The following is a 57,501-nucleotide window of genomic DNA, read 5'->3' as shown; positions in this document are numbered from 1 at the left end:
CGTCGAGGTTTTTATCGATCAGGCCGTTAGGCGCAAATACCATCGGCGTATCGAAGGTATAAGGCTTCGCTTGCACTCCGGCATTATCGGTTTGCTGGATGCCCTTCAGATCGATCAAGATCACCGGATATTTGTCCGCGCTGGAACTGCCGGAGCTGGCGGTATTCGATTTCGTTGAGCTCGTCGAGCTCGAAGAGCCGGATGACGAGCTTCCGCTTCCGGACGAGGAGCTCGAGCTGCCGGAGCTATTCGAGTTCGAGCCGCTAGAGCTGTTCGAACTGCCGGAACTGCTGGAATTGTTCGAGCTGCTGGAGCTTGAGCCGGACGAAGAGCCGGTAGACGAACTGCTCGAAGTGCTCGAAGCCGCCTCCTTCAAGGCCAGCTTCACCGTATTCGGATCGATGCCGTCCGGCAGAACGACCGAATACTGATACGTGGCCGTCTGATCCGGAGTCAAGAAGCCGGTGCGGACGGAAACGTCCTGAACGGCGGCGTCCAGACTTTCCTTGCCCAGCTGATACGAAGCGGTCAGCGTCGGCAGGGTGACCGTGGCCGAGCCGGTGTTATGGATGCTCACCGTCGTTTGCAGCAGTACGCCTTCGGCTTGCTTGATGGCTACCGATTGCTCGGCTTTGATCTTAAGACCGTTGTCCGTGCCGTACAACGAGTAAGGCTGCTCTTGTCCGAGCGGCACCGCCGCCGTCGTGCCGGACAAAGGAACGCTGCCCAGGATAGTTTCGCCGGCCGTATCCGTATGCACGGCTTCAAGCACGAACGGATCGATATCGGCCGATTCCGGAACCGCCGTGCGCAGCCGAAGCTTCGTCAGCTTGTCGGGCAGCAGCGTTTCCTGCGATCCGCCGACAACGGAGGTGCCGTAAGTAAGCGAATCCGGGCCTTTCAGCCGGAACAGCAAGCCGGAAGGGAGCTGGAAGCTCGCCGAGCCGGCGTTGCGCACATACAAGTCCGTATACAAATACTGCGTGCCGTTCTCCGTCACCGGATAGCTTTGACCGAGGCGCATCGCTACAAGCGCATCCTGGGAATAATCCGCATCGACATCCTTCAGAGAGACGATCATCAGCTGGGCCGGGTTCAAGCCGCTCGCACTCGGCGTAGCGCTGGAGACAGGCAGGTCGCCGATGCTGCGCATAAACGAAGGGGAACCGGAATCCCAGGCGAACAGATGCACCTTCAGATCGTTGGCATCCGCGCCTTTGCCCATTTGCGACACGAAGCTGAACTGCTGGTCTTGGCCCGCGTTCACGCGCGCGCTTTGCTTGCTTGTCAGCTTGGCCGGGAAGCTGTTGCCTTGGCTGTCGACGATTTGCACGCCGTAGCCGTTGAAATCGATGGAGCTTCCGCTCCCGTTATGCATCTTCAAGGAAAATTGCAGAGCGGACGAATCCGCTCCCGCGGAGAACGAAGCGTTCTCTAGCGTAAAGTAAGTATCGTTTGCAATGAACACGCCCGGTTTGCCGGCGGAAGCCGTCGGCAGGCCGGCCACCAGCGTCGTGCAGACGGCAAGCGTGCAGAGCAGCGCGGTGCTCCGGGCCCGCAGCGATTGTTTGTTAGATTTGCGTTTCAACAGAAATCTCCTCCCATGTTTCGTTATCTCTAGCGTTAGTCAGTCAGTACGAAGAGCGTCGATCGGACGGAGCTTGGATGCCTTGTTGGCCGGATACAGACCGAAGATCATGCCGACACCGACCGAGAACAGGAAGGAATACAGACCGACCTGGAACGACAGCTGAGTCTCCTGTTGGGGATTGAAATAAGGCCAGGCGAGCGACAGTCCGCATCCGAGCAGCAGACCGACAATGCCGCCGAGTCCGCTGATGACCGTAGCTTCGATCAGAAATTGCATCAGAATATTGCGGCGCTTGGCTCCGATCGATTTGCGTATGCCGATCTCCCGGGTTCGTTCGCTGACGGTGACAAGCATGATGTTCATAATGCCGATGCCGCCGACGAGCAGCGAGATGCAGGCGACGCTGATCAATTGATTGTTCAGGGAGCTTGAAGCGGCGACCCGAGCCTTCATCAGTTCATCCTGGTTTTGTACCTGGAAGCCGGAATCGCTTTTAAATTTATACGTCAAGTACTGCGTAATAGTTGCTTGCGCTTGCGACAATTGTTCCTTGGTCGGCGCCTCCAGATAAGTGGTGCGGATGCTTCCGAGCTTGAAGGACCGCTGGGCGGTAATCAAAGGGACGAACACGGAATCGTCCAGAGACACGCCGCCGCTAATATTGGAGCCTTTCTCCTTAATTACTCCGGCGACGGTGAAGACGACGCCGTCGATGTTAATGTCTTCGCCGACCGGGTCCAGTCTGCCGAAATATTTTTCCGCGACCGTCGAGCCGAGCACCGCTATCTGATTGCGAAACTCGAGGTCCGCGGGAGAGATGAACCGCCCTGAGGCGATTTCCCCCTTCATCAGGCTTAAGTAGTTTTCGTTCGTGCCGACGACTGTATATTTCTCCTGGGTACGATCGTATTTGATATTGGAGCTTCCTTTTACAATCGTCGGAGCGATCGTCTCAATTTCCGGAAGCTGCTGCAGCTGCATCAAATCGTTATAGTCCAGCTGGGTTGCGCGTCCGACGCCCATGACGTTAACGACGATCAGGTTCGTGCCGAGCGCTTCGTATTGCTTTTCGATCGCCGCAGAAGTGCCTTGACCGATGGAAACGAGGGTCACGACCGAGCTGACGCCGATGATCACGCCCAGCATCGTAAGCAGCGTGCGCATCGGGTTGCCGACCACGGTGCGCATCGCCATATAAATAAGCTCAAACAATCTCATCTCATCACCTCTGCTGCGGGCCTCAGTTCAGGAGGCTGCGAGAGAAGGGGGCGAAGCCGTTCGTCTCTGACGATTTCCCCGTCGCGAATGGAGACGACGCGCCGTGCATTTTCCGCTATATGATTATCATGGGTGATGAGCACGATGGTATTGCCTTGATTGTTCAGGTTGATCATCAGCTCCAGCACTTCGTTGCCGGTCTTCGAATCCAAAGCTCCTGTCGGTTCATCCGCAAGAAGCAGCGAAGGCGAAATCGACAGCGCTCTGGCGATTGCAACGCGCTGCTGCTGGCCGCCGGACAGCTCGCTCGGCTTATGATGACCGCGAGTGCCCATACCGAGCAGTTCCAGCATTTCCTGCGCTTTTTCCCGCCGTATTTTTTTACTTATTCCGGCATAGATCATCGGCAGCTCTACGTTCTCGATCGCGTTCAATTTCGGAAGCAGGTTAAACTGCTGAAAAATAAATCCGATCTTTTTATTTCTGAACTCGGCTAACTGGTTGTCGCTCATCTTCTCCGTGGCTACGCCGTCCAGCTTGTAGGAGCCGGAGGAAGGAATGTCCAGCAGACCGATCGTATTCATCAGCGTCGATTTCCCCGATCCGCTGGGTCCGACGATGGCCACAAAATCGCCCGTTGTGACCGTCATTGATACACCTTTGAGGATTTGCAGCTTTTCCGCGCCTCGCTCGTATGACTTCGTGATGTCTTTCAATTCAATGAGAGCTTCCATAGGGGATCCTCCTTTCCATGCTGATGCTTAACGGTTGCCGCCGCCGCCGGTAGATCCGCTTCGCTGAAACTGAACTCCGCCTGCGCCTCCTGCACCGCCTGTGCCAGGGAAGCCGCCGCCTTGTTGGAATTGCTGGCGTATTTTATCGATATCCGCTTGCGAAGTCGTGGTCGATTTCTTCGTTACCGGAATCTCTACCTTGTCGCCTTCCTTCAGACCGTCGGTCACTTCGACGTACAATTTGTTGCGAATGCCGATCTTGATCTCATGCTTCTCTTCCTTCGTTCCGTCCGCGTTCACCAGCGTCACGTAACGTTTGCCCTGCTGCTGTTGAAGCGCCTCGAGCGGGAGAAGCAGGATGTCCTTTTTATCCTGGGTAATGATTTCGGCGGTCGCCGTCATGCCGTTGCGCAGCTGGTCGTCGTTTTTGACCGAGATGCCGACGTCGAAGAAGGTAACCCCGTTGGTGGTCGTACCGACCGTCGATACTTGGTTGACTTCGCCCTCGTATACTTTGTTTGAGATCGAATCGACCTTGACCGAAGCCTTCATGCCCACCTTGACGTTAGGCAAATCGAGCTCGTCGACCTGTACCGGAAGCTGCATGTAATCGAGATTCGCTACGGCCCCGAGCTGCGTGTTCGCTTCAATGGTCGAGCCGGCAGGGTAGCTGGCCAGCACATTCGATTTCTTGTTGGCAAAATCCGTAGAGAAGATGCCGTCGAACGGAGCGGTTACGGTCAATTGATCCAATTTATCCTGATAGTTGTTGATCGTAATTTTTTGTCTGTCGATGGAAGCCTGCTTGTTCAAAATATCGTTGTCGAGCGTATCGTTCGTAATCGAGGCGATCAGGTCGCCCTTGTTGACGTAGTTGCCCGTTTTGATATTGATATTGCTGATCATGCCGCTCGCGCCGGACAGGATGCTTTCTTCATTGTTAAATTCGAGCGTTCCTTTATCCGTCGATTGCGCTTTTCTGCCGCCCAGCGTGACGCTTCCTTTGACGTTCATGCCGGAGCCGAGCGTACCGTCGTTTTTCACCGTGATTTCCACATCGAGCAGCTTGTTGCCGCTGGCATCGCCTTTGGGCTGCTGTCCTACGGACTCGACAACGGCCGTCTTGGTCAGATTAAAGCCGTCAACGGTCAGATCGATCGCATCGCCTTTTTTCAGTTGAACGGCATCTTCAAGCAGGAACGGAAGCTTGGTTTTCAAGGTGGAATTATCGGCAATCGATCCGATACGGCCGTTCTTGTTTACGTTGGAGCCGGTATCCAGGTTGGATGTCAAGGTCAAGAGACCGCTGATCGGAGCGTAAATTTGCAGATTGTTTTTCTGTGCGTTCAAATCGGCCAAATCTTTTTCCTGCTGCTGCAGCGTGACCTGCGCCTCCTGAAGATTCGCCTCCAGACTAAGATCGGAGATGACGAACAGAACGTCCCCTTTTTTGACCTGCTGGTTCCGGGTTAAGTTCATCGTCTTGATCGTTCCGTCTACGGGGGCGATAATATTTTGGACATCCCGCGCTTCGAATTGGGAAGTTCCTGATACGGTGGAAGTAATGGCGCCCTTCTTGATCTCCACTGTTTTAGCCTCGGTGCTGGCAGCCGGTTTTTTGGTGTTTTTATGGTCCAAATAGTAATATGTACCGCCACCGCAAAGCGCTAGCCCGATGATAACGGCTATCCATTTTTTACTGCGCAGTAATCCCATTCTTGCTTCTCCTTTCCGACATTTCAGCTTTTCTGCCTTGCTGCTTACTAACTTTAGCAACGTTTTGTGAAAGAAGTGTGAAGCCAAGCTTAATGCAAGATTAAGATAGAAGGAAAATGTCGTCGAACCCGGCGGTAAAATGTGGGTGCGGACGACAAAAAGGGCCGGAATCCCCTATTTTGAAGGAATCCGGCCGTATTTCGCCATTGGATAAGCGGTGTCGACTAGCGGTTAACGCTGCTTAGTTAAAAAGCTTCTTCAGGTTTTCGGTATACGGCGCGCGAACGATGCCTTTCTCGGTGATGATGGCCGTCACGTATTCGTTCGGTGTGACGTCGAAAGCCGGGTTGTACACCTTGATGCCCTGCGGCGCGGTCCGTTTGCCGAAGCCTTGCGTAATCTCGTCTTCGTGCCGCTCCTCGATCGGAATGTCCGCGCCGGTCGGCGTGTTCATATCGATCGTGGAAGTCGGGCAGGCGACGTAGACGGGAATGCCGTGCGCTTTGGCGAGCACGGCGACGCTGTACGTGCCGATCTTGTTGGCGACGTCGCCGTTAGCCGCGACGCGGTCGGTGCCGACGATGACGGCCTGCACCCAGCCTTTGCTCATGACGGCGCCGGCCATATTGTCGCAGATCAGCGTCACGTCGACGCCGGCCTGCTGCAGCTCGAAGGCCGTCAGCCGCGCGCCCTGCAGCACCGGGCGCGTCTCGTCGGCATACACCTTCAGGCGTATGCCGCGCTCCTGCGCCAGGTACATCGGCGCAAGCGCCGTGCCGTAGCGGGCGGTGGCGAGGCCGCCCGCGTTGCAGTGCGTGAGGAGGCCCATGCCGTCCTCGAACAAGGACAGCGCGTGCTCGCCGATCAGGCGGCACGTCTCTTCGTCTTCGCTCTGGATGAGCTTCGCTTCATCCAGCAGCGCCTGCTTCAGCGCTTCCGGCTCCGTGCCGGCGGAAGCGAGCTCCCGGGCGCGCTGTTTCATGCGATCCAGCGCCCAGAACAGATTCACCGCCGTCGGGCGCGACGTGGCGAGATAATCGCATTGCTTGACCGCAGCGTCAAGCAGCTCGTCCCGGCCGCCGCTATGATCGCGGACGCCGAGATACACCCCGTAGGCCGCCGAGATGCCGATGGCCGGCGCCCCGCGTACCGCGAGCTGCTTGATCGCGTCCCAAACCTGCTCGGAGGTCGTCAGGGCAAGGTAGACGATTTCGTCGGGCAGAAGGCGCTGATCGAGCAGATCAAGGCGGTTCTCCGCGGAATTCCAGCGGACCGATTGCAGCCAATCCGCAGAAGCTGTATGTTCTGTTGTGCTCATGTTCTGTTATCTCCTTATAGAGGGGATTGGCGATGACCGCCGGCCGTTAGCCGGAGAGCCCCGCCGTCCTCGGATTGCGTATCGTAAACGAATGCAACGCTTTTTGCTTATTGGACGGCCTTCCAGGCGATATCGATTAATTCCTCGATCGACTGGGTCTTGCGGTGCTGCTTGATCAGCGTCGTACCGATGCGCAGCGCGATACGCTGGGCGCGCTCCTTGGCCGCCGCATCCTCCAGCTTGTTGATGTCGGCCACTTGAGCGAGGCCGTGCACGCGGCGAACGGTTTTGCTGCCGGTATAGCCGACGGCGTCCTGCAGCAGCTGGCTCATATACCAATCCTGATAGCCCGGCGTCTTGGACACGCGGTCGACCCCGTGCTCGTTCCACAGCGACCTGAATTCCTGCTCGAATACATTCCACGTATCGCGGATCGTATCCGTCAGATAGGTGCGGTAATCTTTGCGGGACGCCTCATCCTTGCTCCAGCCTTCCTGTGCGGCAAAATTAAGCAGCAGGTTGGCGAAGACGGCGCCGATATCGAAGCCCATCGGTCCGTAGTAAGCGAACTCGGGGTCGATCACCTTGGTCGAATCCGGCTTGATGAAGATGCTTCCCGTATGCAGATCGCCGTGCAGAAGCGCCTGCGCTTTGGTCAGGAAGCCGCTGCGCAATATCGCCACTTCCAGATGCAGCTCGCTGTCGTTCCAGATCGCTTCCACCGCGTCCTGGATCGCGGGAGGCACATCGTTCGTATCCGCGTTCCGGTACGGATCGTCGAAGATCAGATCCTCCGTTATTTTACACAAGTCGGGATTGATGAACCGCTTCACGCGCAGCTTTTTCTCCTGCTGGTTCATCCCGAGGTCCGAGGTGTAGAACAGCGTGTGCGCCAGGAAGCGGCCGATATGGCCCGCGAACAGCGGATAGCGGTTGCCTTCGATCAATCCTCTGCGCATAATGACATGATCGCTCAAGTCTTCCATGACCGTCAGCGCCAAATCTTTCTCATAGACGAACACATGAGGCACGAGATCGGGGCAGAGCGATTCCTGGATCATCAGCGCTTCGCTCTCGATGCGGGCGCGGTCGAGCGACAGCGGCCATGATTCGCCTACAACCTTGGCGTATGGAAGAGCCTGCTTGAGAATGATGCTTTTGCCGGTGGAAGGCTCGACGATGTGGAAAACCAGATTCAGGTTGCCGTCGCCGATTTCGCGGCTGGTCAATTCGCTGCCGGGAGTGAACAGATCGGGAAGGCTCCGGGCGAATTCTACGGCTTCGGCTTCAGTCAAAGCGTGATATGAAGACATAGGCAATAAATCCTCCTTAAATTTCGAATGGCGATCGGGCTCGGGATTCGCATGCCGAATAACCGCGCTGCAAACCGGGCAAGGCCATAGTCCGTAAAAAACGATCATCCCATAGTATAGCAAATTGTGCGCGCTGGGAATAGAGTGCGTCATGATAAATTTCGTAAAATAACATCGGAATAATTGGATATTACGACGCGCTTTTTAGCGCATTAGTTTCATACCAAACTTAACAAAAACTTCATGTCCGGTTAATACCGTCATGACACGCGATGTTTACATTGGATATAACGGGATTGGATCAAGCGGAATTTACGATTTCCGGAAGGGGTGTCCAATGAAGATCATTTCAAGAGCGCTGTATATCGCGATTGCGCTCGGCGTCGTGCTTGTCCTAAGCTCTTACGGCGGGGAAGGGAACGCGGGAGCCCCCGCCGCTTCGAATCCGATGAAGGCCAACCAGCAGCAGTTCGACAGAATGCACGATACTCAAGTCTCTTATGTTCATGGCGGCAGCCGTAAGTAGACAGCCAGGTTCTTACCATGACGCCCCGATTTGAGCTTTTTCTTCCAGCGTACCTTATGTAACATAAGACGCTTGCGAAGTAAGCCTAACCGGGGTGTTTTTTGCGTTTATGCACAGTCCAAAATATGGTAATATAAAATTTGGAAATTCGGCTAGGAAAAAGAAAAGGAGCTGGTGCAAGTTGGGAAAGCTTATCTTCAGCCTGCTGATGGGCTGCAGCCTGGCGTTTAGCTGTGTTTCGGCAGGGTATGCAGAAACGCTGAATTCGGGCATGAAGGTCCGCAATGAAGACTATATTAGAGCCAAATGGAAGCAGTATGCTCCTGATAATTTTAAAACGGCTCCATTCGAGAAAACGCCGCGATTGCAGGACGTATACGATCTCGGGAAGGCGAACGGGCAATATTTGGCGGGAGGGGTAGCCAGAGCGAATTTTTACCGTTTCATTGCCAGATTGCCGGATAATCTGGAACTGTCTCAGGAATTGTCACGCCAGTTGCAATACGCCGCTTCGGTGACGGCCGCCACTTACGGCGAGCTATCCGTCAAACCGGAGAAACCGGGCGACATGGATGATTTCTTTTACGAACAAGCCGTGGAGGGGCTGGGCAAGAGCAGCGCCTTTATTTTAAAAGAGCCATCGTCAAACAGACTCGCGGATACGGTTGATATGTACATGAACCCGGCGGGCAGCTCGTCGGATCAAAGAAATCAAGACGATTATTACCGGATTCTGGACCCGGGAATCCAACGAATCGGCTTCGGGCTCGCCCCCGATCCGAAGGATCAGTACCGCTACTATTCCGTTATGAACCTGGAGGGCGGGACCAGTTCGGAGCCTGCCGACGGCAATTATATCGCTTATCCTGCGGAAGGCAGCTTCCCGGCCGACGTATTCGATCCCCGCAACCGGTGGCTTATTTTATTCAACTCCTACAGTCTTCATTCGGCGTTCAGTTCCGCCGATTTCCGTCCTAAGGAAGGATATACCGTAGAGCTTACCCGCCATTCGGATCGGCATGTGTGGACCAACCGTGCGACCGGCGGCGCGGACGGCTACCTGGATACCGCAATCGATAAGGACGTAACTCGCCTGACGTTCCGCCCGATCGGGCTGGAGAGCATTGCGGACGGCGATGTATTCACCGTCAAAGTGAGCGGCTTGAATCCCGTAAACGGCAAAACATTGGAATTGCAATATGACGTCCGCTTCTTTTACATCAACAAGCCATCGCAGTCCTCTCAGAAAGAACCTTCCGCGCCTGAGCAGGAACTAATGTATCCGGATTCTAGGGAGACCGATTCATCCGGTTCTGCGGGACAATCCCCGGGCTCGCCCGGCGGTTCGGCGGATATCCGTTTTTCCGATACGAAAGGTCATTGGTCCGAACAAACCGTGCGGTGGGCTATAGGGAAGAAGATCGTGGATGGCTATCCGGACGGCCGGTTCGAGCCTGACAAGCGGGTGAGCGAGGAGGAATTTCTAAGCATGCTTTTGAAGGCTTACGGTCACAATCCGGCAGCGGAAGCAAGCGGCGGCTGGTCGGACGGGTTATACGAGTTTGCCCGGGAGCACAAGTATCCGGTCAAAGGAGCGGAGCAGACGGACATGCGCAGTCTGCCTGTAACGCGGGAGAAGGCTGCGGAGATCGTAGCTGCGGCCGACGGAGCCGACGTCATGAAGGAAGAAGCGATTCTTTATTTGTTAGACCGGGCGTACGCTTCGGGCAAAACGGATAACGGCATAGCCGGCTTCGCCGGGCAGGACGTCTTGACGAGAGCGGAAGCGCTGCAGTTGATTCGCAACCTGCAAGAAAAGGGGATGAACGAACTGAAGTAACGGCATGTTTTTATAGTGAACAACAAACCCAAAAAACCTAACGCAATTTCTGCATTAGGCTTTTTGGCGTTCCGCTCCGGTTTTGCAATACGCGGAACGGCTACTCCATTTTGCCGTTTCTGCGGTGCTCGACCAAATCGATCGCACCGAGCACGACATGTGCGAGGCCAAAGCCCGCGACCGCCGCGGCAGCCATCGGATATTTCCCCCGCAGCGCAACACCTGAAGCCGTAACGGCCGTACCCAAAACAGCAGGAATGAGTCCTTCTTTCATAAAGTCCATCCTCCTCGAGTGAGTTTGTGCGACGCATGTATATGATCGCGCTTTTGGGCTTGTTTTATGCCTGCCAACAGTTGCTTGAAGACGGCCGAAATCTTATAATATATGCTTTAAGGCTATTTGGAAAAAAAGAGATTAAACAAGACCATATAAGGAAAGGATGGAGTAATGGTGGAGACTGAGCCAGCAGCTTTAAAAGAATGGGCCGTAGCGGTAGAAGCGCTGAGAAGCGGCCGGCAAATTCTTATTATGCGTAAAGGCGGCATCCGCGAGGAAACGCGAGATTTTCAGGTAGAAAGCGAAAGCTTCTATTTATTCCCTACATACGAGCATCAGAAGAAGCAATGGATGAAGCCGGAGCATCAGGCGGATTTGGATAAAACGCTGGAAGGCTGGAGCCCTCAGGATACGGAGGTGACGATACGCTGCTATGCGGAGCTGTTCGAAGATATTTTGATCGCTGATCAGCAGCAACTGAACCAATTGTCGGAATATCATATATGGACCGATTCCTTTGCGGAAGAGAGATTGAAATGGAAGCGCGCGAAGCCGCTGCACGTGATGCTGCTCAGAATTTACGAGCTCTCCGAACCTGTCCGGATTCCCGTGGTCCCCGAATATAACGGATGCAAGTCGTGGATTCAGCTGAAGGACGCCGCCCTGAAGGAAGTCCGGCGCAAACCTGTGCTTAGCGACGCCGAATTTGAGGCGGCCGTTGCCCGAATCAAATCGTCTCTGGGTTAAGTGACCCTACTTACTAAACATGAAAGTTTAAAAATAAGCCAAATGGGTCTTTATTCATTTGCCTTGGTACGATATAATGTAGTAACATTGAGAATCATTGAGAATCAATTTAGAATGATTATTATGTAAGAATGAAACTATCTAACGATTTATTCAAATGGAGGCAGAATAACTATGGCAAATGCACCGGAATTTATTATAGACGGTTTGAAAGCGACTGTCGAAGGCAAAGAGATTTTGAAAGGCTTGAGCCTGAAAATTAAAGGCGGCGAAGTACATGCCGTCATGGGACCTAACGGTACCGGTAAAAGTACTTTGGCTTCCACGATCATGGGCCATCCTAAATATGAAGTGACAGAAGGTTCCGTATCGCTGAACGGCGAAGACGTGCTCGAAATGGCCGTCGACGAGAGAGCTAGAGCAGGCCTGTTCCTGGCTATGCAATATCCGAGCGAAATCGCCGGCGTAACGAACGCCGACTTCCTGCGCAGCGCCATCAACGCTCGCCGCGGCGAAGGCAACGAAATTTCTTTGATCAAATTCATCCGTCAGATGGAAGCGAAGATGAAAGAACTGGAAATGAATCCCGAGTTCATGCACCGTTATTTGAACGAAGGCTTCTCCGGCGGCGAGAAAAAACGCAACGAAATTTTGCAAATGCTGATGCTTGAGCCAAGCATCGTTATTTTGGACGAGATCGACTCCGGTCTTGACATCGACGCCCTGCGCATCGTAGCTACCGGCGTTAACGCTATGCGCACCGAAGACCGCGGCTTCCTGATCATCACTCACTACCAGCGCTTGCTGAACTACATCAAGCCTGATTTCGTTCACGTCATGATGCAAGGACGCATTGTAAAATCCGGCGGTCCTGAACTGGCTGAGCGTCTGGAGAACGAAGGCTACGACTGGATCAAGGAAGAGCTCGGAATCGTAGACGAGACGGTAGGACAGGAAGAAGAGGAATTCAAGGTTCCGATGAACACGACAGCTCCCAAATACTAATATTACGACGACGGAGGAATAAACCATGAGTACACAAACCATTCTTCCAATCGATCGGCAAACCATCGTGGAGCTGTCCCAATCGAGACAAGAGCCTGAATGGATGACGAGCCTGCGCGCCGAAGCGCTGGAATTGGCCGGATCGTTGGAATTACCGAAATTGGAAAAAACGAGAATCGACCGCTGGAATCTTCGTTCCTACGGCAATTATAAACCGGTGGCCGCTTTGACATCGCTGGAGCAGCTCCCGGAATCGGCTAAAGCGCTGCTGCAGGAAGAAAATGCCGAAAACCTGCTTGTGCAGAAAAACGCCGGCATCGTCTATCATAAAGTTTCCGAGGAGCTGGCGAAGCAAGGCGTCATTTTTACCAGCCTCGAAGAAGCGCTGAAGCAGCATTCCGATTTGGTGAAAGCCCATTTCGGAACGGTTGTCGCCAAGGACGAGAACCAACTGACCGCGCTGCATACCGCAATGTGGAGCGGCGGCGTATTCCTGTACGTTCCCAAGGACGTGCAGGTACAAGTGCCGGTTCAAGCGCTGTTCCTGACCGATGATGCGGATAGCAGCTTCTCGCCGCACGTATTGATCGTCGCCGAGCAGCACGCTTCGGTCACTTATGTGGATAACTTCGTTTCCGAAGGGAATTTGAACAGCCTAGTGCAAAACGGCGTCGTGGAAGTTGTCGTGAAGCCGGGCGCTACCGTCAACTTCGCTTCGGTGCACAACCTGAACGATTCGGTGACCGATCTGACGTACCGCCGCGCCGTAGTGGAAAATGATGCTATGATCAACTGGGTCATCGGCGAAATGAACTATGGCAATGCTATGTCCGATACGACTTCCGTTCTCAAAGGCAACGGATCGAACTCCGATGCCAAGATCATCTGCGTCGGGACAAACGATCAGAAGCTGAATGTGACGACGCGCGCGATTCACTTCGGCAAAAACTCCAATAGCGATATGATTACCCGCGCGGTTATGCGCGACGAATCGACGGCGATTATCAACGGCATCACGAAGATCGAGAAGGCCGCTACGGGCGCGAACGGCCAGCAAACCGAGAAGGTGCTGATGCTGAGTCCGAAGGCGCGCGGCGACGCGAACCCGATCCTTCTGATCGACGAGGATGACGTTAAGGCAGGCCACGCGGCGAGCGTAGGCCAAGTGAATCCGGACCAAATTCATTATTTAATGTCCCGCGGTATTACCCGGGAGGAAGCGCAGCGTCTTGTCATCTACGGCTTCCTGGCTCCGGTCGTCTCGGAAATTCCGATGGAGAAAGTTCAATCCCAGCTGCAAAGCCTTGTAGAAAGGAAGCTCGGACAATGAACACGGCTGAGATACGGAAGCTGTTCCCCATCCTGCATCAAGAAGTGAACGGTCATCCGCTCGTGTATTTGGATTCGGCGGCCACTTCGCAGAAGCCGGTATCCGTCATCGAAGCGGTCAAACGTTATTACGAGCAGGATAACGCCAACGTGCACCGGGGAGTCCATACCTTGGGCTCTCGGGCTACCGATGCGTACGAAGGGGCAAGGAATAAAGTCGCTAAGTTCATCAATGCCAAGTCGACGGAAGAAATTATTTTTACCCGCGGCACGACATCGAGCTTGAATCTTGTTGCTTCCAGTTATGCCCGTTCCGCTTGCGGCGAAGGCGATGAAATCGTACTGACGCCGATGGAGCATCACAGCAATCTCATCCCATGGCAGCAGGCGGCCAAAGCGACCGGCGCTGTCTTAAAATATATTCCGCTTCAACCCGACGGCTCAATCCGGCTGGAGGATGTGGAGCAGACGATTTCCGATCGGACGAAAGTCGTTGCGATCACTTATGTTTCGAACGTGCTCGGCGTGATCAATCCGATCAAAGAGATTGCCGCTATTGCGCATCGTCACGGAGCCGTGATGGTCGTTGACGGCGCTCAAAGCACGCCGCATTTGAAGGTGGATGTACAGGATCTCGATTGCGATTTTTATGCGTTATCCGGCCATAAAATGTGCGCGCCGACAGGAATCGGAGCCTTATACGGCAAGAAGGCGCTGCTGCAAAATATGGAGCCGATCGAATACGGCGGAGAAATGATCGATCATGTCGATTTGTATGAATCGACATGGAAGGAGCTCCCTTGGAAGTTCGAAGGAGGCACGCCGATTATTGCCGGCGCCGTCGGTCTCGGAGCTGCGATCGATTTCCTGGAAAGTATCGGAATGGACGAGATTTTCCGTCACGAACAGCAGCTCACCGCATATGCGATCGATCGTATGTCGCAAATCGAGGATTTGACGATTTACGGGCCGAAGCAGCATCGCGCGGGAACCGTTACCTTCAATCTGGGGGATGTTCATCCTCATGATGTGGCGACCGTGCTGGATGCCGACGGCGTCGCCGTTCGTGCGGGACATCATTGCTGCCAGCCGCTCATGCGGTGGCTGAACGTTTCGGCTACGGCCCGCGCCAGCTTCTATCTTTATAATACGGAAGATGACATTGACCGGTTGGTGGCTTCACTAATCAAAACAAAGGAGTACTTCGGTCATGCAATTGGATGATTTATACCGCAGAGTCATTATGGATCATTATAAAAATCCGCGCAACCGCGGCACGTTGGATGAGGAAGCCGTTACGATCGACTTGAACAATCCGACTTGCGGCGATAAAATCCAGCTGCAAATGCAGGTGGAGGACGGAGTCGTCAAGGCCGCCAAATTCGTCGGAGAAGGCTGCTCGATCAGCCTTTCCTCCGCATCGATGATGACGGATGCCGTCAAAGGCAAAACGCTCGATGAAGCGCTCGCCATGGCGGAGAAGTTTTCCGGGTTGATGAAAGGCGAGGCTGTGGAGTTCGAGTACGAGGATATTGAGGCGCTCTCCGGAGTGAACAAATTTCCCGCCCGGATCAAATGCGCTACCCTCGCCTGGAACGCGCTTCGCAAAGGAATCGAACAGGCTAACGCCAAGCAGTAACGATAGAATGACCCAGACTTAAGGAGGTTGGAACGATGGCAAAAAAAATGCCGGAGATGGAAGATTATAAATACGGTTTTCGCGACGAGCATAAAGCGGTTTTCCAAACGGGAAAAGGCTTGACACGCGAAATTGTGGCGGAAATTTCCAGAATGAAGGGCGAGCCGGAATGGATGCTCGATTTTCGCCTGAAATCGCTGGAGCAATTCGAGAAGATGGCTTTGCCGCGTTGGGGCGGCAACCTGGACGATCTGGATTTCAACGACATTCAGTACTATGTGAAGCCGTCCGAGAAGCAAGGTAAGACGTGGGAAGAGGTTCCTACGGAAATTAAAGAAACGTTCGACAAGCTCGGTATCCCTGAAGCGGAGCAAAAGTTTTTGGCCGGCGTATCCGCACAGTACGAATCCGAGGTCGTTTATCACAGCATGCAAAAAGAGCTTGAGGAGCAGGGCGTTATCTTTACCGATACCGACACGGCTCTGAGAGAGTATCCCGAGCTGTTCAGAGAATATTTCGGCACGGTCGTTCCTCCGAGCGACAACAAATTCGCGGCGCTGAACAGCGCGGTATGGTCGGGCGGCAGCTTTATCTACGTTCCAAAGGGCGTCAAAGTGGAAATTCCGCTGCAAGCGTACTTCCGGATCAACTCCGAGAACATGGGACAATTCGAGCGCACGCTGATCATTACCGACGAAGACAGCTTCGTGCACTACGTCGAAGGTTGTACGGCTCCGATCTACAGCACGAACTCGCTGCACAGCGCGGTCGTTGAGATCATTTGTAAGAAGAACTCCCGCGCCCGCTACACGACGATCCAAAACTGGGCGCCGAACATTTACAACCTCGTTACCAAACGCGCGGTTGCCGAAGAAAACGCCACGATGGAATGGGTTGACGGCAACATCGGCTCCAAGCTGACGATGAAGTATCCTGCGGTTGTGCTGAAGGGCCGCGGCGCTAAAGGGATGGTGCTTTCCATCGCCGTAGCCGGACGCGGACAGCATCAGGACGCCGGCGCCAAAATGACGCATTTGGCTCCCGACACGACGTCGACGATCGTATCCAAGTCGATCAGTAAGCACGGCGGTAAAGTAACGTACCGCGGTCTCGCTTCCTTCGGACGCAATTCCGCAGGCTCCAAGGCGAACATCAAATGCGATACGCTGATCATGGATAAAGAGTCCACGTCGGATACGATCCCTTACAACGAGATCATGAACGACAACATAACGTTGGAGCATGAAGCTACCGTATCCAAAGTATCCGAGGATCAACTGTTCTATCTGATGAGCCGCGGCTTGACCGAAGCGGAAGCGACTCAAATGATCGTTATGGGCTTCATCGAGCCGTTCACCAAAGAGCTGCCGATGGAATATGCGGTCGAGATGAACCGCTTGATCAAGTTCGAGATGGAAGGCTCCATCGGTTAATAGGTATATATCAAATGCGCGCCCGGTTTCGGGTGCGTATTTTTTTGCATCAGGCGAAGCATTACTAAAGAACCCTGCCGAAATTAAGCAATTATGGTAAAATCAATAATAGGGCTTTTCTAAGCTGGATATAAGGGTATGAATGTTTCATTGGGGAGGGCATGTCCGTGGGAAATAAAGCAAAATTTTCGGCTATTTTCATCGTAGCGATAGCTTTAATATTAGGGATTATGTTTTTTAAACCTTTGCAGCAACCGGAAGAAGAAGCTGCTATGCTTCATAAGACCATCGAATCCGATGAAGTGAAGAACGTAAGAATGGGTGTCGTCGTATTGAAGGGAACGACCTTTCAACAACAGGATGCCGGCTTAAGCAAACAGGAAGCCGATCAATTTCGCACCTTATTTAACGCTGTACCGGCCGACAAAGTAAGAGAAGTTCAGCAGGTCAACCCTGCCATCGTTGCAGGAGTTGTGTTTGATTTACAATCCAACACAGAGGTTCGAATTCAATATGACGACAAGGAAATTTATGTAACGAGAACGGATAAAAGAGGGCAAAAAAAATATATTGTTGACGATCCGGAAATGAAAGAATTTTTTGATGAGCGAATGAAACAAACGAAGAACGCTGTCTTAAAGGAATGAATCACTCGGGAGAGTGGTTTTTTTATTGTTTAGGAAATGATGCGCAGCAAATTCCTGTGGATATCCGTGGCTCCCCCGAAAGTAATGTCTAACCATAGAACGATCCCAGAGGAATGGTTAGACGCCGATCCAGCTGAAGCTGGATGCGGACGGAATAAGCTTCAGAGCATCACGTCACTTTTGGGGGATTTGTTCTTTGCTAAAAAGTCGCTTGAATCCAGACCCCATTTGACAACCGTTGGATGAGAATATTATAGTATAAAAGAATTTGATATTGATAATCATTATCGATTATTGATTTCTGCAATCCAACACAAGGAGAATGGAATATGAAAAACAAGCTGCTAATCCCTATGATCCTGCTATTGATGGTCGTATCCAGCGCATGCGGGAGCCAGGCCGGCAATCCTGAGAGCGCGCCTTCGCAGGATGGCTCCGCATCGGCTGCGGATTCCAAAGAGTCCGGCAAGATCACTTATCAATCCGAGCGGGGGCCGGTGGAGGTCCCGGCAAGTCCGAAGCGGATTGTCGCCTTGACCAATGCGCCGAATGTGCTGGCGCTCGAGGGAACGCTCGTCGGGGTGGATCAGTGGACCAAAATGAACCCGTTGTTCACGAAAAAGCTCGATGGCGTCGAGGTCGTATCGGAAGCGGATTTGGAGAAAATTACGGCGCAGGACCCGGATCTGATCATCGCGGGCGCCCAAATGAAAAATATTGCAGAGCTTAATAAAATTGCGCCTACCGTCGTTTATACATGGGGCAAGCTGGATTATTTGGAACAGCAGCTCGAGATCGGCAAACTGCTGAATAAAGAGAAGGAAGCGCAAGCCTGGGTGGATGATTTCAAGCAGCGCGCGGGGGCGACCGGCAAAGAAATTAAAGCGAAGCTCGGCGATAACGTCACCGTTTCGGTGTTTGAGACGGATGCGAAAAGCTTTTATGTATTCGGGGACAAATGGGCGCGCGGCACGGAGATTTTATATCAAGCGATGGGGCTGAATATGCCTGATCCGGTCAAGAAAGAGGCGCTTGGACCCGGCTATTATATGCTGTCCAAAGAGGTTCTTCCGGAATATGCGGGCGATTATATTGTCCTTAGCAGAGATCCGGAAGGCGATGCGTCGTTCATGGAGTCGGAAATATGGAAAGGCATCCCTGCCGTCAAAAACCATCATGTCATTGAGATTAATACGAAAGCTTCCTCATACAGCGATCCGATCACGCTCGAATATTTGCTGGGTATTTTCAAGAAAGGTTTCCTCGAATAATAATGGAAGCGCGATGTCCTGATAGGGAGCCGCGCTTTTTGGTTTGAACGTATCGTTTTTCTATTCGATGCTTCGGATGCCGTTTAATAGGCGTGTCCTACATATAAATTTCCTTAACGTCGAGATCCGGCGTGTCCGACAGATTGATGAACGTATCTCCGATTTGCACGAGCGGTTTGAAGAAATCGGTAGGATGCGTCATGATAATGACACCGCTTTCACCGCTGCTCAATAAGACGCGTTTGCCGATGAAATTCGGGATCATATGCCGAATGAACACTTGAGTGACCGTCGGATCGAGCTTCTCGAAGCTCAGCCGGTGCAGTTCTTTTAACACGAGCAGCAGATCCTGCTTATGCCGGTACACTCTATTGGAGATCATGGCGCTGTACACGTCCGCCACCGACACGATTCTGGCGAGCGGATAAATATCATTGCCGCGAAGCCCTCCCGGGTAGCCCGATCCGTCCAACCGTTCATGGTGCTGCAGGGCAGCCAGAGCTAGCGGCTTCGGCAGGTTCGATCCTATAATCATATCGTACCCGTATTGGGCGTGGCGCTTAACGATTTCGAATTCTTCTTCCGTTAAAGGGCCGGGCTTTTGCAAAATCGCATTGTCGATGCGGCTTTTGCCGATATCGTGCAAATAGCCAGCTTTGCCTGCAACAATCGCTTCCTCCTCGCTCTGTCCGAGCCACTTGGCTATGTAATAGGAGATCATACCGACCTGCACGCTATGCTGGTATGTGTAGTCGTCCTTGTTATTCAAGGTAAGCAGCAGCGAGACGACATCCCGTTCCTTCTCGAAATGGTTAGCTAAAGGAGCAAAGCACTGGTCTACCTGTTCTTCGCGCAGCTGTCCTTGTTCGGACATTTGCCAGAACAGCTGTTTAATGCCGCCGACCGCTTCTTCATAGGCTGCCGTTTGGGAAAAGGGCTCCTGCTGCAGCTTCCCGGTTGCCGCTTTTACTTCGTCCGGGGCCGGGCTATCTTGTCTCATCATGATATCGACGTAATCGACGCTGTGCAGCTGCAGTTTGTCAATATCATCGGCATTCAGTACGGTATGTGCGGAAACGACAAGGAGTCCGTTCCAATTAAAGACATCCGAACCGGTGCGATCCCCAACTTGTAAATCCATGACAGAAATTCTCAAAGCCGTCCCTCCCTACCACAATATGCTTTAAAGCGCTAAACGGCATATAATGTCATCGTATCAAGAATGCATTATAATGGCAACAGCAATTTAGCGATTTTGTCGAAAAAAGAGAAGAAGGCGGCAGCCCTGTCTAAGGTCTGCCGCCTTAACCGTTACATGCCGATATACCGGCTGTATAAGCTTTTGGCTGTTACAGGGTCGTCGGTTCCTTGTACGAGCAGCCGGCCGTCGGAGAACAGCACCAATGTCATATTGTCGCTGGGATGGAACTTGAGCAGGAACGGGTTCAGCTCCACGCGGCCGAGCGGCTTCCATTTGTCGGCCCAATCGGCGAGCCGGAACGAAGCGGGGACTACCGGCTGAATTTGCACCGAATTGCGGCCGCACAAGGTTTGGATCGTGTCCTCTCCGGCTTCCTGCTGCAAATATTCGTAATGTCCTTGCCCGCAGGCCGGACAGTCCGCCTTGCGGGCTTTGCTCACGTCCACGGCGGCGTGCTGGTTATACCACAGATCCCAGTGGATCATCTTGCGGTTCAGCTGGGCATGGGCCCCGACCAACAGCTTGAACGCTTCGGTGGCCTGATGCGAAGCCACCGTATGGATGATCGGCCCGATGACCCCGGCCGTATCGCAGGTCTCGGTCGTTCCTTGGGCGGGAGCCTGCCCGAACATGCAGCGCAGGCAGGGCGTCTCTCCCGGAACGACGGTCATCGATACGCCGCGGGAGCTGACCGCGCCGCCGTAAATCCATGGGATGCCGTGCTTCAGGCTCACGTCATTAATGAGGAAGCGGACGGCAAAGTTATCCGTGCCGTCCAGAATCAGATCGACGCCGGTCAAGAGCGATTCGGCGTTGGCGGCATGGAGGTCGGCGACGACCGGCTCCAGCGTTACGAGCGAGTTGGCCTCCTGCAGCCGTTTGGCCGCGGCCATCGCTTTGGGGACCGATGCGTCGGCGTCGGCTTCATCGTAGAGCATTTGGCGCTGCAGATTGCTCGCCTCGACGAAATCGCGGTCGATGAGTCGGACGAAGCCTACGCCGGCACGGACCATATGGTTCGCCAGGACCGTGCCGAGAGCGCCCATGCCGACGATGGCGACGCGCGATTGCATCAGCCGGGCTTGTCCCTGCTCGCCGATGGGCGCGAACAGCAGCTGGCGCGAATATCTTTCGGCTGCCGCGGGAGATGCCGAGGCAGCAGTAGGTTCATTGGCATGATCGTGATTGTTCATGGTGGCGGTTCGCTCCTTATCTCCTTATCTCTCTATACCAACGGGTTCCACGGCCCGAGCTGATGGCCTTTCCATTCGGAGCCGTCTTCCCATATTTCTTTTTTCCAGATCGGCACGATTTGCTTCAATCGTTCGATAGCATGCCGGCTTGCTTCGTAAGCGGCGTCCCGGTGCGGCGCAGAGACGGCGATGACGACGCTGATCTCGCCGATATCGACTTTGCCGAGACGATGAGTGATGGCACATAAAGCGCCTTCCCAGCGCTCGCTGATTTCCCGGGCAATTTGCTCCATCGTTTTGATCGCCATCGGTTCATAGGCTTCATATTCGAGCAAGGAAGTCCGCTTACCGTGCGTCCATTCGCGGGTTGTCCCCGTGAACGTCAGCGCTGCTCCGTGATTAGGATGAAGCACTTTGGCGGTCACCTGCTCTACGGAAATCGGTTCGTAGGTGATCTCAATCAGCTGGAGCTCGCCACCCGAAACCGGCGGGATCAAGGCGATCTCATCATGCGCGGTGAGCTCCTGATCCTCCGGAGCATAACTGTGGTTTACCGCGACAAATGCTTGCGCAAGAAAGGGAGCGGCCTGAGGATACAGAGCCGCCAGCCGCCGCTTAAGCAAGGCAGGGGTCAGAAGGGCGTTATCCTCCCATTCCAGGGATACCGCCGATCCGCCCAGCAGCTCGGCCAAACCGGCGAAAACATAGATTTGCAGGTTCATTCCATCCACTCCAACGGTTTTATTACAGCATACCATAACTTCGAGCAATAGTGATATAATAGAGGGGTTTCGTAATACCGATGTGCCTGCCGGACCTATAGGCTATTCAAGTGAAGGAGGGATCATGATGAATATAACCGTATATGATGAAAAACATGGATACGGGCAATATACAGCAACCGAAATGAGCGCTGCCGCTCCCGTGCATTTGCCGCTTCAGGAGCGGGTTCCCGGAGTCAGCGGACAAGCGTTCGAGCTGAAGTCCTGGTACCGCGCCTGGACCAAACAGCGAAAGGCGTTACCGGGGCAGGAGCAGGAACCTGCCTTGATGAGGGTGGAGGCGGCCGATGAATTTCAGGCGACCATACCGTGGTCCCAGCTGGATCAAGCCGTATTTCTGTATGAGCAGGACGGCAAGCCGCTGCACAAAGGATTTCCGATCCGGCTATACGTGCCCGACGGAAGCAGCGAATGCCTCAATGTGAAAAGTATCGTTACGATCCGTTTTCTTTACAGCGAGAAGGCGGACGAAGCGAGCTACGGTTTTAAGAACGTCGTAAGTCCGGAAGACTTGCGGCTGCGCAAATAATAACAATGTGCCGTTACGACGGGGAGGCCGGGGAATATGAATGCAACGCCTTTGCGGCTGCGTATCCTTCATTCGAACGATATCCACAGCCATTTTGAACAAATGCCGGCGATTGCCGCCGCATTCAAGAAGCTTCGCGCCGAGGCGGGGGAAGAGCATACGCTCACAGTCGATATTGGGGATCATCTCGACCGGATGCGCCCGGAAACCGAGGCAAGCGCCGGCGGCTTCAACCTGGATATGATGTCCGCGACAGGCTATGAGGCGATGACGCTGGGCAATAATGAAGGCTTGACCTTGACGAGGGAGGCGCTGGCCGAGCTATACGGCAGCCGCCCGGATCTGAAGATGCTGTGCGGCAATCTGGTGGAGACAGAGACAGGGAGTCCGCCGTCGTGGATGGCACCGTATCATATTATTGTCAAATCGGGTATCTCGATAGGGTTAATCGGCGTTACCGCTTATTATCATGAATTTTATCGGCTGCTCGGCTGGACGGTTCAAGATCCGTTTGCCTCCGTGCAGTTCTGGGCCGGCAAACTTCGCCCTCAGGTCGATGTGCTCGTCCTTCTTTCTCATCTCGGACTTAAGCTGGACGAACGGATTGCGGTGGATATCCCGGGGATCGACGTCATTTTGGGCGGACATAGCCATCATTTGCTGGAGCAGCCGCTGCGCATCGGGCAATCGCTGGTATGCGGAGCAGGCAAATTCGGCCAATATATAGGCGTCGTCGATTTGGAGCTGGACCCCGTCAGCCGTAAGCCGATCCGTTCCTCCGGCTATGTGCGCTCCATGGCGGAGGAGGCCGCCGATCCGGCCGTGCTGGAGCTGGCGCAACGCTGCAAGGCCGATGCCGCGAGCATGCTCGACCGCGAGGTCGCTTATTTGCCGCAATCTCTGCCGTCGGAATGGAACACGGAAGCCCCTCTCGGCAATATGCTTGCTGCCGCCCTTCGGCGATGGACGGGGGCGGACATCGGGATCGTCAATGCCGGGCAGTTTCTGGACGGTTTGAAGGCGGGGCCCGTAACCGCCGGAAGGCTGCTTGAGATTTGTCCTTCCCCGATCAATCCGTGCCGGATTCGGATCAAGGGCGAGCATCTCTTGAAGGCGCTGGAGGAATCGCTGCTGCCCGAATTTAAGGAGATGCCGATTTACGGCTTCGGGTTCCGGGGTAAGGTGCTGGGCATGCTCAATTTGGACGGCTTGCGGGTGGAATACGATCCGAAGGCGCCGGATATGGCGAAAATACGCAGGGCGCTCGCAGGCTCGCAGCCGCTTGTCCCTGAGAAAGAGTACATCGTCGGGACGATCGATATGTTCACGTTCGGCAAAGGTTACTTATCGTTGGCGCAGGGCAGCCAAGTCGAATATTTCTTGCCTGAGTTTATCCGCGATATTATCGTGCAGGAGCTTCATCTTCCTGAAGCGATCCGGGAAGGCGCCGTGAAACGGTGGCATGCGGTATAGCTCCGCGCACGTATGGGTTAAGACCAAACCTGGCCGCAAGGCCGGTTTTTTTTAGTTGTTTAGGAAATGATGCGCAGCCATATCCTGTGGAAATCCGGGGACTCCCCCGAAAGTAAAGCCTACCCATAGAACGATCCCAGAGGAAGGGTTAGACGCCGATCCAGCTGAAGCCGGATGCGGACGGAATAAGCTTCAGAGCATCACGTCACTACCCTGGAAATTACTCTTGGTACCCCATTTCCATTGTCTGTGGTGCCGCGTCGGCGGCATGGATGGCTTTTGGGGGATTTGTTCCCATCCTAGATAAGAATGTGATATTGGAATATGGGCAATCCAGCCGCGCAGCTTGGCCGTCATCATAGAGCGGCACGGGCGAAAGTGTTCTCACCGGAGATCCTCCGCCCGCTTCACTACCACCGTTCTAGCATCGGACGGCCGCCAACGAATCAGCTTGATCAGCTGTTCCTGCATATAGGATGTAGGATGCTTGAAGCCGCTCTCCACCCAATAGAAGACGAGGCCGAGCAGCGCGTGAATCGAATAGATGGCAAGCAGCTCCTGATCGATGTCGTGTTCGGGATGAACTAATTCTTCCTGGGAGATTTGCTTGAGAGCGATAAACATTTTTTCCCTTAAAACCGGGAGCACGTCGCTTTTCATTAATATGGCGTATATTTTGGCGTTTTCGAAAACATGCTGGAAGATCATTACGGAGTTAGCGGCCATTTCGCTGATGCGGAACACTTCCGCGCTTTCATAAGGCGCCCGGTACGATTGCAGCAGCCGGCCGATCAATTCCGAGATAACGTCGTCAAGCAAAGCTTCTTTACTTTCGTAATTGGAGTAGAACGTGCCCCGGTTATAGTTGGCCTGCTCGACGATTTCCGTGATGGAGATGGAGGTGAAAGGCTTTTGCGACATTAATCCCAGCAGCGCTTCCCTTAAGGCGCTTTTACTGCGCAGGATGCGTCGATCCGGTTTTTTATTGATTTCCTTCATTGCAAAATCATCCCTTTGCGAGTTATTGAACAAAATGACTTGTTTTGTCGGTTAGCTGTCAAATCGCCGTTCTTTGATGATTGTAATTCCCTCTCGCTCTATTATACTTGAAGTAACAGATGTTCTGTATACAACATCTGTACGTTTAATTATTTGATGAGTTCGAATTTATACTTGGTTGAATTCAAATAATAAACCATGGAGGGATTCAAGATGAGACTTTCCGGAAAAGTGGCTGTAATTACAGGAGCGGCGTCAGGTATGGGCAAAGCCATCGCGGAGCTTTTTGCCGCGGAAGGAGCGAAGGTCGTCGTTTCCGATCTTCGGGACGAAACGGCGCAAACCGTCGTATCCGGCATTGAAGCGGGGGGCGGCACGGCGATTGCGGTAGCGGCCAACGTGGCCAAAGAAGAAGACATTCAGAACTTGATCGATACAGCGATGAAACAATTCGGAACGGTGGATATTCTTGTCAATAACGCTGGGATTATGGATAATTTCGTTCCGGCCGCCGACGTGACGGACGAGCTGTGGGAGAGAGTTTTCGCTATTAATACGACAGGTCCGATGAGGGCGACTCGGAAGGTGCTTCCGATCTTTATCGAGAAAAAAAGCGGCGTTATCGTCAATGTAGCCTCCGCAGGCGGGCTGTACGGCTCACGGGCCGGAGCGGCTTATACGGCGGCCAAGCATGCCGTCGTCGGCTTCACCAAAAACGTTGGTTTTCAATATGCGAACCTGGGCATCCGCTGCAACGCGATTGCTCCGGGGGGAGTGAATACCAATATCGGCACAACGATCAATACGCCGAATTCATTCGGAATGGAGCGGGCAATGGCGGGCATCAACTTGAACCCCCGTTCCGGAGAGCCGCAGGAAATCGCCAAAGTGGCGCTATTCCTCGCCTCGGACGACGCCAGCTTCGTCAACGGAACGGTCGTAACGGCGGATGCCGGTTGGACCGCTTACTAAAATAGCCGTGTCCGGCAGAGAATGCCGGCCTAACCCAACAAAAAGAACCGTCCGCGAATCGTGGAGCTCCCTCCCTTGCCGGCCTAAGCCGGCATAGAAGAAGAGTCTACGGAGTCGGGACGGTTCTTTTTTCATGGCATGCTGCCGGGGTGAACCGGCGTTACATCATAAAGAAATAGATGGCGAACAAAATCGCGATCACAAAACGGTAATAAGCGAAGTAGGTGAGCTGCATTCTGGACACGAGTTTGATGAACGTGACGACGGCCAGTAGCGCCACAATGAACGATACGACGAAACCGACTGCGAAAAATCCGATAATGTCTGGCGTAAACAGTTTGTACGATTTAATCAGCGACAGTCCTGACGCCGCAAACATCAGCGGTATGGCGAGAATGAACGTGAAATCCGCCGAAGCGCCGCGGCTGACGCCCGAAAGCATCCCTCCGGCAATCGTTGCTCCGGAGCGGGAGAAGCCTGGCCAAATAACGGCCAAAATTTGATACAAACCGATATAAAACGCTTGACGGTACGTTATATCATCCAATTCTTGAGCGGTTTTGCGCGATGAGGACTTCTCCGCAATAATCAGCAGCACGCCGCCGACGATTAGGCTGAGCAGGACGGTTTTCGGCGAGAACAGATGCTCCTCGATCCAATTGTTAACGAGCAGTCCGATGATACCCGCAGGCAATATTCCGATCAAAATATGGATTAAATTCAGCTTTTTCTTTCCGGCGCGGGAAGGGTCTTTCTTCAAGCCGAACAGCAGCAATATGCGGTTCCAATAAATGACGACAACGGCCAAGATAGCTCCGAGCTGAATGACCACCTCGAACGTTTTCATGATGGAGTTATCCTCAGGGATTCCCAGAAGCGCTTGGGTCAAAATGAGGTGTCCCGTAGAAGACACAGGTAAAAATTCGGTAAGCCCTTCGACTATACCCATAATAATTGCAACCCAATAACTTAACATAACGGCCTCCTACCTTTTTTTGTGCGAACTCTTCTATTTTAGCCTGTAACCGGGTGTCCGACAATACCAACTTGGGCCTACATATAATCTTCATATTTTGATTTTTTGAACAATAGGACGGAAGATCGACAGGATAATTCGCGCGAATGTCGAATTATGTAAATAGATATTGCTCTTTTTAGAGGAATCCTTTAAATTAGGCATAGACGGTTGTCTACTTCTGAAGAAAGAAGACGTGGTTTAGGAATGCGGCTGCTTCCATTGAATATGGTTCGCCCCGGGATGAGGCTCGGGAGAAAAATTTATAACGAAGAAGGCTTAACCCTTCTTGGGGAACGTGTGGAATTATCACAAAACTTAATCCGGCGGTTAGGCGAGCACGGAATTGATTATGTATACATAGATGATCCTAGAACCAGCGACGTGATTATTGAGGATATGATTACTGAAGAAACGAGAATGAGAGCGACCTCCGAGATCCGTTCGACGTTTCGGACGATTATGGAAGATTCGGTCAAAAGAAAGGCGAACGGCGGCTTGCAGCTCGGCAAGGCGTTCGGCAGCGTCATGAAGCTGATTATCGACGATTTGAGCGGCCATAAGGATGCGATGATTATGCTGACCGACATCAGCGTCATGGACGACTATTTATTCCAGCATTCCTTGAACGTGTGCATTTATTCGACGATGCTCGGGATGGCTCACGGCTACAACAGGGACGAGCTGATGACGCTCGGTCTCGGCGCGCTGCTGCACGATATCGGCAAAACGCAGATTCCGCTTGATCTGCTGAGGAAAAGCGGCAAGCTGACCGACGACGAATTCAGCTGCATTAAGAAGCATGCGGAGTACGGCTTCCGCATTTTGAAGGATGAGCCGAACATCCCTCTTATCGCCGCGCACTGCGCCTTTCAGCATCATGAACGGCTGAACGGCAGCGGTTATCCCCGCGGAATAGAGGGCCGCGACATTCATGATTACGCCCGTTGGATCGGGCTGGTAGATTCTTACGATGCGATGACGACGCACCGCGTTTACCGCAAAGCGATGCTTCCGCATCAGGCGATGGAAATATTGTACACCGGAGTCGATACGCTGTACGAGAAATCGAAGATCGAATTGTTCCGGGACAAAATCGCCATTTATCCGATCGGCGTTACCGTAACGTTAAGCACGGGCGAAGCCGGGACGGTCGTCGGGCTTAACAAGCTGTTTCCGCACCGCCCCATCGTGCGCATCCTGAAGGATGAAGAAGGGCAGGAGCTGCAAGCTCCTTTCGATCTGGATTTGTCGCAGAAGCTGTCCGTCATGATTGCCGGAGTGAACGACGAAGATTAAGAATGCAGCGGGCCGTATGGCTGCAATCTCAAATAGCCACTGGTAATGTAAGCCCGGGATGCTCGGGTTTTTTTGTTGTCCGCAAGTTAGCTGAGGCGAAAGACGCTGCGCCGCAGCCGGATTTGCGCGGATTAGTTTCATTTTGATGCGTCATACGATACAATAGGTGGTAAAATACTTTTAAAGAGTCAGGTGTGAATTTCAACATGATACATAAGCTGAATCCCGTAGTGCCCGCAATAACGCCCGAATACGATCCGTGGGATCCGATTCGTTCCCTTCAAAGACACGGCAAGCATAAGCTGACCAGCGTGGAATTGACAGTGACGAATTTGTGCAACATGAGGTGTGAGCACTGTGCGGTGGGTGAGACGCTGACGATGACCGAGGGACCGAGAATTCCCGTCGATCAAATATTAAGACGGCTTGACCAGGTGGAGCATCTGGAGACGATCAGCATCACCGGCGGAGAGCCCAGCTACCATGAAGCTACGGTGCGGGACTACATCGTCCCGGTATTGAAATACGCTCGGGAGCGCGGCGTCCGTTCGCAGATCAACTCCAACCTGACGCTGAGCCTGTCGCGTTACGAACTGCTGGCTCCTTATCTGGATGTCATGCATATTTCCTTCAATTACTTGAATGCCGACGACTTTCATCAGGTGGGCTTTGTTCGTTCGGGACGGAACGTCGCCAGGGAAACGGCGGCCAAGCTGTACGAACGGATGGTCGAGAACACGATCGCGCTGAGCCGCGGCGGAATGTTCGTTTCGGCGGAGTCGATGATCAACTACCGGACGCATGAGAAGCTGCCGCAAATTCATAAGCTGATCGTCGAGATGGGCTGCCGCCGCCATGAGGTGCATCCGATGTATCCGAGTTCGTTCGCGTCGAACTTGCCGGTGTTGTCGCTGGATCACTTCCGGGCGGCGATTCACAATCTGCTCGATCATCGCGACCCTGACGTATGGATGCTCTTCGGCACGCTTCCGTATTACGCCTGCAGCCAGTCGGAGGAAGATCACCGGATCATTAGCCGTTTGCGCAAGGAGCCTAATGTGACGGTGCGCAACGATCCGGACGGACGCAACCGGCTGAATGTGAACCTGTTCACAGGCGACGTCTACGTGACCGACTTCTCCGACGTTCCCGCGCTCGGCAACGTTCATGCCGATACGCTGCAGCAGGTTTTCGACCGTTGGGAGAATCATCCGCTGAACCGGTCGGTCAACTGCCACTGCGCTGCGGCAAGCTGCTGCGGGCCGAACTTGCTTGTTGTGGATACTTATTATAAGGAAGTCGATTTTACGAGACGAAAAGCAGTGATTTAACGCCGGCCGATAACCACCGCAAAGGAGAATGAATTCCATTGGGCTTTGATTGGGGTTTAATCGCATTTAATATTTTGCTTGTCATTGTGCTCGTGCTGCTGAACGGTTTTTTCGTCGCCGCCGAATTTGCCCTGGTTAAGGTGAGAACGACGCGCCTTCAGCAGCTGCAAAACGAGGGCGTTGGGAGAGCCAAGTACGCGCTGGCGGTAACGGGCAAGCTGGATGTTTATTTATCCGCGACCCAGCTCGGCATTACGTTGGCGTCGCTGGGCTTAGGATGGGTCGGGGAGCCGGCCATCTCCCACTTGATCGTCGATCCGCTGTTCGAGCTTTTGCATTGGAACAACGCCTGGTTCAGCTCTGCCTTGTCCGTGTTCATCGGCTTTGCGACGATCACGTTTTTGCATATCGTGTTGGGGGAGCTGGCGCCCAAGTCGCTGGCTATTCAGAAATCCGAAGGCACTTCGCTCTGGCTGTCCGGTCCGCTGCTCGTCTTCTATAAAGTGTTCTTCCCGGCCATATGGCTGCTGAACGGCGCCGCGAACCGGATGCTGCGTCTTGTCGGCGTCCAGCCGGCCAACGAGCATGACGCCGTACATACCGAAGAGGAGATCCGCATCTTAATGAACCAGAGCGCGAAGAGCGGTCATATCGATAAGGATGAGATGGCGCTCTTCGACAACATCTTTGAATTTTCCGATAGGGTGGCCCGGGAAATTATGCTGCCGCGGACGGATATGGACTGTTTGTTCGCCGATCAGTCCTTCGCGGAAAATTTGAAGACCGTGTACCGTACGAAGCATACTCGTTATCCGGTTGCCAAGCATGATAAGGATAATATTATCGGGTTCGTCCATATTACCGATTTGTTGACGGCCGATCCCGACGAGGACCATAACCTCAAATCGTTCATCCGCCCGGTGCTGATGGTTCCTGAGTCGATGGAGATCAGCCATGTGCTGAAGCTGATGCAGCGGAAGCATTCCCAGCTTGTCATCGTCGTCGACGAATACGGCGGCACGGCCGGCCTGCTGACGACCGAAGACATTCTGGAGGAAATCGTCGGCGAGATCCACGACGAATTCGATGAGAACGAGCGGCCGAGCATTGAGAAAAAAGGCGATACGTATTCGGTCGACGGCCGGGTGCTGCTGGAGGATCTGGACGATCTGCTATCGCTCGGCATTGAAGACGACGAGGTCGATTCGATCGGCGGCTGGCTGTTTACCGAGCTGGAAGGGGCGGTGACGAAAGGCAAGAAGCTGAGGCACGGCAATTTCGAGTTCGAAATTGCCGAGGTGCGCCGGCTGCGCATTGTGAGGGTGGCGATCACCCGACTGCCGCAGTCTAAGGAGCCGGAGGGAACGCAGGAAGAACTATAAGGGTAGGAGGGGAACCGCCCGAATATGTCGCTCAGAACCATATTGTTTTGCGCTATCGGCGTCGTATTGTTATATGGTTTGTTCACGATCGGATTTCCGTTTTTGCTGGCGATGCTGGTTGCGATCTTTCTTGAGCCGGTCGTTCAATGGCTCATCAAGCTGAGCAAGATGGACAGGGCAGTCGCGGCCGTTATCGTATGCACATTGTTTACGGGAGCGCTGCTTGGTTTTTTCTCCTTGGTCGGGTTTAAAATGGTGTCGGAGCTGATCCAATTTTGGAAAGGGGCTCCGGACTATTTGAACGATGCGAAACTATTTTTCGATAATACGACGGAAAAGACGCGCCTGTTCTACAACTCCCTGCCGGAAGGAATCGCGGAGCAATTGCAGGACTGGATCGAGTCGGGGATCAATACGATTGCCGATAACCTGAAAGGGATATTGACGGCGATGTCCTCCTATTTCCTGAATGCCGCCAAAACGATCCCGAATCTGTTCATTTTCTTCGTCGTTTTCATCATCGGACTTTATCTTATCTCGATCAGCCTCCCGAGGCTTTACCGCTCGCTGCTTAATTTGTTCGAAACCAAGTCCCAGAGCAAGGTGACCGCCGTATTAAAAGATTTGCGCCGCGCGGTGCTCGGATTTATTTTCGCGCAAGTGCTTATCAGTCTGCTGACCTACATCGTGACGCTGATCGGGCTGCTCTTCCTGCGGGTCGATTACCCGCTGGCTGTCGCCCTCTTGATCGTTATCGTCGATATTCTCCCGATACTCGGGACCAGCGCGGTGCTCGTGCCTTGGGCATTATACAGCCTGCTGACCGGCAATATGCACCTGGCGGTCGGACTGCTCATTCTGCTGGTGTTCATTATGATCTTCCGCAAGCTGATCGAACCGAAAATTATCGGGGACGCCGTTGGCATCAACGCTTTGGCCGCGCTGATGAGCATGTATGTCGGGTTCAAGCTGATCGGAGTGATCGGCTTGATATTCGGCCCGGTATTAATTATCGTGTACCAGGCGCTGCGCCGGGTAGGGCTGCTGCAGATCAATATTAAGCTGGATTAAGCTTGATGGAATAACTGCGTTTGATGGAAGGGGAGAAACCGCGGATGAAGCGGCCCCAACGGCCGGATGCTTCCCGATTCGTTGGAGGTTCGGCAATCGACGCGGTTCTTTTCCTTTTGCCAAAATGTAAACGCTTTCTATTCTGCTGAAGAACAACTTATTTTTCTCGCCGTTTAAGGCGATCCAAGAATTTGTTCCCATTTTATACTCATAATGGACAGGGCTGCAATGTATAAATATTGGTAGCCGTAGTCGCAGCGTCGGGAACGGGGGGTGGAGGTTCGGAGCAAGACATTCATTGTCGGCACGCGCAGACTACCGCATCTTGGAAAAACCGTCGACAGGACGCGTTTCCCTTAAAGGAGGCATCGCTGTGTTTACTCAGGAAAAGGTATGGTGTCCGTACATTAGCCCGTTTGATCCTTGTCCGCCGATTGTTAAAAAGGTATTTTCGACCCCGCCTCAATTGTACATTACGTTCCAGCCGCCGAATTGGCCGCAATGGCCGCCCCAGGAGGCTTTAAGACGGGGAACGCTGTGGCCTGCGCTGTATAGCCCGTATCAGCCGCGCTGCTAGTCCTGCGAAAGGAGGAGAGTCTGTATGGAGGAGAGACAAGTGCCGGAGCGCTATTATGTGCTGCTGCAGGAGCTGCAGGCCATCGATTTCGTGCTGGTGGAATTAACGCTGTATCTGGATACGCATCCTCTGGACGGAAATGCGCTCAATCAGTACAATCACTGCGCCAGCGAACGAATGCGGCTTGCCCAGCAATTTGAAATGGAATTCGGCCCTCTGCAAAGCTTCGGGCGAAGCTATTCCCGGTATCCGTGGCAGTGGAACGACACGCCTTGGCCGTGGCAGGTTTGATCAGCGAACGTTCATCACCGAAGGGAGAGGAGCAGCGGCATGTGGGTTTATGAGAAGAAGTTGCAATACCCGGTCAGGGTCGGCAAATGCGATCCTCGTATGGCTAAGCTGTTGTTGGAACAGTACGGGGGAGCGGACGGCGAGCTGGCCGCAGCGCTTCGTTATATGAATCAGCGGTATACGATCCCGGATAAAGTGATTGGGCTACTTACAGATATTTCCACTGAGGAATTTGCCCACCTGGAAATGATCGCCACAATGGTTTACAAGCTGACTAAGGATTTGTCCACGGAGCAGATCCAAGCGGCGGGACTAGATCCCCATTACGTAAGCCACGATAAAGCCTTGTTTTACGAGAACGCGTCGGGCGTCCCTTGGACGGCGGCCTACATACAGGCGAAGGGCGACCCGATCGCGGACTTGTACGAGGATATTGCGGCGGAGGAGAAGGCGCGCGCTACTTATCAGTGGCTCATCGATATGACCGACGACTGCGATTTGCAGGACAGTCTGAAGTTTTTGCGCGAACGGGAAATCGTCCATTCGCTAAGGTTTCGCGAGGCGGTGGAAATCCTCAAATCGGAGCAATGCGCGAAAAAGTTTTTTTAACATTATACGGTTCATTCATTGCGTGGAGGATTTCAGCGCTATGGTTTTGCCAATTGCCCACGTTTATAGAGCGAGAAAAAGAAGCATTCCGTTAACGCTTGGGGCCAAGCGAGAATGGAATGCTTCTTGGCGTCGGACAAGGGCGGATTATTTGGATTTGGAGCGGTGTCCGTGCCAGCCACCGTGTCCGTGACCTCCGTGCCAACCGCCGTGACCGCCATGCCAGCCGCCGTGCCAGCCTCCATACCAACCGTGGCCGCCCTGCCAGCCGGGACCGCCGTACCAACCGCCCTGCCAGCCTCCGTAAGGATAAATCCATGGAGTGTAAATGGAATAAGGGACCGGAACCACCTGCGGAACCGGCAGGGTAACATAAGGATAATAAGCCATTTGCGATTGCTCCTTTTCTGTATGCTGATACTTTCAATGTATGCGCAAAAAAGGAGCCGGGATACTTGCCCATTCATAATTGGGCTGAACGCTTCAAAGAAAAAGAGCGGCCCGCCTGCGGGAGCCGCTCCTCTTCTTGAAACACTACCGCAGGAAGTAAACCAAGAGGCCGGCGATGACAAGAATAATAACGATAATGAGAACGATGCGGCCTGTCTTGGATTGCGGAGCTTCTTGGACAGCTGCGGCGGACGGTTCGCCCGAAGTTAGGAAAGTGCCGCAGTACTTACATAGAATGTCTCCTTCACTCATCTTTTCATTACACTTTGCACAAAATTTCACCATTTGCATCACTCGCAATCTGATGGGATTTTGTTGAAATGAAAAGCAAATTCCATACATATGTATGGCTTCTTGACCGTTTCATCCATATCGAAAAACGAATGATCAACGGGTATTCCAAGCTTTATTAGATGGGACGGGCCGCAGCGGACAAAAGCCGAGTATTCCCACTATGAATCCCGCTATGGCGGCGAAAAACGGAGGGAGGCTTGCCCTTGTGAAAGCCGGATACCGGATGATCCGCAATTCTTGGCTTTCATCGATTTGACATCATGCTGAAATCATGCTTGTATAGATGAAGAATAGAGAAGATTCGGAGGGGACATTCATGCATCCAACTTTGCAAAAACCGGAAGCCATGCTGTTTGACTTGGACGGTACGCTGTTTCAGACGGAAACGCTGCTGCTGCCGGCTTACCACGCTACGTTCGATCAGCTTAGAGCCGAGGGCTCATACACAGGGGAGACTCCCCCGGAGAGCGAGATTCTGGGCGGCCTCGGAATGCTGCTTGAACATATTTGGCAGAGGGTAATGCCGGGTGTGGACGAGCAGGTGCACCGCCGCGCCGACGTACTGCTGCTCGATCATCAAGTCCAAGGACTGGAACGCGGCGAAGGCCGGATGTATGACGAGGTGGAAGCGACGCTGAAAGCTTTGCGCGACCGGGGCATCCGTCTGTTTGTAGCGAGCAATGGCCTGGAGCCTTACGTCAAGGGAGTTATCGAACATAAAGGCTTAAGCCCGTTGTTCGAAGGACTGTACAGCGCAGGCGAATTCCGGACGCGCTCGAAGGTGGACCTTGTGAGGATGCTGCTCGAAACCTACGGCGTTCAATCGGCTTGGATGGTCGGCGACCGCTCCTCGGACGTAGAGGCGGGGCGCGAGAACGGTCTGGCCGTAATCGGCTGCGATTACGCCGGATTCCGCAAGGAAGGCGAGCTGGACGGCGCCGATGTAAGGATCGGCCGGTTCAGCGAGCTCTTGGAGCTGCTGCCGAAGGAAGCGGACAAAGCAAACGAATAAGACGCGCGAACGCGGACCGGGGATCAACGCCGGTCCGCGTTCGCCGTTTATATGTAAGGGGAAGCGGGGAGCCGCTTCCCTCTTTTTTTCTTAACACATTGGAAAATATGGATCGTAGAAGGGAGCTGTTGTCATTCCGGCAGATTATTTTTCCGCGCATCCAGTCTTGAGGTATGCTCTCTCGATCTTTTTTTCAGCAGCCAGATGGCGTATTCGAGAGGATTGGAAATGGCCTTGCGGTAAGCTTCCCGCTCTCCGATGCGGTAGAACACTTCGCGCGACGGCTTGGGGTTCACTTCCAGCAGCCAGACCTTGCCTTTGGGATCGATAGCCAGATCGATTCCCATTTCACACTGCGGACCGAATTTTTCCTCTGCGAACCGGGCTACCTTCATGCCGAGCCGGTAGGCGTCTTCCTTGATTCCCTCGATTACGGCTTCATCCTGAAACCGGCTTCGGAGCAGCGAAATCATCGGAACGGCCGTTCCCCCGCCATGAAGATTCGAGGTGACGGAACGCTTGGGGCCGATTCTGCCGGCGCAGCCTGTCACCTGCCACTCGCCGTTGCCGTCCTTCTGCACCAGCATGCGGAAGTCGTGCACCCGGCCGTTCTTCAGCGTCAGCGGGATGCCCTGTTGAACGATATATCGGTTGTTCAGTTTCCAGGTACTGAGCTTTGTTTCGATCTGGAGCTCGCTTACGGTCTGCTCCGGAATAATGTGCCTGTTCTGGTCGCGTCCTTGGATAAGGAAGCTGGAGCTGCCAAGCTGCTGCATGCGGACGATCCCGCGTCCTCCCGTGCCGCTGCTGGGTTTCAAATATATACGCTTATGCTTTTTGAGAAAGCGGATCAGATGCTTGTTGCCGTTGTAGCGGACCGTTGCAGGCAAATGCTCCGCAATTTCCGAATTTTCCGACAAGATTTGATGCATCCCCCATTTGTTGGTCAGCGGCTTGCTTAAATACCGGATATGCTTGGAGTACAGCGAGCGAAACCGGGAAATCTTGCGGTAATTGTCCGCCCCGTGATACCTGCAGCGATCGTACACCAAGCCCGGAAGCGCGGTCCGCTTGCGCTGCCATCTGCCGTTGGACGGCCTGTAGACGAGAGCATTGATCTTGAGAGTGGAGCCCTCGATATCATCCGGGGTGAACACGAGCACCTCGATCCCCAGCTTATGGCCGTACACGCTGAGCTTGCGGAAAAAAGCGAGCTCCTCAAGCCGCCGTTCCGACAAATACATGGCCAGGATGCCTAATTGGTAAGAATGGGCCACTGTTCATCACCTGCTCACCTTGCTTTTTGGCTTGGAGTTTTTGATGGTTTTCTCTTTTTTCCCGCTCGTGCTATAGACCTGCCTGGATTTTTCTTCATCTGGGACAAATAGGCGCTGTACAGGATCAGATTATCCAGCGATTTACGGCGAATAGGGGGTTCGTCGAATTTCATAGGTTTCGAGTTCGCTTCAAAAAACCAGATTTGCCCGTTCGAATCTACGCCCAAATCCATCGACATTTCACCCAGCATCGTTTCGCTCGCCTTCTCGATTTGCTTGGCGATCATCAGCGCCGATTGTTTGGCGCGCCGCAAAATCCGCTTGCTGCCCGCGGGGCCGAAGCCCGCTTCCAGCAGCTTGGCGGGGTCGTCGATGGACCCGCCTCTCGGCACATGCGTCGTAATGCTCAGCTTGCCGGCGAGTCTTGCTCCGACTCCCGCAATGCTCCAAATGCCTTTGCCGTTTTTTTGCACGAGCACTCGCAGGTCGAACGGACGCTGCTTGTAGCTGGCGAGCGTAATGCCCTGCTGCATAATATAATCCTTCGTGCCGATCATCTCGCGAATTTGCGTCCACAGCTGCGGAACCGAGGCGTACCGGGATATATGGCTTCTCGTTTTGTTTTGCACACTCAGCTGGTATTTGCGCGTTTTGGCTATTTTCTCGGGCAGCCGGCTTACTTTCATGATCCCTTTGCCCGCCTTGCCGCGAATCGGTTTCAGGTACAGATTGCTGTGCTTTTGCAGCATATGCTCCAGGTCCTCGCTGTTCGTCAGCTTCTGCGTAGTGGGGATGAGCGATTGTGTGTCCTTGGATTTGTTAAGCCACTCGAACAGCGTCCATTTATTAAAGAAGGCGGGGTTGAAAAAACGGATTTGTCCGTGCTTCATGCATGTTTGCATCACCTGCTGCACCTCGGGAAGCAGCTCGAATTTGCGGTAAGGAATCCGGTTATAGATGACATGGGGCATGGGGAGCAGCCCCTTCTTCCATTTTTTCGAAGTGAAGTTGTAAGAGTAACCTACCGCCTTGTCGCCCGTCAGCTTGAAATCCGACGTTGTCATCACGTAGACGAGAACGCCCTTTTCCTCGCCGGTACGGATCAAATCGATAAAATTTTCCTGATTCCCTCGAAAAACCCTTTTGTCGTCGGAATAAGTGAGTATGGCCATCGTTGGCTTTTTGGGAGTTTCATGAAGCTCCATGTCATCCACTCAGGTGTCCCTCCTTGCGCGAAATCGGCTAAGGTACAGACAGTAGTCGTAAATATACTGCAGCGCTGCCTTACCTTCTCCTTTTAGGGCAGGATGCTTGAAGATGGACCGGCCCGGCTTGGAGTTCGCTTCGAACATCCATATTTTTTCGTTCTGATCGATACCGATATCGAAGCCGAGCTCGCCCAGCGTATGCTTGCCGTTGTTTTCGATGGATTCCGCGAGCTTAATCGCCGTATCTTTGGCGCTCGCCAGCACTTGGTCGGCGCGGGCCCCGAATATTTGCCGCAGCACCTGGTCCGGGGTCATCAGCTGTCCGCCGGTGCGCACATGGGTAGTTACGCTGCCCTTGCCGGCCTTCTTGGCGCCGATTCCTGCCACGACCCATTGATTGTTGATGTTTTTGGTAAGATGAAAGCGGAAGTCAATCGGGCAATTGTCGATTTCGATCAACCGGATTCCCTGCTGCGCAACGTAATGATTCAATCGGCCGTTGCTGCGGTTCAAGAGCGCCATAAGCGACTCGAATTTGCTGAAGCGCAGCAGCACGTTTTTGCCGGCCCGGCGAAAGCGGGCGTAATAACCGCGCTTAGGTTTGTAGGTGAGCCGGTAAATCCCGATGCCGAGACTGCCGCCGGTCGGCTTCAAATAAATGAATTTATGCCTTTCGAGCATTTCCTTGATTTGGGCCGAGGACGGATTGATATGCGATTCGGGCACGTGCTTGAAAGCGTCGGTGCCTTCGAGCAAATTGTAAATATCCCATTTATCGAAAAAGGCCCAGTTGAACAGCGGAATGCCGCGTTTAATGAAACGCTGTTTGAATGCGTTCATGGAAGGCAGCTTCTCGGCCTTGCGGCTTGGCAAACGGTTATAGACGACATCGGGCAGAGGAACCGTCTTGCGGAACCAGCCGCCTTCCTTGCGCGGAAAGGTGCCGGTCACCGTAGACTGCGCCCAATTAACGTCGCGGGGCGAGAAGCCGAAATAAAACGATTTGCCGGTTCCGACCTTCATAAATTGGCGAATGAACTCGGTACGCGAGCCGAATGGGGCGGAGCCGCTTGATGAGACGCTGGTCAAAATGCCGATCAACGGACCCAGCCTAATGTCCTTGCCGTTCGTGCACATGATGGTGCATGAGCCCAAATGCGGAATGCGCAGCTGGGACATGACGGACAGCGGAACGTACAGATGGTTGCCCGTTTTTTTCAGCAGCTTGAAGCCTGTGGAGGCGGTTTTGCTGCCCATTTGCAGGGACACGGATTTTGCTTTTGCCAGCTTGAGGGTTCTCGCCAATTCACTTGTCAAGTAGATGACTCTTTCCTGTCTCTGTGTCACATGAATCGTGCAAGTTGTCAAACTCATGGGTATCCTCCTAAGAGCTTTCCGCAGGAAAGCTTTCTTCGTAAGCAACTGCCGAGCTTTCCGCAGGAAAGCTGTCTTCGTAAGCGAGCGGTTTAAGAGCTTTCCTAAGGTGAAGCTTACTTCATAAGCAATGCTTCATGGTCCGGCGGGCCATGATGGGATTTGGCCGCCGCGGGAGCGGGTCTTAAGCTGAGATTCGGCGTTCCTGCCCGAGTGTTCCGAAGCAGGTAGCGAGCGTATTTTATCGGATTGGCCAGAGCGTTAAACCGCGCCCGGTCATCGTGTAAATAAGTAAAGATGGAACGGCCCGGCTTGGAATTAACCTCCAAGATCCATATATGGCCGCCGGTATCGACTCCAAAGTCGATGCCCAGCTCGGCGAGCCTTCCGTGGCTTTGCTCAAGCGCTGCGGGGAGCAGCCGCGAAAGGCGCTCTAGCTCGGCGGCGATCCGGGCGGCCGTCTCGGCGCCGAACTGGGCGGTAAGGAACGGCAGCGCCGGCTCCGCGCTGCCGCCGCCGTGAAGATTCGAGGTCAAGCTGCCGCCTTGACCTTTGCGCACGGCTATGCCGGTCACCTGCCAGCGGCCGGTGCCGTCCTTTTGCACGAGCGAGCGCACGTCGTACGCCTCGCCGTTTTGGTTATGCAGCGGCAAGTAACGCTGCAGCAGATAGTCCCGCTGCGCCGTGAACCGGCGCAGCCAGCGCAGCAGCGCCGCGGCGCTGTCGAAGCTGCACGCGACCGGGCGGTTGCGCGCGTCGCGCCCGCGTACGGCAAACGCCGGCTCGGCGTTTGCCGTTCCTTCGGGCGCGACGGGGCCGACGCCCGGCCGCGCGGCCGCCGCGCCGCGCCGCACGTGCAGCACGCCGCGGCCTTGCGAGCCGGCCTGCGGCTTCAGCACGAGCTCGCCGTGCCGCTTCAGCCATTCGGCGGCCGAACGCACGCTGCGCATCGGCTCCGTCTGCGGCAGATGGGAGACGAACCGGCCGTCCCGCTCAAGCATATGCTGGACGTCCCATTTGCCCCGTAGGCCATAACCCAGAAAAAGGGCAGCCGGAGGCTTGCGCAGCCGGCGGACAGCCTCGCGATATTCCGCGGCCTGCCTGCGCGAAGTGAAGAAGCAGCGGTCGTATACGAGGTCGGGCCTCGCATAATTCCGGCCGATCCACCGGCGCGCTTCGGCATCGAAGCCGTATCCCTTGACGACGTTGTCGGTTTCGCTCACGCCTTGAGGCGTAAACACGAAGACGTTCAGGCCGGCTTGTTGGCCGATCAGACAAATTTTTCGATAAAAATCGCGGTTCATGAAAGGGGGTTCCCCTTCGGTTTGCGTGGTCATGATGCCCAGTGCGCTGGAAGACGACGGTATCATCATGAGATCACCTCAACATCAGTCAAAATTTCGCGGCAAAGCGCGAATACTGTACGATCCGTCGTACGGACGGACGAATTTTCCGATCGGTCGACAAAGGGGTGTTGTCATCCTTGGACGGCTTGGAATTGACTTCGAGCAGCCATACGCGCCCTTGCGTATCCAGAGCCAAATCGATGCCGAGCTCGGCGAAATGAGCAGGAATTTGCGCTTCGACGCCCTTGGCTATCGCCAGCGCCGCTCTCCTCAGCTTAATTGCGCCGCCCGAGGCGGCCGTCGAGCTCGATCTGGCAAGCGCCTCCTTCACGGAGGAGAGACTCCCGCCGCGCGCCAGGTTGGAAACAAAATGATGATTTCCGGCGATCCTCGCCACAATGGACGTAATTCCCCATTGACCGGCCTCGTTGCGCTGTACTAGGGCGCGGAAATCGACCGGTCGCCCGCCGACCGCGATCAGACTGAGCCCCTGCTGAATCTGATAGCGCCGCTGCTTGATCTTCCTCGATATAGCGGCAAACAATTGGCTCAGCTTGGCGAACGACTGCTTGCGGGTGCTGCTTAGATTTGTGAAGTGACAGACATAGGTTTGATCCGCTTGCCGGGTGATGCGGATAATGCCTTTTCCGAGACTGCCCGTAATCGGTTTGAGAAACACGACCGGGTATTTGGCGCACATCGTTTTTAACATTTGAAAATTTTGCAGCAGATGGGACTCCGGCAAATACGTATGGAGACCGTTTTCTTTGTTTAACGCATCGAAGACCTCGGTCTTGTTCAAATATTTTTCGTTAAACAGCACGGACTGGTACTGCGTTTTCGCATGACGAATGAACTGCTGGACGTTTGCGCGGTTTTCCAGCTTTCGGGAGGTCAGACGATTGTAAATGACATGGGGAACCGGAAAAGGCTGCTTCTCCCATTTGCCGGCATAGTGCCAGCCTCTGACCGTATCGCTCTGACCGTTAAGATCATCCGGAGTGACGAAATACACAGAGGCGCCGTACAGCTTGCATGCATCGGTCAATTCCCGGCAAAACGCCGTAATCGCGCCGAACGGTCTATCGACGTTTCCGGGATATACACGGCTTATCATAACGCCGATTAACGGCCCGATGTGAAGGGTTCGGGTGCTCGCTTTGTATTGCAGGCACAACGAGTCGCCGTGAGACAGACCCCATTCGGCTGCGATGGAGTCGTTGATCCGAAGGACGCCGGTTTGAGACGTGGATGCGACCGTGACCTCATGCTTTGCCGAGCCGAAGCGCAGCGTAAGCGGTGTTTGCGTCGAGATTTTCCATCTTTTTAGCAATGCATCGCTGAGCATGATGGTCCGACCGTCCAAGCTGCTGCTCTTGCCGGCACTTGGAACTACGATTTTGACCTTCGTTCTTTTCACTCTTGCAACTCCTTCCCAGCGCCAACTCGCATGACTAATCAAGTGAACTACTTCATCATATGAGGGCGTTTTAACCTTGGTGAAAAGAAACTGCAAATGCGGCGGCAAAGCGGGCTCTGTCTTCCTATTGCTAAAAAAGGCTGCGGCTGTAACTATTTTTCTGTTTGTTTCGTCAATAATAGGAGAGAAGCGTCTCGCCCATAAAGACGTATGGGCAAACCCGCCAAGTATATTAATGCGGCTTTAGGCGAGCGGCCGAATGCCGCCGCATGAACGGCCGTATGCAAGGTTGAAGGAAGAAGGAAAGAAACAAACTAGCAGAGGAGTGTGCAACATGACATTTATGAAAAGCTCGCGTTTACTTATTCTCGCCGCCGTATTTATACTGGCGTTGGCTGCAGGCTGTCAGCATCAGCCTGCAGCCGCCAACACGCCGGCAAACGATAGCCCGGCGGTATCGGCCGATCAAGAACCGGCCGCCCAACAGGAAGAATCGTCCGCTCCGCCGGCTGCAAGCGGCGGAAACGGAGCGTCGGACGCTTCGGGAGGCGCTCCGGCCGATCCATCCAAGCCAGTTCAATCATCGGAGCCCGCAGCAAACGAAGTAGCCGTCGGCTCCGTGCAGTTCGTCAGCGCGACAGAGGGATGGACGGGAGGACCGGGTGCGGTGCTTCACACCAAAGACGGCGGGAAGACCTGGGAGACGCAGTATCAGGGCGCAGGAAGCGCCCAATCATTCTCGTTCTTGAACAACCAGGTCGGCTGGGCTTATGTGTCCCCGAACCGCGAAGCGGGGCAAGCCGGTAAAGACGGAGCCCAGGCCCGCCTGCTGCATACCGGCGACGGCGGGGCTCATTGGTCCGCGGTGGCGGAAGCGGCTCCCATCGGTCCCGATATCCGGTTCATCTCCGAGCAGGAGGGCTTCAGCGGCAATCAGTATACGGCTGACGGAGGCAAGACGTGGACCGCTTTGCCGATACCGGCGAACACCAAAGGAGAACCGTTTTTCCTGACGAAGGATCAGGGCTGGGCCGTCACGATGAAAGACTCGAATTACGAGATCCAGCTGACGAAGGACGGGGGCAAAACGTGGAAACCGGTATGGACGCATGCTACCGTCAGTCAAGTGACGGGGGCGACGATCCGTTCTACGGAAAGCAGCGACGTCTGGGTTTTGCTGGTCGGCGAGACCGGGATGAACCAGACCTCGTATACGCTGCTTCACAGCAAGGACGAGGGCAAGAGCTGGAAGCCGGTCGTCGCTAACTCCACGGCGGGCGGCGGTCCCGCGCCGGGCTACAAAATCAACGAGCAGGCGGGACCGAAAGGGCCGGGAACGAAGCCGGGCCAGCTTATCGTCGTTAATCCGCAGACCGCCTTCCTGACCGGGGTATGCCCTCCTTGCTCGGATATGGGCGCCGTCACCGTCGGTTGGACGCAGGACGGAGGAATTACATGGACGAACGGGGAGCAGCAGCTGCCCGGCGTTGAGGCGGAGGCTTCCTTTATCGACGGCAAGCAGGGCTGGATCGTCATTAGAGGCTACGATAAGCCGTCCGTGCTGTACCGGACGCAAGACGGCGGCAAGAAGTGGGACGCCGTTCATACCTTCGGCAAGCCGGCTTCCTAAAGCAGGCGGACGGAGGGCTTGAAGAGGATAACTTAAACCTCTCTATGTGGAAAAACACAGTTTACGTCGGGAGCTTGCAAGGGCGCCCGCACGGAAACTGTGTTTTTTTGCGATGAACCTTATTCCCGGCAATGCCCGAAGGCAGCGGCATTCTTCGGGAAAAGCAGCCTTCATTAAAGGCCTTCATTCGTTAGGCGAAGCACGTCGATCAGGGGAACCCGCTCTTTCGTATAGTCATGGTACAGAACATGATCCCGGACGTGATCGACGAACAGCACGCCGTTCAAATGATCGATTTCATGCTGGATGCAGCGGGCCAGGTAGCCTTTGCCTTCCAGCTCGAACGGATTGCCGCGGCGGTCCTTGGCGCGGATCGAGACGCGCTGCGCCCGCTTTACAATGCCGGAGTAGTTCGGATAGGACAGACAGGCCTCCGGACCGGTCTGTTCGCCGCCCATGTCTATGATTTCGGGATTGATCAGCTCGATCAGACCTTCGCCGCAATCCATCACGACGACTCTTCTTAAGATGCCGATTTGCGGAGCGGCGAGCCCGCTGCCGCCGGCGTCGTACAGCGTATCGGTCATATCGTCCAGCAGCTTCTCCAGCTTTGCGTTAAACTCGGTAACGGGCTTCGCTTTCTTACGTAAAATCGATTCGCCGAACGGAACTATCGTTTTGACAGCCATAATCGTTTAGCCTCCTTGTGCCGCATGTTTGGTAGGGGTATGCACCCACAGATCGTTCGGCGTACATTCCAGCGCCGTGCATAAGGCGTCCAGCGTCTCCGCCTTCATTTGTCTCGGCTGACCGGTGAGCAGCGCGCTGATCGAAGGAGGAGACAGCGTATAATTCGCCTTCTCCTGCAGCAGACGCGCGAGCGCGGCCCCCGTCCATATGCCTCTTGCCGCCATAACTTGGCGCAGCATCCAGACAAGCATGATGTCACCTGCCCTTCTATCTTCCACAATAGGTTCATGAGGGAGATTAGTTAATAGCTTAATATATTAGGTAATGCCTAATGTTTCCTTATAGTACCAGACGGCGCGGCGAATGTAAAGCGCCGCCCGAGCCTGCCTGGTCTTGCCGATAGCCAAACAACGCTATGAACCGAAAGAACGGTCCATAGCGTTGAATGAAGTCTGCGTTGTGCTTAAATTAAGATGTATACTGCACGGAATGCCGCGGCTTCATCCGGGAGATGACAAACAGCATCAGAACGAGCAGCGTTCCCAGCGCGACGAGAAACCATAAGGTGAAGGAGATCGGAGCCTGCTCCATAAATCGTCCGGTCAGCCACGAAAAGGCGGCCCCCCCGATTCCGCTGGATGCGATCAATTTGCTTGTCGTCCGCTCCGTCTGACCGGGGAATAAGGAGTTGCTGAATATGAGCGTTATGGAGAATAAACCGGACATGAACAAGCCGATCAGCAATATCATGACGAACGCTCCGGCAAGCCGGTCCGATACGGCGAAGCCGATCAGCGTCAGCACCGTCGCGATCGAGCATAGGAGCAAATAGCGGGTATAGCCGTATTTCTCCGCCAGCACGCCGCAGACGAGTCTCCCCAATACCATCGTCGCCCAAAAAAAGCTGACGCTTAATGAAGCTACGGCAGTGTCGACTTTCATTGTTTCAAGCAGAATCGAAGGCAGGAAGTTGACAATGCTCATTTCCAGACCTACGTAGATGAAAAATACGACAATACAGCAAACCAGCATCGTAAGTCCACTCCCTCTATAAGGAGCGGTCGCGGCAGTTGACGATCCGCTCTCGTGCGAAGCGCCGCCCGCTGTAAGCAGCTGCCGGTTGACCGAGCTGTAGCGCCGCCAAATCAGCGACAGCAGGACGGCGAACAGACAAGTCAAGAAGAAGGTAAGCTCCCAGCGGCCTACGGCGATCAGAAGGCTGATCAAGACGGGCATCAGCAGGGCTCCGGCTCCGAAAAACACTTCCAGCCGGCTCATGGCGACCGCTTTTTTATCCTCGATCGCATCGATGATGAGAGCTCCTACCGTCGATTCGATCATCCCCGAGCCGAAGCCGACGAGCGGCAAGGTTAGCAGTACGACCGGCCAAGGGGGAAGCAGACCGATCGCCAAATAACCGATCGCGATAAAATATAATGTGAAAGAAAGCATGCGGATGCGCCCGAAGCGCTTGGACCACCAAGGCTGCGTAACGACCCCGAGCAGAAATCCGGAAAATTGCGCGAAGATCAAATTGCCGCCGTCGGCGTAGTCGCGGCCGTAATGAGCCATCAGCTCCGGCAGCAGAGCCGCTGCGACGACGGAGGTGAAGCCGATCAGCAAATAAAAGCAGCAGCCGATCCAAATCAGCTTGTTCATGCTCCGCCGTCCTTCCGGGACAGCCGCTCGGCGTTTGCCTGCAGCGCCCATGCGATCGCATCGGCTACGCCTTGCGCTTCATGGGAGGCCCGTGCCTTCAGGTCGGGATGGCTTGCCGCGATGGCGAAGCTGTGCGGAGTTTCGGCGAACATCGCGACGTCGTTGAAGGAGTCGCCGATGCAGAGCATCTCCTCGGGCGACAGATTCAGATAGCTCAGCAGCGCCTGCAGCCCTGTTCCTTTGGAAACATGCCGCGGCATGACGTCCAGACAATCGACATCGGCGATGTAAGCGTCGATCCGTTCTCCGTAAACGTCAAGCAGCTGCTTCTGCAGCATTCGCAGCCGGTCGATGTCGCCGAGATAAGTGATTTTGCCGCACAAGAGCTCGCCGCCCAGCGCTTCAACGGCATGAGGCATGACATGCAGCGGGGCTAACAAATTGGCTTGAATGTGAGCATTGCTTTCGTTAAGCTCGGTCAAGACATAATGCTCCGGAGCGCACATGACGGTAACGAGCGGCCAGCCTTCGGCCGCAATCGCGAGCTCGCGGATCAGCCCCGTATCGAACGTATTGGCGACGATCCTCTCGCCCTCCGAAGTATGGACATAAGCGCCGTTTTGCGAGACCGCATGCACTTGCAGCCCGAGCTCGTTCATGACGTGACGGATTTCCGGGTACATGCGGCCGGAGGCGAAGCAGACGTCCAGGCCGCGGCCCAGCGCCTCGTTGATGGCCTGACGGTCTCTATCGTGAATATGATGGCCTTTTTGCAGCAGGGTGCCGTCCAGGTCGCTTACGATAAGTTTAATCATGAGGAGCATCTCCTTTGGCGATCATAATATCGATTTCGTGCCGATATAAAGCTTGCTTCATTTGTTCATCGGGCTCCTGATCCGTAATCAAAATATCGATTCGTTCCAGTCCCGATATCCGGTTGAACTGCCGCCTGCCGAATTTGGTGCGGTCCGCAAGCAGAATCACCTGATCCGCCCGGCGCATCATTTCCCTGACGAGATAGCCTTCCTCCTCGTACGGATTGGTGAGGCCGTCCGGCGTAATGGCGCAGGTGCCGAGCAGCAGCTTGTGGACATGATAATCCTTCAGCATATCCAACGCCCGCGCGCCGTAGATGAGCCTGTGCTCCGGGTGGAGCTTGCCGCCCAGCAGATGGACGTCGATGCCTTCCTTGCGGTTTAGAATATCGGCGATGTCGATGGAGTTCGTTACGATGACATGGCCCTGGGTGCGGATGCTTTCCGCGGCGTATTGGACTGTCGTGGAAGCGTCGAGCAGCAAGTAATCGCCGTCGTGAAGAAGGGAGGCGGCCAGCCTGCCGATCGCCTGTTTGGACGGGATCGTCGCTTCGTCGCGCAGCCGGTCGCTGTAATTGGCGACCTGATTCGTTAACGTCGGCAGAATGGCGCCGCCGCGCGTGCGCAGAATGCTTCCCTGTTCTTCCAGCTTGATAATATCTCTGCGCGCGGTATCTCTGGAGACGTCGAACAGCTCGCATATCGTGTCGAGGTTAATGCGCTGATACTGTTCTAAATGCTGTAAAATGCCGATCAGTCTTTCCTCCTGATACAAACGGGCACACCCTCCTTGCGGAAAAAAATATGTAGCATTTTTATGAATATTATAAGTGGATATAAGTGAAATTGGCAATAACATTTAAGTGATTATAAGTTATTTTACGTGAAAATAAGTTTTTGGATTTTCGCTTAATTTATAGCGAATCATTTATGGTACAATGCATGAGGTACGTTTCACTTATTGCCGCCGCGTTCGTCCGTATGAAGAATCGCGACGGAATGGAAGGATTGGATTTGATTGGCTGTGAAAAAAGCAAAATTATTGGAGCTGGATATTGTCAGGGCAATTGCCATTTTGGCCGTATTGATCATTCACAACAGCTCGGAGGCAACCGTCGAAATCCCTGTCGGCAGCGGCTCGCAAGCGCTGTATTTGGCCGTCAACAAGCTGAGCAACTTTGCCGTGCCCGTCTTTATTTTTATAAGCGGCTTGGTGTTGTTCTACCGGTACTTCGACGATTGGAGCGGCAAAAAGGCGGTTACCTTTTATTTGAAGCGGGTTAAGCAGGTACTGTTTCCTTATTTGATATGGTCGGCTTTTTATTATGTATACAACCAATGGATTTACGCGCCCGCGAATTTGCATTTCGACTGGGCGGAGTTCGGCGATTTGCTGCCGTGGGCCGATGCGTCCTATCATTTATATTTTATGGTCATCATCGTGCAGTTTTATTTGCTGTTTCCTCTGATGGTCTGGCTAAGCCGCGCTTTTGCGTGGTTCGGCCGCAGTCTGTTTCTCATCGGCATTCTTGTTCAGGCAGGAGGCTATCTCTATTCACATTGGATCGAGCCGCTGCCTCACAGCGCCTCATTATGCGTTACGTATTTCAGCCTGTTTGCGCTGGGCGGTTATTTGGGCATGCGCTACGAAGCTTTTATCGGATGGATCAATAAGCATATCGTCTGGGTGCTGCCCTTGAGCGTGCTGCTTGGCTGCAGCTACGCGGGAATGTTTCTGCTTGCGGAGCTGAAGGGCGTACAGTTCGGAGGCTTGGCGTATATGCTCGTGTTCAACGTGTATCCGATGTTTGCGTCGATGAGCTTTATCTGGATCGGCCGGCTGCTGCTTAAGTACTTGCCTGCGCTGTCCAAAATGCTGCTGTCGCTCGGGGCGGTCTCGTTCGGCATTTATTTGATGCATCCGGCCGTGCTGACGTACTGGCGCACGCATGTCGACAACGGCAGCGGCCGTATGCTCGATTACCATCTGTATACGCTGACGGCGTTCGTCCTCAGCCTCGGCGTTCCGTGGCTGGCCGCCTATTTGTACGGACAGGCCATGCGCAGGCTGCGCCCGCCCTCTTCCAGGAAGCAGGTCAAGAGCGCGGCTTAAGGCTGCCGAGTGTTATGTCGTTGCCGGATGGAGCCCTGTACGGCCCTCCGGCCGCAATAATTGCGGGAAGGCCAGCCGCCTTGCCCGCCAAACGAACAAGCCCCGAGCCGCCGCGAGACGGATTCGGGGCTTGTTCGACATTTCCGGGAGCAGCTAACGGCTGCTGCTGCGGCGCCTGCGGGCGCTTCGCGTCTGTACGGCGACGCCGCCCGTTCTCCCGGCCAGGAAGCGGACGTTCAGCTCGCCCGAGCCTTGCGTGTTGGTCGGCAGCTTCAGATTGAAGCCGTGCCGCTGAAGCAGCCGTTTGATCGAGGCGGGGCGAAGTCCGGAACGCTTCTGGAGCAGCTGGGCGATCGCGCCCGCCGTAATCGGCGCCGAGAAGCTGGTGCCGGATAGGCGGATATAATTCGATCCGACGCGGTTTGCCGGGTACAGTTCGGCCAGCTCCGAGCCGGGGACGCGTAAGGAGACGATATTCACGCCCGGAGCTACGAGGTCGGGCTTACTCAATCCGCCCGCCGCCGGCCCGCGCCCCGAGAAATCGGCGATCCGGTCGTCGCTTTGCCGCACGGTGCGCCGGTCGTCGACGGCACCTACCGTAATCGCCGAAGGGCTCGTTCCCGGCGAGGTGACGGAAGCGGGGAGCGGTCCGTCATTGCCTGCGGCTGCCGTGACGACGAGCCCCGCTTGTACCGCCTTCTCGACGGCCCGGCAGAGCGGATCGTCGGCACAGGCTTCCTCCGCCGGTTTCCCCAGAGACAGATTGAGCACCCGAATGCCGTAGCGCTTCCGGTTGGCGACGCACCACTGGATGCCGCGGATAATGGTCGAATCGAGGCCGACGCCTTGGCGGTCGAGCACTTTGACGCCGATAATGCGCGCTTCCGGCGCCGTCCCTTTGTATTTTCCTTTGCTGGAATAGCCGTTTCCGGCCGCATCGCCGGATACGTGGGTGCCGTGGCCATTATCGTCATACGGCTTCGTTCTGCCGTTGACGAAGTCCTTAAAGGCGGCGATCCGATTCGCCGGCTTGGTCAAATCCGGCCGCGGCGCGACGCCGGTATCGATAATCGCTATGCCGACGCCTTTGCCGGTGGCCCCGCTTTTTTGAACCGCGGCGCTTCCGACGGCCGGTGTAGCAATGTTCAGTTTGGTCCGGTTTTTCCGGTCCAGATATACTTTGGCGACTTGCTTATGGGCGCAAATCGTCTTCAGACAGGATGGGGCTACCCGGGCGGCCCAGCCCCGGATTAGCCACAGATGGCCCTTATGGCGGCATCGGCCGCCCAGCTTCTTCATGAGCCGGCCGGCGTGCTTTTTGTGAGAGGCTCCGGAAAACTCGACGATCACGGGAACGAATCGTTTCGCCTTGGCGTACTTCTGCGCTGCGCGGTGCAGGGAATGCGTCATACGACGGTTCTTTTTCAAATCGCAACCACTCTCCTTATCCCTCCAAAATATGCAAAGGGAGCCCGTCCCTCCATCGCCGTACAAGCGCGGCTTCGCCCAATTTGACAGGCGCGGCGCATTGCGTCCGGCTGAAGTGCTATTTTGGGCGGGAGGCTCATACAATGTATCGTACAAGTTGCAAGCTAAGGAGGGCTGACGTTTGAAAGGAACCAAAAATATCATTTATTTGGGCTTGGCGCTGGGCATGCTGTTCTATGCCGTCCCTCGGCTGGCGATGAGCTCGGAAGCCACGCTGCAGACGGCGTTCAGCGTCTTGTGGATCGTATTCGCGCTGATGATTATCGCCGCGCATTTGCACGAGCTGATCGGAGTGGACGAGGAGAGCAAGCAGGAGACGGCCAAAGTGAAACGCATGAAGAAATGGCAGCTGGAGCAAATGGTGCAGGGCAAAAGAAAAGTGCTCCAGTTCAAAAAATAACTTGTCCAACGAGAGAGAGCCGATTCCCCGTGATGAGGGAGCGGCTCTTCTTTTTTGTTGTTCAGGAAATGATGCGAAGCAATATCCTGTGGAAATCCGGGGTCTCCCCCGAAAGGAAAGTCTACCCATAGAACGATCCCGGAGGAAGGGTTAGACGCCGATCCAGCTTAGGCTGGATGCGGACGGAATAAGCTTCAGAGCATCACGTCACTACCCTGGAAATTACTCTTGGTACCCCATTTCCATTGTCTGTGGTGCCGCGTAGCGGCATGGATGGCTTTTGGGGGATTTGTTCTTGCCGGGCACTTTCCGCGGGGCAATAATCGGGGCGCTCGTTCCTGCGCCGCGCGTTTCTTACAGCAGGGAAATGACGAGCAGTTCGTACAGCACCAGCGGCAAAATGAAATTGTTGTAAGCTCCGGCGCCGAAGAACGGATTGAGAAAGCCGCGGGCGTCGGCCTGCACCACGCGAACGTTTCCAGGCATCATTTGCAAGTACACGTGATAGGCGTCGATATGCGTAATAACGCCGTCGTAAGTATGTCCGTGAACGGTTTGCACCCTTACAGGATGATGCAGGTATTGGCGGCAAAGTCCTCTAACTTGTTCCTTCGTGCTGTGCAGCGTTTGAGCGACCGACGGTTGCATTTGATACACGGGCCGCAATTGAACGGCCTCAGGCTGATTATACATCGGGGCGGGCACCTCCAAATCGATATACGGTATTCTATGCATTCGCCCAGTTCCGGGTTCTTGCGGAATTGGGCTTTTTTTTGCGGGCATAGGCGTTTATAATGGGAATAATACAGATTAATACAGAAATAGAAGATCGGGGTGTAACAGCGATGGAGCATACGATGCAGGAAACGGCGACGAAGCATGAGCAGATTTTGAAATATATTGAAGGCTTGAAGATCGGTACGAAAATTTCCGTACGCAAAATAGCCGAAAAGCTGGAGGTCAGCGAAGGCACCGCATACCGGGCGATCAAGGAAGCGGACAATTTGGGGCTGGTCAGCACCAAAGAGCGCGTCGGCACGGTGAGAGTAGAGAAGAAGCTGCGCGACAATATCGATAAGCTGACGTTTGCCGAGGTCGTCAATATCGTGGACGGCGAAGTACTGGGAGGGCGCGGAGGGCTGCATAAGACGCTGAACAAATTCGTTATCGGAGCGATGCAGCAGGATGCGATGCTGCGTTATATCGACGCGGGAAGCCTGCTGATTGTCGGCAATCGGAGCAAAGCGCATACTTGCGCTCTGGAGCAAGGAGCGGGCGTACTTATTACCGGCGGCTTCTCGACGAGCGAGGAAGTTATGAAGCTGGCCGACCAGCTGGAGCTTCCTATTATATCCAGCAGCTACGATACGTTTACCGTCGCCTCGATGATTAATCGGGCCATCTACGACCGTCTCATTAAGAAAAAAATATTGTTAATCGAGGATATCGTCAGCGCGCCCATGCAGGTAAACGTGCTAAAAAGCCACCATACGCTCAAGGACTGGCAGCGGCTGCGCGAAGAAACGGGACACGGCCGGTTTCCGGTAGTGGACGAATGGAACCGGGTCATCGGGATGATTACTTCCAAAGATTTGATCGGAGCGGAGCCGGATCAGACGATCGACAAGCTGATGACGCGCAATCCGCTCACCGCTACGCCGAGCACTTCGGTCGCCTCTGCGGCGCATATGATGGTGTGGGAGGGCATCGAGCTGCTGCCGATCGTCGATGCGAACCGCAAGGTGATGGCCGTCATCAGCCGCAAGGACGTATTGAAGGCGATGCAGCATATTCAGCGGCAGCCGCAGAACGGAGAGACGTTCGAGGATTTGATCTGGTCGGGCTTCAGCGAAGAGAGGAGCAAGGAGGGACAGATCATGTTCCGCGGTCTGATCAGTCCGCAGATGATCAATCAGCTCGGAACCGTGTCCGAAGGGGTGCTGACGATCCTCGTCATTCAGGCGGCTTATCATGTCGTTCAAGATGTCAAGAAGGGCGATCTGGTGATGGACAACATGTCCTCTTACTTCGTTAAGCCGGTACAAATCGACAGCGAGATCCAGATCGTGCCGAAGATTATCGAAGTCAGCCGCAAATTCGGCAAAATCGAAGTCGAAATTTTTCACGCCCACACGCTCGTCGCCAAGGCGATGCTGACGACCCAATTCATCGACCAGGCTTAGCGAAGATTAATTCGCTTGACGGCTTCGTCATCATGGAGATGCAAAGGGGCGGTCTATTGCTTGCTGTAAATGCTGTGGTTTCTCAGGCCGGCGAACAGGTTGAACATGCCGAGCAGGAAGCAGACGATTCCGAATATGCGGCGGGTGTTCGAGTCGGTGAAGAAGAACAGCTGCGTGATCGCGATGACGATGAGCATCAGCCCCATGGCGATGTTCATGCGCGAGGCGTACAGTCCGCGCAGCTTCGGGTCTTGGCTTCTGCGGGAGCGGAAGCTGTAGAATACCGAGACTGCGAGCGTGATGACGATGAGAACGGGCAAAATTAACTGAGTCGTTTCCATTTGCACTAGGCACATCCTTAATTTGAAAATCGTACAATCTTACCTAAGATTACCGATTTTCAAGGAGAAAAGCAACGAAATCCGGGGATTACATGGTGCTGCGCTTGAATTCTTTGGCGGTGACCCAGACTCTCAGCTCGTTTTGGATCAGCAGCATCGTTTTCAAGCTGACCGTGTAATCTTTGTCGAGGATGCCGTGATACGTTTTTTGCGACAGCAGCCGCTGATAGACATGCGGAGTTTCGGCGAAGGTGGCGATTTTTTGCCCTTTGATGACGCTTAAATCGCTGCGGACTCTCCGTTCGATCTCCTGCTCGGTCACCTTGTCCAGCGGATTCAGGTCGCCCGGCTCGACGACGATGTCGATCGAGTTGATGACGCTTTGCTGGTTCCGCGTTTTTTTGAAGCTGTCGTTGTCCTGCTCGAGCTTCTCGATCTTGGCTTTCAACTCGCGGTTGTCGACCAGCGCGTCGTTCAAATGCTGGTGGTAGATGCTCATAAACAGCGCGCTGCCGATAATTATCCCCGCTATGAGCAGTCCGGTCGCTTTGAGCAGTCCGGTATAATATTCGAAGGGAGGGACTCTCAATGGACGCCGCCCTCCTTGCATATCCATTGAATCAGCGCGGTGCCGGACTGGGCTCCGATGAACGCGAAGACGATCAGCAGGATTTGCTTAATCGCCGGCGAAATGAAGCCTTCGGCCAGGTTGCTCTCGATAAACCGGAGCGGGTCGATAGTGCCCCCTACGGCCGCTACCAGCGCCCATATTTTGATCTGCTCGGAGATAAGCAGCATCCGCGTCGTCGGCGGCTCCATCGTAAGCACGGCGGCAATCCCGCCGAGCATCGTCCCCCCCAACACGACCCCGAACGCTATGAAGAAATCCATCACGCATTTCGTCATAAAGCTGACCACTACCGATTCCTCCTTTTTTCCGTACCCGCTAATAAGCAAGCCTTACTTGTCTACTATATGGTACAAGTGTTCGTATTATGATAAAATAAAGAGAAAATTGACTAGGTTTCATCAATTTGGATTACCCGGCCTTTCCATAGGGCCGTAACGCAAGGGAGGCGGCACAGATGAGTGACTTCGTCCATCTGCATGTACACAGCGAATACAGCCTGCTGGATGGCGCGGCGCGCATCGACGATCTGGTCGGACAAGCGGCCGGCCTCGGCATGCAGGCACTGGCCTTAACGGATCATGGCGTGATGTACGGCGCCATTCCTTTCTATAAAGCGTGCAAGAAGCACGGCATCAAGCCGATCATCGGCTGCGAGGTGTATTACACGGCAGGCTCTATCCGCGATAAGGGAACGCGGCAGGAGCAGCCGATCTATCATTTGATTTTGCTGGCGAAGAACGAGACCGGCTACCGCAACCTGATGCAGCTGTGTTCGATCGGGCATTTGCAAGGGTACCATTACAAGCCGAGAATCGATCCGCAGCTTCTCGCCCGCCATTCCGAAGGGCTGATCTGTACGAGCTCCTGCCTTGGCAGCGAGGTGTCGCAGCATCTGCTGCACGGCAGATACGACGAAGCGAAGCAGGCGGCCGCCCGGTACCGGGATATTTTCGGGGAGGACTTCTTCCTGGAATTGCAGGATCACGGGCTGATGGAGCAAAAGAAAGTGATGCAGAGCATGCTCCGTCTGAGCGAGGATACGGGCGTTCCGCTTATCGTCACCAACGACGTGCACTACGTCCGCGAGCCGGACGCCCAGGTGCAGGATATTTTGCTGTGCATCGGAACGGGCAAGACGGTCGACGATCCGGAGAGGCTGAAATTCCCGTCCACGCAGCTTTACTTAAAAAGCGCCGACGAGATGAAGCGGCTGTTCGCGCATGTGCCGCAGGCAATCGAAAATACGCGGATCGTGGCGAAACGGTGCAATCTGGAGCTCGAATTCGGCCGCTCGATTCTGCCGCAGTTCGAGCCGATTCCCGAAGAACGGACGGCGGGAGAATATCTTGCCGAATTGTGCCGCCAAGGGCTGGAGAGCCGCTATGGGCATCTAGCCGAGTGGCAGGACCCCGCGCACAGGGAGAAGGTCGAGGAGCGTCTTGTCTACGAGCTGTCCGTCATCGAGCGGATGGGCTACTCCGACTATTTCCTGATCGTCTGGGATTTCATCCGGTTCGCCCATGAGAAGGGCATCGTCACAGGGCCCGGGCGGGGGTCTTCGGCCGGCAGTCTCGTAGCCTACGTGCTGCGCATTACGAACGTCGATCCGATCCGCTACCGTCTGCTGTTCGAGAGGTTTCTCAATCCGGAACGGATTTCGATGCCGGATATCGATATCGATTTCAGCGACGTGAGGCGCGACGAGGTCATCGATTATGTGGTAGGCAAATACGGCCGCGACCGCGTCGCCCAGATCATCACCTTCGGGACGATGGCGGCCAAGGCGGCGGTGCGCGACGTCGGACGGGTGCTGAACATGCCGTACAATGAAGTGGACCGCGCGGCCAAGATGATCCCTCATCAGCTCGGGATGACGCTAGCCGAAGCGATCGAGGCGAACCCGGAGCTGAAGGCGCTGGCGGCGAAGCAGCCGAAGACCGCGGAGCTGCTGCGGCTGGCGATGAAGGTCGAAGGCATGCCGCGCCACGCCTCGACCCATGCCGCGGGCGTAGTGATCTCCCGCGAGCCGCTGACGCAGTACGTGCCGCTGCAGGAGGGCAACGAGCAGACCGCGCTCACGCAGTATTCGATGGAGCATCTGGAGTCGATCGGACTGCTGAAGATGGACTTCCTCGGCCTGCGCACCTTATCGATCATCGAGCGGACGCTGCAGTGGGTCAAGGAGCAGACCGGAGACGATATCGACTTTCAGCAGCTGCCGATGGATGATCCGGCGACGTACGAGCTGCTCTGCCGCGGCGATACGACGGGGGTATTCCAGCTTGAGTCTCCCGGCTGCAGAAGAGTGCTGAAGGAGCTGCGGCCGACGCAGTTCGAGGATATCATCTCGGTCGTGGCCTTGTACCGCCCGGGGCCGATGGAGTTTATTCCCCGCTTTATTCAAGGCAAGCACGGGCTGCACGAGGTGGAATATCCGCATCCGGTGCTGGAGCCGATCTTGAAGGATACGTACGGCATTATCGTCTATCAGGAGCAAATTATGCAGATCGCGTCCGTCATGGCCGGCTTCCGGCTCGGCGAAGCGGATTTGCTGCGGCGCGCGGTCAGCAAGAAGAAGCGCGAGGTGCTGGACGAGGAGCGGGCCCATTTCGTCAAGGGCAGCTTGTCGCAGGGCTTCACGGAAGCCGAGGCGAACAAGGTGTACGATATGATCGTCCGCTTCGCCGACTACGGCTTCCCGCGCGCCCATGCGACGGCGTACGGCGTGCTGGCCTTCCAGACGGCGTATTTGAAGGCGCATTATCCGGTGCAGTTTATGGCGTCGATGCTGACCGCCGTCATGGGCAGCCACAACAAGGTGGCGGAGTACGTCGACGAATGCCGCCGCATGGGCATCCCTGTGCTGCCGCCCGATGTGAACGAGAGCGGCGTCGTATTTACGCCGGTCCTGCCCGGCGGCGCAGGCGGTCAAGCCGCGGAGGACGCCGGGCAGGAAGGCTCGGATGCGGCGGCGGAGAGCGCGCAGCGCCTTGGAGCGATCCGCTTCGGTCTTGCCGCGGTGAAGAACGTCGGCACGCACGCGATCGAATCGATCATGAACGAGCGCGCCAAGGAAGCGGGCGCTTACACGAGCCTGATCGACTTGTGCAGGAGAGTCGATCTCAGGGTATGCAACAAGCGGGTGCTAGAGTCGCTCATCCAGGGCGGAGCGACGGGCTCGCTGCCGGGGCACCGCGCGCAGCAGCTGGCGATGCTGGAGGAAACGATCGAAGCCGCCGTCAAGTGGCGCAAGGAGCGCGACGATCTGCAGCTTCACTTGTTCGGCTTCGTCGAGGAAGTAAACTGGGAGGTCGAATATCCCGACATTCGCCCGTTCACGATGACCCAGCAGCTGGAGCTGGAGCGCGAGCTGCTCGGTCTGTACATCTCCGGCAGCCCGCTCGACGATTACGAGACGGTGCTGCGCGAAATCGAGATCGACCCGCTGCATTATCTTCCGGAAATGCCGGATCACAGCGAGGTGATCGTGGCCGGGATGGTGCTGTCGAGCAAGACGATCGTCACCAAGAAAGGCCAGCCTATGGCCTTCATGGAGCTGGAGGACCGGGTAGCCAAGGTCGAAGTCGTGCTGTTCCCGGAAGCTTGGAAGCACTGCGCGCCGCTCGTGCAGAAGGGCAAGCCGCTGCTTGTCAAGGCGAAGCTGCAGCAGGGGGACGAGGACGTCAAGCTGCTGGCGGACCAGGTGTTCGCGCTGAGCGATCCCGAGCTGCGAAGCAAGGCGGCCCGCCGCGCGCCCGCAGGCGGCGCCATCGCCGGCCGCGCGCAGCAGCCGACTGCGCCGCGGCAGCCGGGCGCGCCTGGCGCAGGAACGCGCGCGACCG

At 54.7% G+C, this 57,501-nt stretch carries 55 protein-coding genes (1 of these 55 only partly in view); 26 read left to right on the top strand and 29 right to left on the bottom strand.

Annotation, left to right across the window (positions count from 1 at the left end):
• The 6 genes from N0M98_RS26400 to mtnK form a co-directional block, all read right to left on the bottom strand.
• A protein-coding gene (locus N0M98_RS26400; RefSeq protein ID WP_259619612.1) for a hypothetical protein crosses the window boundary here: on the bottom strand, window positions 1-1,588 show its 5' portion. Its footprint begins 710 nt before the window's first position; 1,588 of the gene's 2,298 nt are visible here — the first part of the coding sequence; the start codon lies at window positions 1,586-1,588; its stop codon lies beyond the left edge, outside the window.
• Between the two features lie 39 nt (window positions 1,589-1,627).
• Window positions 1,628-2,809, bottom strand: coding sequence for an ABC transporter permease (locus tag N0M98_RS26395; protein ID WP_249865253.1), 1,182 nt, complete (start codon window positions 2,807-2,809; stop codon window positions 1,628-1,630).
• Complete coding sequence (locus N0M98_RS26390) at window positions 2,806-3,543, bottom strand: ABC transporter ATP-binding protein (RefSeq protein WP_249865252.1); 738 nt, start codon at window positions 3,541-3,543, stop codon at window positions 2,806-2,808. The genes N0M98_RS26395 and N0M98_RS26390 overlap by 4 nt, the downstream gene beginning before the upstream one ends.
• A gap of 27 nt (window positions 3,544-3,570) precedes the next feature.
• On the bottom strand, window positions 3,571-5,259 hold the full coding sequence (locus tag N0M98_RS26385; RefSeq protein WP_249865251.1) for an efflux RND transporter periplasmic adaptor subunit: 1,689 nt from the start codon (window positions 5,257-5,259) through the stop codon (window positions 3,571-3,573).
• Window positions 5,260-5,500: 241 nt separating this feature from the next.
• Complete coding sequence (mtnA, locus tag N0M98_RS26380; RefSeq protein ID WP_249865250.1) at window positions 5,501-6,577, bottom strand: S-methyl-5-thioribose-1-phosphate isomerase; 1,077 nt, start codon at window positions 6,575-6,577, stop codon at window positions 5,501-5,503.
• A 107-nt stretch (window positions 6,578-6,684) separates the two neighbouring features.
• Window positions 6,685-7,890, bottom strand: a complete 1,206-nt coding sequence (mtnK, locus tag N0M98_RS26375; RefSeq protein ID WP_249865249.1) for an S-methyl-5-thioribose kinase — start codon at window positions 7,888-7,890, stop codon at window positions 6,685-6,687.
• Window positions 7,891-8,227: 337 nt separating this feature from the next.
• Here mtnK and N0M98_RS26370 point away from each other — a divergent pair, with 337 nt between their 5' ends.
• Both N0M98_RS26370 and N0M98_RS26365 read left to right on the top strand, forming a co-directional pair.
• Window positions 8,228-8,416 (top strand): hypothetical protein, encoded by a 189-nt coding sequence (locus tag N0M98_RS26370; RefSeq protein ID WP_249865248.1) that lies wholly within the window; start codon window positions 8,228-8,230, stop codon window positions 8,414-8,416.
• Window positions 8,417-8,597: 181 nt separating this feature from the next.
• Window positions 8,598-10,256, top strand: a complete 1,659-nt coding sequence (locus N0M98_RS26365; protein ID WP_249865247.1) for an S-layer homology domain-containing protein — start codon at window positions 8,598-8,600, stop codon at window positions 10,254-10,256.
• 100 nt (window positions 10,257-10,356) lie between these two features.
• Here N0M98_RS26365 and N0M98_RS26360 read toward each other — a convergent pair whose 3' ends face one another.
• Window positions 10,357-10,530 carry an asparagine synthase gene (locus N0M98_RS26360; protein WP_249865246.1) on the bottom strand — a complete coding sequence of 58 codons (174 nt, stop codon included), beginning with the start codon at window positions 10,528-10,530 and terminating at the stop codon, window positions 10,357-10,359.
• A gap of 174 nt (window positions 10,531-10,704) precedes the next feature.
• On the opposite strand from N0M98_RS26360, the gene N0M98_RS26355 reads away from it, so the two are divergent.
• From N0M98_RS26355 to N0M98_RS26320, 8 genes are all read left to right on the top strand, one after another.
• The gene (locus tag N0M98_RS26355; protein ID WP_249865245.1) at window positions 10,705-11,280 is read left to right on the top strand and encodes a DUF1802 family protein; all 576 of its coding nucleotides are present in this window, start codon (window positions 10,705-10,707) and stop codon (window positions 11,278-11,280) included.
• 174 nt (window positions 11,281-11,454) lie between these two features.
• Window positions 11,455-12,285, top strand: coding sequence for a Fe-S cluster assembly ATPase SufC (gene sufC, locus N0M98_RS26350; protein WP_249865244.1), 831 nt, complete (start codon window positions 11,455-11,457; stop codon window positions 12,283-12,285).
• Between the two features lie 25 nt (window positions 12,286-12,310).
• The gene (gene sufD / locus N0M98_RS26345; protein WP_249865243.1) at window positions 12,311-13,615 is read left to right on the top strand and encodes a Fe-S cluster assembly protein SufD; all 1,305 of its coding nucleotides are present in this window, start codon (window positions 12,311-12,313) and stop codon (window positions 13,613-13,615) included.
• Window positions 13,612-14,838, top strand: coding sequence for a cysteine desulfurase (locus N0M98_RS26340; protein ID WP_249865242.1), 1,227 nt, complete (start codon window positions 13,612-13,614; stop codon window positions 14,836-14,838). Before sufD ends, N0M98_RS26340 begins: the two co-directional genes overlap by 4 nt.
• The gene (gene sufU / locus N0M98_RS26335; protein WP_249865241.1) at window positions 14,825-15,253 is read left to right on the top strand and encodes a Fe-S cluster assembly sulfur transfer protein SufU; all 429 of its coding nucleotides are present in this window, start codon (window positions 14,825-14,827) and stop codon (window positions 15,251-15,253) included. The genes N0M98_RS26340 and sufU overlap by 14 nt, the downstream gene beginning before the upstream one ends.
• A 35-nt stretch (window positions 15,254-15,288) precedes the next feature.
• Window positions 15,289-16,686, top strand: a complete 1,398-nt coding sequence (gene sufB / locus N0M98_RS26330) for a Fe-S cluster assembly protein SufB (protein ID WP_259619611.1) — start codon at window positions 15,289-15,291, stop codon at window positions 16,684-16,686.
• A gap of 167 nt (window positions 16,687-16,853) precedes the next feature.
• Window positions 16,854-17,333, top strand: a complete 480-nt coding sequence (locus tag N0M98_RS26325; RefSeq protein WP_249865239.1) for a hypothetical protein — start codon at window positions 16,854-16,856, stop codon at window positions 17,331-17,333.
• 329 nt (window positions 17,334-17,662) lie between these two features.
• Window positions 17,663-18,604, top strand: coding sequence for an iron-hydroxamate ABC transporter substrate-binding protein (locus N0M98_RS26320; protein ID WP_249865238.1), 942 nt, complete (start codon window positions 17,663-17,665; stop codon window positions 18,602-18,604).
• Between the two features lie 97 nt (window positions 18,605-18,701).
• Here N0M98_RS26320 and N0M98_RS26315 read toward each other — a convergent pair whose 3' ends face one another.
• The 3 genes from N0M98_RS26315 to N0M98_RS33790 all read right to left on the bottom strand — a co-directional run bounded on the left by N0M98_RS26315 (window position 18,702) and on the right by N0M98_RS33790 (window position 21,720).
• On the bottom strand, window positions 18,702-19,760 hold the full coding sequence (locus N0M98_RS26315) for an HD-GYP domain-containing protein (RefSeq protein WP_249865237.1): 1,059 nt from the start codon (window positions 19,758-19,760) through the stop codon (window positions 18,702-18,704).
• 155 nt (window positions 19,761-19,915) lie between these two features.
• A complete protein-coding gene (locus tag N0M98_RS26310; RefSeq protein WP_249865236.1) occupies window positions 19,916-20,998 on the bottom strand; it encodes a ThiF family adenylyltransferase in 1,083 nt (360 codons plus the stop codon).
• A 32-nt stretch (window positions 20,999-21,030) separates the two neighbouring features.
• Window positions 21,031-21,720 carry a molybdenum cofactor biosynthesis protein gene (locus N0M98_RS33790; protein ID WP_283942818.1) on the bottom strand — a complete coding sequence of 230 codons (690 nt, stop codon included), beginning with the start codon at window positions 21,718-21,720 and terminating at the stop codon, window positions 21,031-21,033.
• A 124-nt stretch (window positions 21,721-21,844) separates the two neighbouring features.
• Between N0M98_RS33790 and N0M98_RS26295 the strand changes: the two genes are divergently transcribed.
• Together N0M98_RS26295 and N0M98_RS26290 are read left to right on the top strand one after the other, a co-directional pair.
• Window positions 21,845-22,309: a molybdopterin-binding protein gene (locus N0M98_RS26295; protein WP_249865235.1), complete on the top strand. Its 465-nt coding sequence runs from the start codon at window positions 21,845-21,847 to the stop codon at window positions 22,307-22,309.
• Between the two features lie 36 nt (window positions 22,310-22,345).
• A complete protein-coding gene (locus N0M98_RS26290; protein ID WP_249865234.1) occupies window positions 22,346-23,782 on the top strand; it encodes a bifunctional metallophosphatase/5'-nucleotidase in 1,437 nt (478 codons plus the stop codon).
• A gap of 384 nt (window positions 23,783-24,166) precedes the next feature.
• Here the strand turns inward: N0M98_RS26290 and N0M98_RS26285 are convergent, their stop codons facing one another.
• Window positions 24,167-24,781, bottom strand: a complete 615-nt coding sequence (locus N0M98_RS26285) for a TetR/AcrR family transcriptional regulator (protein ID WP_249865233.1) — start codon at window positions 24,779-24,781, stop codon at window positions 24,167-24,169.
• Between the two features lie 213 nt (window positions 24,782-24,994).
• On the opposite strand from N0M98_RS26285, the gene N0M98_RS26280 reads away from it, so the two are divergent.
• The gene (locus tag N0M98_RS26280; RefSeq protein WP_249865232.1) at window positions 24,995-25,753 is read left to right on the top strand and encodes an SDR family oxidoreductase; all 759 of its coding nucleotides are present in this window, start codon (window positions 24,995-24,997) and stop codon (window positions 25,751-25,753) included.
• 160 nt (window positions 25,754-25,913) lie between these two features.
• Here N0M98_RS26280 and N0M98_RS26275 read toward each other — a convergent pair whose 3' ends face one another.
• Complete coding sequence (locus N0M98_RS26275) at window positions 25,914-26,729, bottom strand: undecaprenyl-diphosphate phosphatase (RefSeq protein WP_249865231.1); 816 nt, start codon at window positions 26,727-26,729, stop codon at window positions 25,914-25,916.
• A gap of 246 nt (window positions 26,730-26,975) precedes the next feature.
• On the opposite strand from N0M98_RS26275, the gene N0M98_RS26270 reads away from it, so the two are divergent.
• From N0M98_RS26270 to N0M98_RS26240, 7 genes are all read left to right on the top strand, one after another.
• The gene (locus N0M98_RS26270; protein ID WP_249865230.1) at window positions 26,976-28,067 is read left to right on the top strand and encodes an HD-GYP domain-containing protein; all 1,092 of its coding nucleotides are present in this window, start codon (window positions 26,976-26,978) and stop codon (window positions 28,065-28,067) included.
• A gap of 206 nt (window positions 28,068-28,273) precedes the next feature.
• Window positions 28,274-29,398: a radical SAM/CxCxxxxC motif protein YfkAB gene (yfkAB, locus tag N0M98_RS26265; RefSeq protein ID WP_249865229.1), complete on the top strand. Its 1,125-nt coding sequence runs from the start codon at window positions 28,274-28,276 to the stop codon at window positions 29,396-29,398.
• A gap of 38 nt (window positions 29,399-29,436) precedes the next feature.
• Window positions 29,437-30,780 carry a hemolysin family protein gene (locus tag N0M98_RS26260; RefSeq protein ID WP_249865228.1) on the top strand — a complete coding sequence of 448 codons (1,344 nt, stop codon included), beginning with the start codon at window positions 29,437-29,439 and terminating at the stop codon, window positions 30,778-30,780.
• A gap of 24 nt (window positions 30,781-30,804) precedes the next feature.
• Window positions 30,805-31,851 (top strand): sporulation integral membrane protein YtvI, encoded by a 1,047-nt coding sequence (gene ytvI / locus N0M98_RS26255; protein ID WP_249865227.1) that lies wholly within the window; start codon window positions 30,805-30,807, stop codon window positions 31,849-31,851.
• Window positions 31,852-32,224: 373 nt separating this feature from the next.
• Window positions 32,225-32,428: a spore coat associated protein CotJA gene (locus N0M98_RS26250; protein ID WP_249865226.1), complete on the top strand. Its 204-nt coding sequence runs from the start codon at window positions 32,225-32,227 to the stop codon at window positions 32,426-32,428.
• Between the two features lie 24 nt (window positions 32,429-32,452).
• Entirely contained in the window at window positions 32,453-32,719 is a 267-nt protein-coding gene (locus N0M98_RS26245) for a spore coat protein CotJB (protein WP_249865225.1), read from the top strand.
• Between the two features lie 39 nt (window positions 32,720-32,758).
• Window positions 32,759-33,328, top strand: a complete 570-nt coding sequence (locus N0M98_RS26240) for a manganese catalase family protein (protein ID WP_249865224.1) — start codon at window positions 32,759-32,761, stop codon at window positions 33,326-33,328.
• A gap of 147 nt (window positions 33,329-33,475) precedes the next feature.
• On the opposite strand, the gene N0M98_RS26235 is transcribed toward N0M98_RS26240, so the two are convergent.
• On the bottom strand, window positions 33,476-33,718 hold the full coding sequence (locus N0M98_RS26235) for a hypothetical protein (RefSeq protein ID WP_249865223.1): 243 nt from the start codon (window positions 33,716-33,718) through the stop codon (window positions 33,476-33,478).
• Between the two features lie 144 nt (window positions 33,719-33,862).
• Entirely contained in the window at window positions 33,863-34,030 is a 168-nt protein-coding gene (locus N0M98_RS26230) for a hypothetical protein (protein WP_249865222.1), read from the bottom strand.
• A 358-nt stretch (window positions 34,031-34,388) separates the two neighbouring features.
• Here N0M98_RS26230 and N0M98_RS26225 point away from each other — a divergent pair, with 358 nt between their 5' ends.
• Complete coding sequence (locus N0M98_RS26225) at window positions 34,389-35,084, top strand: HAD family hydrolase (RefSeq protein WP_249865221.1); 696 nt, start codon at window positions 34,389-34,391, stop codon at window positions 35,082-35,084.
• A gap of 131 nt (window positions 35,085-35,215) precedes the next feature.
• Here N0M98_RS26225 and N0M98_RS26220 read toward each other — a convergent pair whose 3' ends face one another.
• The 5 genes from N0M98_RS26220 to N0M98_RS26200 form a co-directional block, all read right to left on the bottom strand.
• Window positions 35,216-36,361 (bottom strand): YheC/YheD family endospore coat-associated protein, encoded by a 1,146-nt coding sequence (locus N0M98_RS26220; RefSeq protein WP_249865220.1) that lies wholly within the window; start codon window positions 36,359-36,361, stop codon window positions 35,216-35,218.
• Between the two features lie 14 nt (window positions 36,362-36,375).
• Window positions 36,376-37,566: a YheC/YheD family endospore coat-associated protein gene (locus tag N0M98_RS26215; protein WP_249866269.1), complete on the bottom strand. Its 1,191-nt coding sequence runs from the start codon at window positions 37,564-37,566 to the stop codon at window positions 36,376-36,378.
• 9 nt (window positions 37,567-37,575) lie between these two features.
• Window positions 37,576-38,943, bottom strand: coding sequence for a YheC/YheD family endospore coat-associated protein (locus N0M98_RS26210; protein ID WP_259619610.1), 1,368 nt, complete (start codon window positions 38,941-38,943; stop codon window positions 37,576-37,578).
• 116 nt (window positions 38,944-39,059) lie between these two features.
• Window positions 39,060-40,247, bottom strand: a complete 1,188-nt coding sequence (locus tag N0M98_RS26205; protein WP_249865218.1) for a YheC/YheD family endospore coat-associated protein — start codon at window positions 40,245-40,247, stop codon at window positions 39,060-39,062.
• An 88-nt stretch (window positions 40,248-40,335) separates the two neighbouring features.
• The gene (locus N0M98_RS26200) at window positions 40,336-41,709 is read right to left on the bottom strand and encodes a YheC/YheD family endospore coat-associated protein (protein ID WP_249865217.1); all 1,374 of its coding nucleotides are present in this window, start codon (window positions 41,707-41,709) and stop codon (window positions 40,336-40,338) included.
• Window positions 41,710-42,043: 334 nt separating this feature from the next.
• On the opposite strand from N0M98_RS26200, the gene N0M98_RS26195 reads away from it, so the two are divergent.
• Entirely contained in the window at window positions 42,044-43,339 is a 1,296-nt protein-coding gene (locus tag N0M98_RS26195; RefSeq protein WP_259619609.1) for a WD40/YVTN/BNR-like repeat-containing protein, read from the top strand.
• 173 nt (window positions 43,340-43,512) lie between these two features.
• Here N0M98_RS26195 and def read toward each other — a convergent pair whose 3' ends face one another.
• From def to N0M98_RS26170, 5 genes are all read right to left on the bottom strand, one after another.
• Window positions 43,513-44,028, bottom strand: coding sequence for a peptide deformylase (gene def, locus N0M98_RS26190; protein ID WP_259619608.1), 516 nt, complete (start codon window positions 44,026-44,028; stop codon window positions 43,513-43,515).
• A 6-nt stretch (window positions 44,029-44,034) separates the two neighbouring features.
• The gene (locus N0M98_RS26185) at window positions 44,035-44,280 is read right to left on the bottom strand and encodes a helix-turn-helix domain-containing protein (protein ID WP_249865214.1); all 246 of its coding nucleotides are present in this window, start codon (window positions 44,278-44,280) and stop codon (window positions 44,035-44,037) included.
• 217 nt (window positions 44,281-44,497) lie between these two features.
• A complete protein-coding gene (locus N0M98_RS26180; RefSeq protein ID WP_249865213.1) occupies window positions 44,498-45,688 on the bottom strand; it encodes an MFS transporter in 1,191 nt (396 codons plus the stop codon).
• Window positions 45,685-46,503, bottom strand: a complete 819-nt coding sequence (locus tag N0M98_RS26175; RefSeq protein ID WP_259619607.1) for an HAD family hydrolase — start codon at window positions 46,501-46,503, stop codon at window positions 45,685-45,687. Before N0M98_RS26175 ends, N0M98_RS26180 begins: the two co-directional genes overlap by 4 nt.
• Window positions 46,496-47,278 carry a DeoR/GlpR family DNA-binding transcription regulator gene (locus tag N0M98_RS26170; RefSeq protein ID WP_259619606.1) on the bottom strand — a complete coding sequence of 261 codons (783 nt, stop codon included), beginning with the start codon at window positions 47,276-47,278 and terminating at the stop codon, window positions 46,496-46,498. Before N0M98_RS26170 ends, N0M98_RS26175 begins: the two co-directional genes overlap by 8 nt.
• Window positions 47,279-47,527: 249 nt before the next feature.
• Here N0M98_RS26170 and N0M98_RS26165 point away from each other — a divergent pair, with 249 nt between their 5' ends.
• Window positions 47,528-48,616 carry an acyltransferase gene (locus N0M98_RS26165; protein ID WP_259619605.1) on the top strand — a complete coding sequence of 363 codons (1,089 nt, stop codon included), beginning with the start codon at window positions 47,528-47,530 and terminating at the stop codon, window positions 48,614-48,616.
• Between the two features lie 153 nt (window positions 48,617-48,769).
• On the opposite strand, the gene N0M98_RS26160 is transcribed toward N0M98_RS26165, so the two are convergent.
• On the bottom strand, window positions 48,770-50,044 hold the full coding sequence (locus N0M98_RS26160; RefSeq protein WP_259619604.1) for a S8 family peptidase: 1,275 nt from the start codon (window positions 50,042-50,044) through the stop codon (window positions 48,770-48,772).
• Window positions 50,045-50,225: 181 nt separating this feature from the next.
• Between N0M98_RS26160 and N0M98_RS26155 the strand changes: the two genes are divergently transcribed.
• A complete protein-coding gene (locus N0M98_RS26155; protein WP_249865208.1) occupies window positions 50,226-50,504 on the top strand; it encodes a hypothetical protein in 279 nt (92 codons plus the stop codon).
• 354 nt (window positions 50,505-50,858) lie between these two features.
• On the opposite strand, the gene N0M98_RS26150 is transcribed toward N0M98_RS26155, so the two are convergent.
• A complete protein-coding gene (locus N0M98_RS26150) occupies window positions 50,859-51,239 on the bottom strand; it encodes a hypothetical protein (RefSeq protein WP_249865207.1) in 381 nt (126 codons plus the stop codon).
• A 110-nt stretch (window positions 51,240-51,349) separates the two neighbouring features.
• On the opposite strand from N0M98_RS26150, the gene N0M98_RS26145 reads away from it, so the two are divergent.
• A complete protein-coding gene (locus N0M98_RS26145; protein ID WP_249865206.1) occupies window positions 51,350-52,687 on the top strand; it encodes a DRTGG domain-containing protein in 1,338 nt (445 codons plus the stop codon).
• Between the two features lie 53 nt (window positions 52,688-52,740).
• Here the strand turns inward: N0M98_RS26145 and N0M98_RS26140 are convergent, their stop codons facing one another.
• The 3 genes from N0M98_RS26140 to N0M98_RS26130 form a co-directional block, all read right to left on the bottom strand.
• Window positions 52,741-53,028, bottom strand: coding sequence for a YtpI family protein (locus N0M98_RS26140; protein ID WP_259619603.1), 288 nt, complete (start codon window positions 53,026-53,028; stop codon window positions 52,741-52,743).
• Window positions 53,029-53,116: 88 nt separating this feature from the next.
• Window positions 53,117-53,617, bottom strand: a complete 501-nt coding sequence (locus N0M98_RS26135; RefSeq protein WP_259619602.1) for a sporulation membrane protein YtrI — start codon at window positions 53,615-53,617, stop codon at window positions 53,117-53,119.
• Complete coding sequence (locus N0M98_RS26130; RefSeq protein ID WP_259619601.1) at window positions 53,614-53,946, bottom strand: YtrH family sporulation protein; 333 nt, start codon at window positions 53,944-53,946, stop codon at window positions 53,614-53,616. Before N0M98_RS26130 ends, N0M98_RS26135 begins: the two co-directional genes overlap by 4 nt.
• Before the next feature lie 167 nt (window positions 53,947-54,113).
• On the opposite strand from N0M98_RS26130, the gene N0M98_RS26125 reads away from it, so the two are divergent.
• The coding region (locus tag N0M98_RS26125; protein ID WP_259619600.1) for a DNA polymerase III subunit alpha at window positions 54,114-57,501 on the top strand (3,388 nt) is incomplete at its 3' end.

Origin of the sequence: Paenibacillus doosanensis (assembly GCF_025060755.1) — a bacterium.
In the GTDB taxonomy this organism is placed as follows: Bacteria; Bacillota; Bacilli; order Paenibacillales; family NBRC-103111; genus Paenibacillus_S; species Paenibacillus_S doosanensis.
Note: the sequence above shows the minus strand (reverse complement) of the source record. Positions and strands in the feature narration are given on the sequence as shown.

Excerpts from the sequence above, each read along its gene's own strand:
- N0M98_RS26180 (WP_249865213.1), bottom strand. The coding sequence starts at position 45,688 with ATGAACAAGCTGATTTGGATCGGCTGCTGCTTTTATTTGCTGATCGGC.
- N0M98_RS26225 (WP_249865221.1), top strand. The coding sequence starts at position 34,389 with ATGCATCCAACTTTGCAAAAACCGGAAGCCATGCTGTTTGACTTGGAC.
- N0M98_RS26355 (WP_249865245.1), top strand. The coding sequence starts at position 10,705 with ATGGTGGAGACTGAGCCAGCAGCTTTAAAAGAATGGGCCGTAGCGGTA.
- N0M98_RS26370 (WP_249865248.1), top strand. The coding sequence starts at position 8,228 with ATGAAGATCATTTCAAGAGCGCTGTATATCGCGATTGCGCTCGGCGTC.
- N0M98_RS26245 (WP_249865225.1), top strand. The coding sequence starts at position 32,453 with ATGGAGGAGAGACAAGTGCCGGAGCGCTATTATGTGCTGCTGCAGGAG.
- N0M98_RS33790 (WP_283942818.1), bottom strand. The coding sequence starts at position 21,720 with ATGAACCTGCAAATCTATGTTTTCGCCGGTTTGGCCGAGCTGCTGGGC.
- N0M98_RS26195 (WP_259619609.1), top strand. The coding sequence starts at position 42,044 with ATGACATTTATGAAAAGCTCGCGTTTACTTATTCTCGCCGCCGTATTT.
- N0M98_RS26285 (WP_249865233.1), bottom strand. The coding sequence starts at position 24,781 with ATGAAGGAAATCAATAAAAAACCGGATCGACGCATCCTGCGCAGTAAA.
- N0M98_RS26340 (WP_249865242.1), top strand. The coding sequence starts at position 13,612 with ATGAACACGGCTGAGATACGGAAGCTGTTCCCCATCCTGCATCAAGAA.
- N0M98_RS26175 (WP_259619607.1), bottom strand. The coding sequence starts at position 46,503 with ATGATTAAACTTATCGTAAGCGACCTGGACGGCACCCTGCTGCAAAAA.
- yfkAB (WP_249865229.1), top strand. The coding sequence starts at position 28,274 with ATGATACATAAGCTGAATCCCGTAGTGCCCGCAATAACGCCCGAATAC.
- sufC (WP_249865244.1), top strand. The coding sequence starts at position 11,455 with ATGGCAAATGCACCGGAATTTATTATAGACGGTTTGAAAGCGACTGTC.
- N0M98_RS26275 (WP_249865231.1), bottom strand. The coding sequence starts at position 26,729 with ATGTTAAGTTATTGGGTTGCAATTATTATGGGTATAGTCGAAGGGCTT.
- N0M98_RS26150 (WP_249865207.1), bottom strand. The coding sequence starts at position 51,239 with ATGCATAGAATACCGTATATCGATTTGGAGGTGCCCGCCCCGATGTAT.
- def (WP_259619608.1), bottom strand. The coding sequence starts at position 44,028 with ATGGCTGTCAAAACGATAGTTCCGTTCGGCGAATCGATTTTACGTAAG.
- N0M98_RS26360 (WP_249865246.1), bottom strand. The coding sequence starts at position 10,530 with ATGAAAGAAGGACTCATTCCTGCTGTTTTGGGTACGGCCGTTACGGCT.
- mtnK (WP_249865249.1), bottom strand. The coding sequence starts at position 7,890 with ATGTCTTCATATCACGCTTTGACTGAAGCCGAAGCCGTAGAATTCGCC.
- N0M98_RS26280 (WP_249865232.1), top strand. The coding sequence starts at position 24,995 with ATGAGACTTTCCGGAAAAGTGGCTGTAATTACAGGAGCGGCGTCAGGT.
- N0M98_RS26395 (WP_249865253.1), bottom strand. The coding sequence starts at position 2,809 with ATGAGATTGTTTGAGCTTATTTATATGGCGATGCGCACCGTGGTCGGC.
- N0M98_RS26390 (WP_249865252.1), bottom strand. The coding sequence starts at position 3,543 with ATGGAAGCTCTCATTGAATTGAAAGACATCACGAAGTCATACGAGCGA.
- N0M98_RS26185 (WP_249865214.1), bottom strand. The coding sequence starts at position 44,280 with ATGCTTGTCTGGATGCTGCGCCAAGTTATGGCGGCAAGAGGCATATGG.
- N0M98_RS26310 (WP_249865236.1), bottom strand. The coding sequence starts at position 20,998 with ATGAACAATCACGATCATGCCAATGAACCTACTGCTGCCTCGGCATCT.
- N0M98_RS26210 (WP_259619610.1), bottom strand. The coding sequence starts at position 38,943 with ATGAGTTTGACAACTTGCACGATTCATGTGACACAGAGACAGGAAAGA.
- N0M98_RS26240 (WP_249865224.1), top strand. The coding sequence starts at position 32,759 with ATGTGGGTTTATGAGAAGAAGTTGCAATACCCGGTCAGGGTCGGCAAA.
- mtnA (WP_249865250.1), bottom strand. The coding sequence starts at position 6,577 with ATGAGCACAACAGAACATACAGCTTCTGCGGATTGGCTGCAATCGGTC.
- N0M98_RS26140 (WP_259619603.1), bottom strand. The coding sequence starts at position 53,028 with ATGGAAACGACTCAGTTAATTTTGCCCGTTCTCATCGTCATCACGCTC.
- N0M98_RS26145 (WP_249865206.1), top strand. The coding sequence starts at position 51,350 with ATGGAGCATACGATGCAGGAAACGGCGACGAAGCATGAGCAGATTTTG.
- N0M98_RS26230 (WP_249865222.1), bottom strand. The coding sequence starts at position 34,030 with ATGAGTGAAGGAGACATTCTATGTAAGTACTGCGGCACTTTCCTAACT.
- N0M98_RS26385 (WP_249865251.1), bottom strand. The coding sequence starts at position 5,259 with ATGGGATTACTGCGCAGTAAAAAATGGATAGCCGTTATCATCGGGCTA.
- N0M98_RS26295 (WP_249865235.1), top strand. The coding sequence starts at position 21,845 with ATGATGAATATAACCGTATATGATGAAAAACATGGATACGGGCAATAT.
- sufU (WP_249865241.1), top strand. The coding sequence starts at position 14,825 with ATGCAATTGGATGATTTATACCGCAGAGTCATTATGGATCATTATAAA.
- N0M98_RS26270 (WP_249865230.1), top strand. The coding sequence starts at position 26,976 with ATGCGGCTGCTTCCATTGAATATGGTTCGCCCCGGGATGAGGCTCGGG.
- N0M98_RS26290 (WP_249865234.1), top strand. The coding sequence starts at position 22,346 with ATGAATGCAACGCCTTTGCGGCTGCGTATCCTTCATTCGAACGATATC.
- N0M98_RS26235 (WP_249865223.1), bottom strand. The coding sequence starts at position 33,718 with ATGGCTTATTATCCTTATGTTACCCTGCCGGTTCCGCAGGTGGTTCCG.
- N0M98_RS26215 (WP_249866269.1), bottom strand. The coding sequence starts at position 37,566 with ATGGAGCTTCATGAAACTCCCAAAAAGCCAACGATGGCCATACTCACT.
- N0M98_RS26320 (WP_249865238.1), top strand. The coding sequence starts at position 17,663 with ATGAAAAACAAGCTGCTAATCCCTATGATCCTGCTATTGATGGTCGTA.
- sufB (WP_259619611.1), top strand. The coding sequence starts at position 15,289 with ATGGCAAAAAAAATGCCGGAGATGGAAGATTATAAATACGGTTTTCGC.
- sufD (WP_249865243.1), top strand. The coding sequence starts at position 12,311 with ATGAGTACACAAACCATTCTTCCAATCGATCGGCAAACCATCGTGGAG.
- ytvI (WP_249865227.1), top strand. The coding sequence starts at position 30,805 with ATGTCGCTCAGAACCATATTGTTTTGCGCTATCGGCGTCGTATTGTTA.
- N0M98_RS26205 (WP_249865218.1), bottom strand. The coding sequence starts at position 40,247 with ATGAACCGCGATTTTTATCGAAAAATTTGTCTGATCGGCCAACAAGCC.